General features: G+C 69.5%; 43 protein-coding genes and 1 pseudogene. 25 read left to right on the forward strand and 19 right to left on the reverse strand.

Annotated elements, in window-relative coordinates; genetic code table 11:
• The 6 genes and pseudogenes from PKD06_RS07355 to mdh form a co-directional block, all read left to right on the forward strand.
• Positions 1 to 164: pseudogene (locus PKD06_RS07355) on the forward strand (succinate dehydrogenase iron-sulfur subunit); the annotation flags it as partial.
• A gap of 59 nt (positions 165 to 223) precedes the next feature.
• Positions 224 to 1,336 (forward strand): OpgC domain-containing protein, encoded by a 1,113-nt coding sequence (locus tag PKD06_RS07360; RefSeq protein ID WP_324379117.1) that lies wholly within the window; start codon positions 224 to 226, stop codon positions 1,334 to 1,336.
• Entirely contained in the window at positions 1,267 to 2,109 is an 843-nt protein-coding gene (locus tag PKD06_RS07365) for an SGNH/GDSL hydrolase family protein (RefSeq protein WP_324379119.1), read from the forward strand. The genes PKD06_RS07360 and PKD06_RS07365 overlap by 70 nt, the downstream gene beginning before the upstream one ends.
• Before the next feature lie 77 nt (positions 2,110 to 2,186).
• Entirely contained in the window at positions 2,187 to 2,789 is a 603-nt protein-coding gene (locus PKD06_RS07370) for an AprI/Inh family metalloprotease inhibitor (RefSeq protein WP_324379121.1), read from the forward strand.
• 31 nt (positions 2,790 to 2,820) lie between these two features.
• Positions 2,821 to 4,020, forward strand: coding sequence for a cell division protein ZapE (gene zapE / locus PKD06_RS07375; RefSeq protein WP_324379123.1), 1,200 nt, complete (start codon positions 2,821 to 2,823; stop codon positions 4,018 to 4,020).
• A gap of 265 nt (positions 4,021 to 4,285) precedes the next feature.
• Positions 4,286 to 5,251: a malate dehydrogenase gene (gene mdh, locus PKD06_RS07380; protein ID WP_324379125.1), complete on the forward strand. Its 966-nt coding sequence runs from the start codon at positions 4,286 to 4,288 to the stop codon at positions 5,249 to 5,251.
• A 79-nt stretch (positions 5,252 to 5,330) separates the two neighbouring features.
• Here mdh and PKD06_RS07385 read toward each other — a convergent pair whose 3' ends face one another.
• Positions 5,331 to 5,975 (reverse strand): 2OG-Fe(II) oxygenase, encoded by a 645-nt coding sequence (locus PKD06_RS07385; RefSeq protein WP_324379127.1) that lies wholly within the window; start codon positions 5,973 to 5,975, stop codon positions 5,331 to 5,333.
• 152 nt (positions 5,976 to 6,127) lie between these two features.
• Between PKD06_RS07385 and sucC the strand changes: the two genes are divergently transcribed.
• The 10 genes from sucC to PKD06_RS07435 all read left to right on the forward strand — a co-directional run bounded on the left by sucC (position 6,128) and on the right by PKD06_RS07435 (position 18,303).
• Positions 6,128 to 7,324, forward strand: coding sequence for an ADP-forming succinate--CoA ligase subunit beta (gene sucC, locus PKD06_RS07390; protein WP_324379129.1), 1,197 nt, complete (start codon positions 6,128 to 6,130; stop codon positions 7,322 to 7,324).
• A gap of 47 nt (positions 7,325 to 7,371) precedes the next feature.
• Positions 7,372 to 8,256, forward strand: coding sequence for a succinate--CoA ligase subunit alpha (gene sucD, locus PKD06_RS07395; RefSeq protein ID WP_324379131.1), 885 nt, complete (start codon positions 7,372 to 7,374; stop codon positions 8,254 to 8,256).
• Positions 8,257 to 8,427: 171 nt separating this feature from the next.
• Positions 8,428 to 11,364, forward strand: coding sequence for a 2-oxoglutarate dehydrogenase E1 component (locus tag PKD06_RS07400; protein ID WP_324379133.1), 2,937 nt, complete (start codon positions 8,428 to 8,430; stop codon positions 11,362 to 11,364).
• A 56-nt stretch (positions 11,365 to 11,420) separates the two neighbouring features.
• Positions 11,421 to 12,611 (forward strand): 2-oxoglutarate dehydrogenase complex dihydrolipoyllysine-residue succinyltransferase, encoded by a 1,191-nt coding sequence (gene odhB / locus PKD06_RS07405; RefSeq protein WP_324379135.1) that lies wholly within the window; start codon positions 11,421 to 11,423, stop codon positions 12,609 to 12,611.
• A gap of 61 nt (positions 12,612 to 12,672) precedes the next feature.
• Complete coding sequence (locus tag PKD06_RS07410) at positions 12,673 to 13,113, forward strand: VOC family protein (protein ID WP_324379137.1); 441 nt, start codon at positions 12,673 to 12,675, stop codon at positions 13,111 to 13,113.
• Positions 13,110 to 13,493, forward strand: a complete 384-nt coding sequence (locus PKD06_RS07415; protein ID WP_324379139.1) for an MAPEG family protein — start codon at positions 13,110 to 13,112, stop codon at positions 13,491 to 13,493. Before PKD06_RS07410 ends, PKD06_RS07415 begins: the two co-directional genes overlap by 4 nt.
• A gap of 90 nt (positions 13,494 to 13,583) precedes the next feature.
• Positions 13,584 to 14,858, forward strand: a complete 1,275-nt coding sequence (locus tag PKD06_RS07420) for an Hsp70 family protein (protein ID WP_324379141.1) — start codon at positions 13,584 to 13,586, stop codon at positions 14,856 to 14,858.
• A gap of 122 nt (positions 14,859 to 14,980) precedes the next feature.
• Positions 14,981 to 16,387 (forward strand): dihydrolipoyl dehydrogenase, encoded by a 1,407-nt coding sequence (lpdA, locus tag PKD06_RS07425; RefSeq protein WP_324379143.1) that lies wholly within the window; start codon positions 14,981 to 14,983, stop codon positions 16,385 to 16,387.
• Between the two features lie 100 nt (positions 16,388 to 16,487).
• Positions 16,488 to 18,056, forward strand: coding sequence for an exodeoxyribonuclease VII large subunit (gene xseA, locus PKD06_RS07430; protein WP_324379145.1), 1,569 nt, complete (start codon positions 16,488 to 16,490; stop codon positions 18,054 to 18,056).
• A gap of 34 nt (positions 18,057 to 18,090) precedes the next feature.
• Entirely contained in the window at positions 18,091 to 18,303 is a 213-nt protein-coding gene (locus PKD06_RS07435; RefSeq protein ID WP_324379147.1) for a DUF2093 domain-containing protein, read from the forward strand.
• Between the two features lie 19 nt (positions 18,304 to 18,322).
• Here PKD06_RS07435 and lpxK read toward each other — a convergent pair whose 3' ends face one another.
• From lpxK to PKD06_RS07460, 5 genes are read right to left on the reverse strand one after another with little or no spacing between them, the layout of a single operon-like run.
• Positions 18,323 to 19,351, reverse strand: coding sequence for a tetraacyldisaccharide 4'-kinase (lpxK, locus tag PKD06_RS07440; RefSeq protein ID WP_324379149.1), 1,029 nt, complete (start codon positions 19,349 to 19,351; stop codon positions 18,323 to 18,325).
• A complete protein-coding gene (locus tag PKD06_RS07445) occupies positions 19,348 to 20,631 on the reverse strand; it encodes a 3-deoxy-D-manno-octulosonic acid transferase (protein ID WP_324379151.1) in 1,284 nt (427 codons plus the stop codon). Before PKD06_RS07445 ends, lpxK begins: the two co-directional genes overlap by 4 nt.
• Positions 20,628 to 21,377, reverse strand: coding sequence for a lysophospholipid acyltransferase family protein (locus PKD06_RS07450; RefSeq protein ID WP_324379153.1), 750 nt, complete (start codon positions 21,375 to 21,377; stop codon positions 20,628 to 20,630). The genes PKD06_RS07445 and PKD06_RS07450 overlap by 4 nt, the downstream gene beginning before the upstream one ends.
• A gap of 9 nt (positions 21,378 to 21,386) precedes the next feature.
• Positions 21,387 to 21,626 carry a DUF4170 domain-containing protein gene (locus tag PKD06_RS07455; protein ID WP_324379155.1) on the reverse strand — a complete coding sequence of 80 codons (240 nt, stop codon included), beginning with the start codon at positions 21,624 to 21,626 and terminating at the stop codon, positions 21,387 to 21,389.
• Positions 21,627 to 21,655: 29 nt separating this feature from the next.
• A complete protein-coding gene (locus PKD06_RS07460; RefSeq protein ID WP_324379157.1) occupies positions 21,656 to 22,459 on the reverse strand; it encodes a 3'(2'),5'-bisphosphate nucleotidase CysQ in 804 nt (267 codons plus the stop codon).
• A 210-nt stretch (positions 22,460 to 22,669) separates the two neighbouring features.
• On the opposite strand from PKD06_RS07460, the gene PKD06_RS07465 reads away from it, so the two are divergent.
• Positions 22,670 to 23,131, forward strand: coding sequence for a DUF6101 family protein (locus PKD06_RS07465; protein WP_324379159.1), 462 nt, complete (start codon positions 22,670 to 22,672; stop codon positions 23,129 to 23,131).
• Positions 23,132 to 23,139: 8 nt separating this feature from the next.
• Here PKD06_RS07465 and PKD06_RS07470 read toward each other — a convergent pair whose 3' ends face one another.
• Complete coding sequence (locus PKD06_RS07470) at positions 23,140 to 23,598, reverse strand: hypothetical protein (protein ID WP_324379161.1); 459 nt, start codon at positions 23,596 to 23,598, stop codon at positions 23,140 to 23,142.
• A 157-nt stretch (positions 23,599 to 23,755) separates the two neighbouring features.
• Here PKD06_RS07470 and PKD06_RS07475 point away from each other — a divergent pair, with 157 nt between their 5' ends.
• The 4 genes from PKD06_RS07475 to PKD06_RS07490 all read left to right on the forward strand — a co-directional run bounded on the left by PKD06_RS07475 (position 23,756) and on the right by PKD06_RS07490 (position 27,739).
• Positions 23,756 to 24,496: a 16S rRNA (uracil(1498)-N(3))-methyltransferase gene (locus PKD06_RS07475; protein ID WP_324379163.1), complete on the forward strand. Its 741-nt coding sequence runs from the start codon at positions 23,756 to 23,758 to the stop codon at positions 24,494 to 24,496.
• Between the two features lie 110 nt (positions 24,497 to 24,606).
• Positions 24,607 to 25,977, forward strand: coding sequence for a glutamate--cysteine ligase (locus PKD06_RS07480; RefSeq protein ID WP_324379165.1), 1,371 nt, complete (start codon positions 24,607 to 24,609; stop codon positions 25,975 to 25,977).
• Between the two features lie 409 nt (positions 25,978 to 26,386).
• Positions 26,387 to 26,704 (forward strand): DUF6481 family protein, encoded by a 318-nt coding sequence (locus PKD06_RS07485; RefSeq protein ID WP_324379198.1) that lies wholly within the window; start codon positions 26,387 to 26,389, stop codon positions 26,702 to 26,704.
• Between the two features lie 72 nt (positions 26,705 to 26,776).
• Entirely contained in the window at positions 26,777 to 27,739 is a 963-nt protein-coding gene (locus PKD06_RS07490; protein WP_324379167.1) for a DUF937 domain-containing protein, read from the forward strand.
• A 44-nt stretch (positions 27,740 to 27,783) separates the two neighbouring features.
• Here PKD06_RS07490 and PKD06_RS07495 read toward each other — a convergent pair whose 3' ends face one another.
• Positions 27,784 to 27,954, reverse strand: coding sequence for a Flp family type IVb pilin (locus PKD06_RS07495; protein ID WP_324379169.1), 171 nt, complete (start codon positions 27,952 to 27,954; stop codon positions 27,784 to 27,786).
• Positions 27,955 to 28,163: 209 nt separating this feature from the next.
• Here PKD06_RS07495 and thrB point away from each other — a divergent pair, with 209 nt between their 5' ends.
• Both thrB and rnhA read left to right on the forward strand, forming a co-directional pair.
• Positions 28,164 to 29,132, forward strand: a complete 969-nt coding sequence (gene thrB, locus PKD06_RS07500) for a homoserine kinase (RefSeq protein WP_324379171.1) — start codon at positions 28,164 to 28,166, stop codon at positions 29,130 to 29,132.
• Positions 29,129 to 29,608 carry a ribonuclease HI gene (gene rnhA / locus PKD06_RS07505; protein ID WP_324379174.1) on the forward strand — a complete coding sequence of 160 codons (480 nt, stop codon included), beginning with the start codon at positions 29,129 to 29,131 and terminating at the stop codon, positions 29,606 to 29,608. Before thrB ends, rnhA begins: the two co-directional genes overlap by 4 nt.
• Here rnhA and PKD06_RS07510 read toward each other — a convergent pair.
• Positions 29,586 to 30,080: a peroxiredoxin gene (locus PKD06_RS07510; RefSeq protein ID WP_324379175.1), complete on the reverse strand. Its 495-nt coding sequence runs from the start codon at positions 30,078 to 30,080 to the stop codon at positions 29,586 to 29,588. The two genes, rnhA and PKD06_RS07510, sit on opposite strands and share 23 nt — an antisense overlap.
• A gap of 120 nt (positions 30,081 to 30,200) precedes the next feature.
• Between PKD06_RS07510 and PKD06_RS07515 the strand changes: the two genes are divergently transcribed.
• Entirely contained in the window at positions 30,201 to 30,827 is a 627-nt protein-coding gene (locus PKD06_RS07515; protein WP_324379177.1) for a YqgE/AlgH family protein, read from the forward strand.
• Positions 30,828 to 30,964: 137 nt separating this feature from the next.
• Here the strand turns inward: PKD06_RS07515 and PKD06_RS07520 are convergent, their stop codons facing one another.
• From PKD06_RS07520 to thrC, 3 genes are all read right to left on the reverse strand, one after another.
• Positions 30,965 to 33,811 (reverse strand): EAL domain-containing protein, encoded by a 2,847-nt coding sequence (locus PKD06_RS07520; RefSeq protein WP_324379200.1) that lies wholly within the window; start codon positions 33,809 to 33,811, stop codon positions 30,965 to 30,967.
• A 184-nt stretch (positions 33,812 to 33,995) separates the two neighbouring features.
• Complete coding sequence (locus tag PKD06_RS07525) at positions 33,996 to 35,282, reverse strand: pitrilysin family protein (RefSeq protein ID WP_324379179.1); 1,287 nt, start codon at positions 35,280 to 35,282, stop codon at positions 33,996 to 33,998.
• Complete coding sequence (gene thrC / locus PKD06_RS07530) at positions 35,279 to 36,694, reverse strand: threonine synthase (protein ID WP_324379180.1); 1,416 nt, start codon at positions 36,692 to 36,694, stop codon at positions 35,279 to 35,281. The genes PKD06_RS07525 and thrC overlap by 4 nt, the downstream gene beginning before the upstream one ends.
• Before the next feature lie 172 nt (positions 36,695 to 36,866).
• On the opposite strand from thrC, the gene sugE reads away from it, so the two are divergent.
• Complete coding sequence (gene sugE, locus PKD06_RS07535; protein ID WP_324379182.1) at positions 36,867 to 37,181, forward strand: quaternary ammonium compound efflux SMR transporter SugE; 315 nt, start codon at positions 36,867 to 36,869, stop codon at positions 37,179 to 37,181.
• Here sugE and PKD06_RS07540 read toward each other — a convergent pair.
• From PKD06_RS07540 to PKD06_RS07570, 7 genes are all read right to left on the reverse strand, one after another.
• Positions 37,165 to 37,920 (reverse strand): SURF1 family cytochrome oxidase biogenesis protein, encoded by a 756-nt coding sequence (locus tag PKD06_RS07540; protein ID WP_324379184.1) that lies wholly within the window; start codon positions 37,918 to 37,920, stop codon positions 37,165 to 37,167. The genes sugE and PKD06_RS07540 overlap by 17 nt on opposite strands.
• The gene (locus PKD06_RS07545; RefSeq protein ID WP_324379186.1) at positions 37,917 to 38,288 is read right to left on the reverse strand and encodes a DUF983 domain-containing protein; all 372 of its coding nucleotides are present in this window, start codon (positions 38,286 to 38,288) and stop codon (positions 37,917 to 37,919) included. Before PKD06_RS07545 ends, PKD06_RS07540 begins: the two co-directional genes overlap by 4 nt.
• A gap of 72 nt (positions 38,289 to 38,360) precedes the next feature.
• Positions 38,361 to 39,215: a cytochrome c oxidase subunit 3 gene (locus tag PKD06_RS07550; protein WP_324379188.1), complete on the reverse strand. Its 855-nt coding sequence runs from the start codon at positions 39,213 to 39,215 to the stop codon at positions 38,361 to 38,363.
• Positions 39,216 to 39,339: 124 nt separating this feature from the next.
• On the reverse strand, positions 39,340 to 39,930 hold the full coding sequence (locus tag PKD06_RS07555) for a cytochrome c oxidase assembly protein (protein WP_324379190.1): 591 nt from the start codon (positions 39,928 to 39,930) through the stop codon (positions 39,340 to 39,342).
• A gap of 2 nt (positions 39,931 to 39,932) precedes the next feature.
• Positions 39,933 to 40,094 (reverse strand): hypothetical protein, encoded by a 162-nt coding sequence (locus PKD06_RS07560; protein ID WP_324379192.1) that lies wholly within the window; start codon positions 40,092 to 40,094, stop codon positions 39,933 to 39,935.
• Positions 40,094 to 41,071: a heme o synthase gene (locus PKD06_RS07565; RefSeq protein ID WP_324379194.1), complete on the reverse strand. Its 978-nt coding sequence runs from the start codon at positions 41,069 to 41,071 to the stop codon at positions 40,094 to 40,096. Before PKD06_RS07565 ends, PKD06_RS07560 begins: the two co-directional genes overlap by 1 nt.
• A gap of 75 nt (positions 41,072 to 41,146) precedes the next feature.
• A partial coding sequence (locus PKD06_RS07570) for a cbb3-type cytochrome c oxidase subunit I (protein ID WP_324379196.1) occupies positions 41,147 to 41,909 on the reverse strand: 763 nt, incomplete at its 5' end.

Consider the following 41,909-nt stretch of genomic DNA (forward strand, 5'->3'; position numbering starts at 1 on the left):
GCCGCGACGAATCGTCCGGGGACCGGCTCGACAACCTGCACGATCCTTTCCGGCTTTATCGCTGCCACACCATCATGAACTGCGCGAATGCCTGCCCCAAGGGCCTGAACCCGGCCAAGGCGATCGCGGAGATCAAGAAGCTGATGGTGGAGCGCGCGGTCTGATCGCGCGGCCCCCCCGGCGGGGCCTTCAAATCCGCCGGGGAATGTGATCGAACGGCCCGATGCGGGCCGCGAACGAGATCGATTTCTGGCGCGGCCTTGCCCTCGTCTCGATCTTCATCAACCACATTCCGGGCTTCTTCTTCGAGCGCCTGACGCATCGCAACTACGGCCTGTCCGATTCGGCCGAGCTGTTCGTCTTCCTGGCGGGATGGTCGCTGCGGCTGCTCGCCTCGGGCACGTCCCGGTCGGCGGGGCTCCTGCCTCTCGTCCTGCGGCTCGGGGCGAGGGCGGTCACGCTCTATGCGGCGCAGATCCTCATCACGATGCTGGCCATCGCCATCATCGCCGGCTTCGCGCTCTGGCTCGACAATCCCCTGCTGCTCGAATGGCACAATGCGGCGGCGGTCTTCCAGGAGCCGGTGCGCACGCATCTCGGGCTCGTCCTCCTGACGCATCAGCTCGGCTATTTCGACATCCTGCCGCTTTATGTCGTGCTGATGGCGGCCGGGCCCCTCATCGCGATCGTGCATCGGCTCGCGCCGGCGGCGCTGCTGCCCTTGTCGCTTCTCCTCTACGGGATCACGCTCACCTTCCGGCTCGACCTGCCGACCTGGCCCGTCGACGGGATCTGGTTCTTCAATCCCCTGGCCTGGCAGCTCGTCTTCGTGCTCGGCTTCCTCCTCGCGCGGCCGGACGGGCTCGGCGCCGCGGCGCGCCGCCACCTGCCTTGGCTGCGCCCGCTCGCCTGGGGCGCCGTGATCGTCTTGCTCGCCGTCGCGATCCGCGGCTGGGAGCCCGATCCGACGCGTGTCCCCGAGCCGAAGCTCTTCTTCATCTTCGACAAGACGCATCTTTCGCCGGCGCGGCTTCTCCATTTCCTGGCGCTCGTCGCGGCCTTCGCGGGGAGCTACCGGCTCATCGCGCGCTTCGCTTCGCGCCCGGCCCGATTCCTCGCGATGCTCGGGCGGAACTCGCTCAACGTCTTCTGCGTGGGCTCGCTCCTGAGCCTGATTGGCCAATTCCTGCGGGTCGCGTCGGCGGGGAGTTTCTGGGTCGACCTGTGCGTGCTAGGAATGGGAGTTGCGGTTCTGGGTATCACGGCATGGCTTTCCGAGCTGCGCGACAGGGTGAGGGTATCTGCGGACAGGGCCTCGGCGCCCTCCTCGGCCTGACGGCCGCCCTTCTTCTCGCCACCTTCGCCCTCGCCGCCGAATCCGGGATCCCGACGCCGGACGTGCCGCCCGTGCCCGAGCCCAGGATCAGCCGGGCCTGCGAGGTGCCCGCGGGCGACATCGCGACGCCGCGGCCGCTCCCGCATCTCGAAGCGGCGCTCCAGGCCCGCAGGACCATCCGGGTCCTCGCCATCGGCTCCTCCTCGACGGTCGGGGTGGGAGCGAGTGCCCCCTCCCACAGCTATCCGGCCCAGCTCGAGGCGATCCTGGAAGCCACTTTCAAGGGCCTCGACGTCGTGATCGTCAATCGCGGCGTCTCGGGGGAGGTGGCCGCTGCCACCGCCGAGCGGCTGAAGGTGCTGGTCGGGCTCGAGAAGCCGGATCTGGTCCTGTGGCAGGTCGGCACGAACGACGCCCTGATGGGCGTGCCGATCGATGACTTCAAAGCAACGGTCGGCGAGACTTTGCACTGGTTGCGGGAAAGGGAGGTGGACACGGTTCTCGTCGGCCTTCAATACACCCTGAAGGTCAGCAAGGATCCGCATTACAAGGCGGTCCGGATGGCGCTGCGGGACATCGCGGCGGCCGAAGGGGTCCTGCTGGTGCGGCGGTACGAGACGATGGAGTTCATCGAGAAGGCGAAGGCGGGCGAGATCGTCTCTCCCGACGAGCTTCATCTGAACGATCTCGGCTATCGCTGCATGGCGGAGCATATCGCGCGCGCCATGGTGGTGAGCGCCTTCATGAAGAAGAAGCCCGGCGGAAAGTCTTGAGCCGCGGGCCGGGCAGGAGCCGCGATCTCACGCAGGAGACGGGCAGGCTCGCGCAACGAGGGGTTTGGGGGACACGGATGCTGATCGACGTCGTGCCGATGCGGCGGGTCTCTGTCGCCGCGCTCGCGGCCGCTCTCGCCCTCGCGCTGGCGGGGTGCGGATCGGGGCGCTTCGGCGGGACCGGATCCTCGCCGGCCTCGCACGGGCCGGCCGATACTCCGTTCGATGCGGTGACGCCGTCCGTGCCGTCGGGCTCGGTCACCGCCGAGCCGCTCGGGCCGCCGGGCGGCGTCTCCACGCTGGGCGGCGGGGGAGGCGAGGTCGCGCCGTTCGGCGGAGGCTCGCCCGAGCCGCCGCCGACCCTGGGCGGCGGCGGGGGAGGGGGAGCGCCGCCCCCGGCCTCGCGCTCGGCCGCCGTCGGGAGCTGGACGGCGCGCGAGGCGTCGGGCACCTGCAAGGTGAACCTGTCGAGCACGCCTTCGCTGGATCTTTACCGCGCCTCTGCGGGCGGCTGCTCCAACAAGGAGCTGAGCCGCGTCACGTCGTGGGATTTCCGTGACGGCGAGGTCTATCTGTTCCAGCCCGGCGGCGCGGTGGCGGCGCGGCTTCGCCCCGGCGGCGGCGGCCTGAACGGAGTGCTGTCGAAATCCGGCGCGCCGCTCACGCTGACGCGAGGATGAGGAATTCGGGCCCGTGCTGCGGAGCGATGCGTTGAGCGCGAATGCGGCCGCGGCCGGTTCGGTCCGGGCGTCCTACGAGGCGCTGGTGGCCGCCGGGACGATCGAGCGCGACCCGGCCCAGCTCGCCGCGGTGGAGCATCTCGACGCCCTGGCGACGAGCTTGTCGCGCCGAAACGGAAACGGGAACGGGCGGGCGCGCAAGCCGCGCTTCTTCGGCAAGCTCTTCGGGGAGGCGCCGGAGGAGCCGGCGCCGCGCGGCCTCTATCTCTGGGGGGAGGTCGGGCGCGGCAAGACCATGCTCATGGACCTCTTCTTCGAGGCCCTTCCCGCCACGGCCAAGCGCCGCGCTCATTTCCACGCCTATATGGCCGATGTCCACGAGCGCATCCATGCGTGGCGGCAGAAGCTGAAGGCCGGGCAGGTTTCCGGGGACGATCCGATCAAGCCCGTCGCCGCCGCGCTCGCCGAGGAGGCGAGCGTGCTCTGCTTCGACGAATTCGCCGTGACCGACATCGCCGACGCGATGATCCTCGGCCGGCTCTTCACGGCCTTGTTCGGGCACGGGGTGGTCGTGGTCGCGACCTCCAACGTTCCTCCCGAGGGCCTCTACAGGGACGGGCTGAACCGCTCCCTGTTCCTGCCTTTCATCCGTCTCCTCTCCGAGCGGACGGAGGTGCTGCGCCTTGATTCGCGCACCGATTTCCGGCTCGAGAAGATCGGGGACAGCCCCGTCTATTTCTCACCTCTCGGCGCGGCGGCCGACGCCGACATGGACGACCTCTTCCGCAGGCTCACGGGCGGGGCCCGGCCGAAGCCCGCGACGCTCACGGTCTACGGCCATCCGGTGGAGGTGCCGGCGCAGGCGTCCGGCACCGCCCGGTTCAATTTCGCCGACCTGTGCAGCCGGGCGCTCGCGGCGAGCGACTATCTGGCGGTGGCGCGCGCCTATCACACGGTCTTCGTCGACCACATTCCCCGCCTCGGCTTCGAGCGGCGCAACGAGGCGAGGCGCTTCATCCTGCTGATCGACGTGCTCTACGAGCGGCATGTGCGGCTCGTGGCCTCCGCCGAGGCGGGGCCGGACGATCTCTACGGGGGGGGGACGGGGGCGGAGACCTTCGAATTCGCGCGCACGGCCTCCCGGCTGCACGAGATGAATTCGCGCGACTATTGGGCGCGCGCGCGGGCGGAGGAGGTCTCCGGCAGCACGGCCGGGCTCGTCGAGACCTGAGGCGGGGGCTCAGGGCGACCGGGTGACGCGTACCCGGGTCATCCCCGGCGGCCCGAAGGGCCGGGAAGGGATCCAGGAGGGCTCGCTTGCGGCTCTGGATCCCCTTCCCCTCCGGCGGCTGCGCCGCCTCCGGCCGGGGATGACCCGGGTACGCGTCACCCGATCGCCTTGGAGGCTGTTCCTCGCTTGATGGACTGTGCGATCTGAGTCAAAGAGGCGGCCATCGCGGCATCCTTCCTTGCCGCCGCTCCCCGGGGGAATGTCCATGTCACGCAAGAAGATCGCGCTCATCGGCGCGGGTCAGATCGGCGGCACGCTCGCCCATCTCGCAGGGCTCAAGGAGCTTGGCGACGTCGTGCTGTTCGACATTGCGGACGGCGTGCCGCAGGGCAAGGGGCTCGACATCGCCGAATCCGCCCCCGTCGACGGCTTCGACGCCAAGTACCAGGGCGCGAGCGACTATGCGGCCATCGCGGGCGCCGACGTGATCATCGTGACGGCGGGCGTGCCGCGCAAGCCCGGCATGAGCCGCGACGACCTCGTCGGCATCAATCTCAAGGTGATGGAATCGGTCGGCGCGGGCATCCGGCAATATGCGCCCGACGCCTTCGTCATCTGCATCACCAACCCGCTCGACGCGATGGTCTGGGCGCTCCAGAAGTTCTCGGGGCTCAAGCCGGAGAAGATCGTCGGCATGGCCGGCGTGCTCGATTCGGCCCGCTTCCGCCACTTCCTGGCCGAGGCGATGGACGTCTCGGTGCGGGACGTCTCGGCCTTCGTCCTCGGCGGCCACGGCGACGACATGGTGCCGCTCGTGCGCTATTCCGGCGTCAGCGGCATCCCGCTGCCCGATCTCGTCAAGATGGGCTGGCTCGACCAGGCGCAGCTCGACGCGATGGTCGAGCGCACCCGCAAGGGTGGCGGCGAGATCGTGGCCCTGCTGAAGACCGGCTCGGCCTTCTACGCGCCGGCCGCCTCCGCCATCTCGATGGCCGAGAGCTACCTCAAGGACAAGAAGCGCGTCCTGCCAGCGGCGGCCCATCTCAGCGGCCAATACGGCGTGAGCGGCCTCTTCATCGGCGTGCCGATCGTGATCGGGGCCAAGGGCGTCGAGCGGATCGTCGAGGTCGAGCTGAACGACGACGAGAAGGCGATGTTCAAGAAATCCATCGCTTCGGTGGAGACCCTGATCGCAGCCTGCAAGAGCATCCAGCCCTCGCTGGCCGCCTGACATGAGCGCCCCCCGCCCGTCCGCTTCGGAGGAAGGGGGGCGTCCCCCTTCCGCCGCCGGGGCGGGGAGCCGCCCGGCCTCAGCCGAAATGCAGAGCCTTCTTCAGCATATGCGAGAAGCTGCCCCGGCTCTTCTTGCGCTCGACATCGGCCTGGCTGCGCAGCCAGGTCATCTGGACGACGCGCCGCTCGCCGACGAAGGGCTTGTGGCCGTGCCACGAATTGTCGGCCCGGCGGAAGGCGAACATCGAGCCGGTGACGGGGCTGATCTCCTCGGCCATGTCGTCGAAGTCGGTGCCGTTGCGCAGCACGCGCAGCCGGCCCTCGGCGGAGGCGTTCCAGGCGTCGTTGAGATAGACCAGCAGCGTCGCGATCTTGGACTCGCTGTCCGTATGGATGCGCCCGTCCTTGGCGGCCGAGAGCTTGCGGATCGTGATCATCTTGGGCTTGTCGACGAGATCGATATCGAGCTTCTCGGAGACGATCCTGGAGAGGTCGGGACCCTTCATCTCCTCCAGCAGGGAGGCGAAGCTTCCGGTCCGCTCCAGGTCCTCCTCGGGGAAGAAGCCGGGCTCGGTGATGGCCGGGAAGTCCGAGCGGAGCGGGTCGCGCGCATCGGGAAGGATCACGTCTTCCGCGATCATGTAGTTGTAGGGCGCGTGCTCGGCGCGGGCCGCGCGGACCGAATCGAGATTCAAGCAGACATATTGAGCCGGTGTCGCCATGATGGCTTTTCTCCCGTGGATCTTGTGCGCGCCGACCTAGCTCCTGGTTGCGGCGATATCAACGTCGGCGCCGTCCGAGGGGTGCGACCAATCACCCTGACCTGCGAGCCGCCGAGCCTTTCACCTCCTGAAGATTTCCGAGGGATCTCCGTATGAACATCCACGAATACCAGGCCAAGGCCGTGCTGAAGGAATTCGGCGTGCCCGTCTCCCGGGGCGTGCCGATCTTCAAGCCGGAGGAGGCCGCGGGCGCGGCGGCCGAGCTTGGCGGCCCGCTCTGGGTCGTCAAGAGCCAGATCCATGCGGGCGGCCGCGGCAAGGGCAGGTTCAAGGAGAAGGAGGCGGGCGAGAAGGGCGGCGTGCGCCTCGCCAAATCCGTCGCCGAGGTCGAGCAATTCGCCCGCGAGATGCTCGGGCGCACCCTCGTCACCGTGCAGACGGGCGAGACGGGCAAGCAGGTCAACCGCCTCTATGTCGAGGACGGCTCGGATATCGAGAAGGAGTTCTACCTCTCCGCGCTGGTCGATCGCGAGACGGGGCGCGTCGCCTTCGTCGTCTCGACCGAGGGCGGCATGGACATCGAGAAGGTGGCCCACGACACGCCGGAGAAGATCCTGACCTTCGCGGTCGATCCGGCGACGGGCTACATGCCCCATCACGGCCGCGCCGTGGCCAAGGCGCTCGGGCTCACCGGCGACCTCGCCCGGCAGGCGGGCGACATCGTCTCGAAGCTCTACACGGCGTTCCTGGCCAAGGACATGTCGATGCTGGAGATCAATCCCCTCATCGTCACCAAGGACGGGCATCTGCGCTGCCTCGACGCCAAGATCTCCTTCGATTCCAACGCGCTCTACCGTCACAAGGACATCATGGCGCTCCGCGACATCACGGAGGAGGACGAGAAGGAGATCGAGGCCTCCAAGCACGACCTCGCCTATATCGCGCTCGACGGCACGATCGGCTGCATGGTCAACGGCGCGGGCCTCGCCATGGCGACGCTCGACATCATCAAGCTCTACGGCGAGAGCCCGGCCAACTTCCTCGACGTCGGCGGCGGCGCGACCGAGGAGAAGGTGACGGCGGCCTTCAAGATCATCACGGCCGATCCGAACGTGAAGGGCATCCTGGTCAACATCTTCGGCGGCATCATGAAATGCGACGTCATCGCGCGCGGCGTGGTCGCGGCGGTGAAGGCGGTCGGCCTCCAGGTGCCGCTGGTGGTGCGGCTCGAAGGCACGAATGTCGAGGAAGGCAAGGAGATCATCCGCTCCTCCGGCCTCAATGTGCTGCCGGCCGACGACCTCGACGACGCCGCGCAGAAGATCGTGGCCGCGGTCCGCAAGGGCTGACCGCGCCCCGACCGCATTCCCGCATCGCGCCTTTCGGAAAGAACCGCATGTCCATCCTGATCGACAAGAACACGAAGGTGATCTGCCAGGGCTTCACCGGCAAGAACGGCACCTTCCACTCGGAGCAGGCCATCGCCTACGGGACGCAGATGGTCGGCGGCACGAGCCCGGGGAAGGGCGGCACGACGCATCTCGGCCTGCCGGTCTTCGACACCGTGCGCGAGGCGCGCGAGGCGACGGGGGCGGACGCCTCCGTCGTCTACGTGCCGCCGCCGGGTGCGGCCGACGCCATCTGCGAGGCGATCGACGCGGAGATCCCGCTCATCGTCTGCATCACCGAGGGCATTCCGGTCCTCGACATGGTGCGCGTGCGCCGCTCGCTCGACGGCTCGAAGTCGCGGCTCGTGGGTCCCAACTGCCCCGGCATCGTAACGGCGGGTGAATCGAAGATCGGCATCATGCCGGCCAACATCTTCAAGCCGGGCTCGGTCGGCATCGTCTCGCGCTCCGGCACCCTGACCTATGAGGCGGTGTTCCAGACGACGCAGGAGGGCCTCGGCCAGACGACGGCGGTCGGGATCGGCGGCGATCCGGTCAAGGGGACCGAGTTCATCGACGTGCTGGAGAAGTTCCTCGCCGACGACGCGACCAAGTCCATCGTCATGATCGGCGAGATCGGCGGCTCGGCCGAAGAGGATGCGGCGCAGTTCATCAAGGACGAGGCGAAGCGTGGCCGCAAGAAGCCGATGGTCGGCTTCATCGCGGGCCGCACCGCTCCTCCCGGACGCCGCATGGGCCATGCCGGCGCGATCATCTCGGGCGGCAAGGGCGGTGCCGAGGACAAGATCGCCGCCATGGAAGCTGCCGGCATCAGGGTCTCGCCGTCCCCGGCCCGGCTCGGCCGGACGCTGGCGGAAATTCTCAAGGGCTGAAGAAATGTCGCTCCGGCGCCCCCTGGGGCGCCGGCACGTTCTGGATGAAGCTTGAGAAACCCTGTAAGGGGATCAGGCGTCCAGCGCCCGCGCACCTTTCCAGGCTGCGGAGGCGTTCGCATCGAAGAAGCGGCCCGATCCACGAGGTCCGCGGCGGCCAGGGAACCACGCATGTCGCGCCAGCAGAACGACGCCCTCCTTCGCACCTCCTTCCTCGACGGCGCCAACGCCGCCTATATCGAGAACCTCTACGCCCGCTACGAAACCGATCCGGGCTCGGTCGATCCCGAATGGCGCGAGTTCTTCGGCGCGCTCGGCGAGGATAAGGCGACCGTCGTCTCGAATGCGCGGGGCGCCTCCTGGGGCCGTCCGAACTGGCCGATCCCGGCCAACGGCGAGCTGGTCTCGGCGCTCGACGGCAACTGGGCCGTCCTCGAGAAGAGCGTCGGGCAGAAGATCAAGGCCAAGGCGGAGGCCAAGGGCGCGCCGGTCTCGGAGGAGGCGGTCCACCAGGCCACGCGCGATTCCATCCACGCCATCATGATGATCCGCGCCTATCGCATGCGCGGGCATCTCCACGCCAATCTCGACCCGCTCGGCTTCGAGAAGCGCGTGCCGGACGACGAATTGTCGCCCTCGAGCTACGGCTTCACCGAGGCGGATTGGGATCGGCCGATCTTCCTCGACTACGTGCTCGGCCTCGAATTCGGGACGATCCGCGAGATCCTGGTGATCCTGGAGCGCACCTATTGCTCGACGCTCGGCGTCGAGTTCATGCACATCTCCAGCCCCGAGGAGAAAGCCTGGATCCAGGAGCGCATCGAGGGCAAGGACAAGGAGATCTCCTTCACCGATCTCGGCAAGCGGGCGATCCTCAACAAGCTGGTCGAGGCGGAAGGCTTCGAGAAGTTCCTCGACCTCAAATATACGGGCACGAAGCGCTTCGGGCTCGACGGCGGCGAGTCGATCATCCCGGCGCTGGAGCAGATCATCAAGCGCGGCGGCTCGATGGGCGCCAAGGAGATCGTGCTGGGCATGGCCCATCGCGGCCGCCTCAACGTCCTGTCGAACGTGATGGGCAAGCCCTACCGGGTGATCTTCCACGAGTTCAAGGGCGGCTCGGCCTCGCCGGACAGCGTCGAGGGCTCGGGCGACGTGAAGTACCATCTCGGCGCCTCGTCGGACCGCAGCTTCGACGGCAACAACGTCCACCTGTCGCTGACCGCGAACCCCTCCCATCTCGAGATCGTCAATCCGGTGGTGCTGGGCAAGGTGCGCGCCAAGCAGGACCAGCACAAGGATGCGCCTGAGAGCCGGACCTCCGTCATCCCGCTCCTCATCCACGGCGACGCGGCCTTTGCGGGCCAGGGGGTCGTGGCCGAGTGTTTCGGGCTCTCGGGCCTCAAGGGGCACCGGACCGGCGGCTCGATCCATTTCATCATCAACAACCAGATCGGCTTCACCACCTACCCGCGCTACTCGCGCTCATCGCCCTATCCGTCGGACGTCGCCAAGATGGTGGAGGCGCCGATCTTCCACGTGAACGGCGACGACCCGGAGGCCGTCGTCTTCGCGGCCAAGATCGCGACCGAATATCGGCAGACCTTCCACAAGCCGGTCGTCATCGACATGTTCTGCTATCGCCGCTTCGGCCACAACGAGGGCGACGAGCCGGCCTTCACCCAGCCGAAGATGTACCGAATCATCCGCTCGCATCCGACGACCCTGCAGATCTACGGCGAGAAGCTGACGCAGGAGGGCCTGTTGGGGCCGGGCGAGTTCGAGCAGATCAAGACCGAGTTCAAGGCGAGGCTCGAAGGCGAGTTCGAGGCGGCCCTCGGCTACAAGCCGAACAAGGCCGACTGGCTCGACGGCCGCTGGGCAAGGGTCAAGACGGCGGACGACGCGGACGATGCGCGGCGCGGCCAGACGGGCGTGCCGATCGAGAAGCTGCGCGAATACGGCGAGAAGCTCACGAGCGTCCCCGGGGATTTCCGCGCCCACAAGACGATCCTGCGCTTCCTCGACAACCGCCGGAAGATGTTCGAGACGGGGGAGGGGATCGACTGGGCGACCGCCGAGGCGCTCGCCTTCGCGAGCCTGCTCGACGAGGGCCATCCGGTGCGCCTCTCGGGCCAGGATGTCGAGCGCGGCACCTTCTCCCAGCGCCATGTCGTGCTGATCGACCAGGAGAGCGAGCGCCGCTACACCCCGCTCAAGAACCTGCGCGAGGGCCAGGCGCGGTTCGAGGTCATCAACTCGATGCTGTCGGAAGAGGCCGTCCTCGGCTTCGAATACGGCTATTCGCTCGCCGAGCCGGATTCGCTCGTGCTCTGGGAGGCGCAGTTCGGCGACTTCGCCAACGGCGCGCAGGTCGTGTTCGACCAGTTCATCTCCTCCGGCGAGCGCAAGTGGCTGCGGCTCTCGGGCCTGACCTGCCTCCTGCCGCACGGCTACGAGGGTCAGGGGCCGGAGCATTCCTCCGCACGGCTCGAGCGCTATCTCCAGATGTGCGCCGAGGACAACATGCAGGTCGTCTACGCCTCGACGCCGGCGAATTACTTCCACGTCCTGCGCCGGCAGCTGCGCCGCGACTTCAGGAAGCCGCTCATCCTGATGACGCCGAAATCGCTGCTGCGCCACAAGCGCTGCGTCTCGCGCCTCGACGAGTTGGCCTCGGGCACGAGCTTCCACCGCGTCCTCTGGGACGACGGCAAGAACATCGCCGCGGACGAAAAGATCCGCCGCGTGATCCTGTGCACCGGCAAGGTCTATTTCGATCTCTTCGACGAATTGGAGAAGCGGTCGATCGACGACGTCTACCTGATGCGCATCGAGCAGCTCTATCCGTTCCCGTTGAAGTCCCTGACCTACGAGCTGTCGCGCTTCCCGAATGCCGACGTCGTCTGGTGCCAGGAGGAGCCCCGGAACATGGGCTCGTGGTCCTTCGTCGAGCCCTATCTCGAATGGGTGCTCGACCGGGCGAGGATGAGGGTCAAGCGTCCCGCCTATGCCGGCCGTCCGGCCTCGGCGGCGACGGCGACGGGCCTCATGTCGAAGCACGTCGCCCAGCTCAAGGCCTTCCTGGACGAGGCGATCGGCTCCTGATCGTTCTCCCTATCCGCAGCAATCCGAACCGAGAGGACGCCCACGGGCGCTGACATATGGCCGATATCCTCGTTCCGACCCTGGGCGAATCCGTGAGCGAGGCCACGATCGGCCGCTGGTTCAAGAAGCCCGGCGATCCTGTGCGGGCCGACGAGCCGCTGGTGGAGCTCGAGACCGACAAGGTCACCCTCGAGGTCAACGCCCCGGCCTCGGGCACGCTCGGCGACATCCTGGCCAAGGACGGCGAGACCGTGACGCCCGGCGCCCTCCTCGGCAGCGTCGTCGAGGGCGGCGCTGCGGCTGCGCCCGCCCCGGCCAAGGCCGCGGCCCCCGCCGCGGCTCCGGCTCCCGCCGCCGCCCCGGCGGCTGCGAACGGTCCCGCCGTCGGCCGGATCGCGGCCGAGAGCGGGCTCGATCCTGCCAAGGTGGCGGGATCGGGCAAGGACGGCCGCGTCACCAAGGGGGACATGCTCCAGGCGCTCGCCGCCGGCGTTCAGGCCCCGGCCGCGCCCGCCCAGGCCCGCGCGCCTTCGGCTCCCGACGATGCCTCGCGCGAGGAGCGCGTGCGCATGACCAAGTTGCGCCAGACCATCGCCCGGCGCCTCAAGGATGCGCAGAACACCGCCGCCATGCTGACGACGTTCAACGACGTCGATATGGGCGCGGTCATGAAGATGCGCTCGCAGTACAAGGACGTCTTCGAGAAGAAGCACGGCACGAAGCTCGGCTTCATGGGCTTCTTCACCAAGGCGGCCGTGCAGGCGCTGAAGGAGATCCCCGCCGTCAATGCCGAGATCGACGGCCAGGACATCGTCTACAAGAACTACTACAATGTCGGCGTCGCGGTCGGCACCGACAAGGGCCTCGTGGTGCCGGTGGTACGCGATGCGGACCAGCTTTCGATCGCTGGGATCGAGAAGCAGATCGCCGAGTTCGGCAAGCGCGCCCGCGACGGCAAGCTGTCGATCGAGGACATGCAGGGCGGCACCTTCACGATCACCAACGGGGGCATCTACGGCTCGCTGATGTCGACGCCGATCCTGAACGCGCCTCAATCGGGCATCCTCGGCATGCATCGCATCGAGGAACGCCCGGTCGTGCGCGGCAAGGAGATCGTCGCGCGGCCGATGATGTATCTCGCCCTCTCTTACGACCACCGCATCGTCGACGGGAAGGAGGCCGTGACCTTCCTCGTGCGCATCAAGGAGGCGCTCGAGGATCCCGCGCGGCTCGTCCTGGATCTGTAAGGCCCCTTCGATCCGATGTCGCGGCCGGGCTTGTCCCGGCCGTGCCGTTTCAGGAGCCGATATGGCCTTCGCCCCGAATGTTCCCCCGATTCAGGCCCACCTCTGCGTCAAGGGCGGCAAGGAGGCGATTGCCTTCTACGAGCGGGCGCTCGGCGCGCGGACGACGATGTGCGCCATGGCCGAGGATGGGTTGCACGTCATGCACGCCAATCTCGCCATTGCAGGGGGCGAGGTGATGCTCCACGACGAATTTCCTGAATTCGGCGGAGATGTGCTGGCGCCGCCGACGCGCGGCGGGGCGAGCATGGCGATCAATCTGAATCTGCCGGGCCCGGAAGATGTCGACCGCATGTTCGCGCGGGCCGTCGCGGCGGGAGCGATTGCGTCCATGCCGCCGGCTGACGTTTTCTGGGGCGCCCGCTATGCGCGGATCCGCGATCCGTTCGGCCATGTCTGGGCCTTCAACGCGCCGCTCGCCGCGGCCACCGAGGCCCTCCGATGACATCCTGGATCGTCGCGAGCGTCGCCCTGCTCGCCTTGCACATCGCCGCGCAGGGGATCAGCGTGACGCTGGAATTCGGCTCGCGCTGGAATGCCGGGCCGCGCGACGAGGGCCTGAAGCCGCAGGGCGTGATCGCGGGCCGGGCCGAGCGGGCCCTGCGCAATTACCTGGAGACCTTCCCCGCCTTCGGCATCCTGGCCGTGGCGCTCATGGCGGCGGGCCGGGCGGACGGGCTGGGCCTCGCGGGCGCGGCGATCTGGATCGGCGCGCGGATCCTCTATCTGCCGCTCTATCTCGCCGGCATCCCCTATATCCGCAGCCTCGCCTGGATCGCGGCCGCCCTTGGCCTCGTGGCGATGGCCTGGCGACTTCTCGGGTGAGACCTGCTCGCGCCGCATGGCCGCCGCCTTGAGCCCGGCGGCGACGCCTGCTAGAGGCCGCGCCCTTTCCCTGAACCCAGCTCTTCCCTGATGTCGGCTTGCGGCCTCGATTTCGGCACGTCCAACACCACGCTCGGCGTCATGCGCGGCGGCGAGCCGCGCCTGCTCCCGCTCGAAGGGGAGGAGCGGACGATTCCGAGCGCGATCTTCTTCGCGCCGGACGGCGAGCGGCTTATCGGCCGGGCCGGGATCGCGGCCTATGTCGAGGGGCGGCAGGGGCGGCTGATGCGGAGCCTCAAATCGGTGCTCGGCAAGCCCCTGCTGGAGGAGACGACGCCGGTCGCCCGCAAGCGCATCGCCTTCCGCGAGATCATCGCGATCTATCTCGGGGCGGTGAAGCGGCGGGCGGAGGCGGCCTGCGGCCGGCCGATCGACAATGTCGTCCATGGCCGCCCGGTCCATTTCGTCGATGGCGATCCCGAGGGCGACCGCAAGGCCGAGGCGGCGCTCGGCGCCATCGCCCGCGAGATCGGCTTTCGCGAGATCTCCTTCGCCTACGAGCCGATCGCCGCCGCGCTCGATTACGAGCGCTCGCTCGGCCGCGAAGAGATCGCCCTGATCGCCGATATCGGGGGCGGCACGTCGGATTTCTCGGTCGTCCGGCTCGGCCCGAAGCGGCGCTTTGCGGCCTCGCGGGCGGGCGACATCCTCGCCAATGACGGCATCCGGGTCGGCGGCACCGATTTCGACCGCCTGCTCAGCCTGCGCCGCGTCATGCCGGAACTCGGCTTCGGGAGTCCCGCGAAGCGGAAAGGGCTCGACGTCCCCGCCTCCTATTTCCACGACCTTGCGACCTGGTCGAGCATCAACCGCCTCTACGACCCGAAGGTCCGCCGCGAGGTCGAGGAGGTGCGCCGCGACGCCGCGCGGCCCGATTTGATCGACCGGCTCCTCGCGGTCCTCTCGGCCGAGCGCGGTCACACGCTCGCCATGGAAGTCGAGCGGGCGAAGATAGAGCTGTCGGGCCGCGAGGCGGCGGCCATCCCGCTCGATTGGATCGAGGCCGGGCTCGCGGTCGGGATCGACCGCCCCGGATTGCGCGAGGCGACCGGCCTCCTGGCCGATCGCCTTCGCGAGCGCATCGAGGCATGCATCCGCGAGGCCGGGCTGCGGACGGAGCAGATCGACGCGCTCTTCCTCACCGGCGGCTCGACCCGGCTGCGCCATGCGCGCGCGGCCATCGAGGCGGCCGTGCCGGGCGCGCGCGTCGTCGAGGGCGATACGTTCGGCTCGGTCGGCCTCGGCCTTACGATCGAAGCGGGACGGCGCTACGGGGCGGAGGCGGGATTGGCGCGCGCAGTCTGAGCGCCGGCTTCGGTCCGCGGAAGGCCGAAACGCGCCGGCACGGGACTCCCTTTTCCGTCGATCTGCTGTAGGTCAGTCCCAGCGCGAGCGTCCGAGCCTCTGCTCGCATCGGGGGACCCTTCATGAGCGCCTATGATCTCGTCGTCATCGGAACCGGCCCCGGCGGCTATGTCTGCGCCATCCGCGCCGCCCAGCTTGGGCTGAAGACCGCCGTCGTCGAGAAGCGGGCGACCCATGGGGGCACCTGCCTCAATGTCGGCTGCATCCCCTCGAAGGCGCTGCTCCATGCCTCGGAGCTTTTCGCCGATGCACGTGATCATTTCGGCCATCTCGGCATTGATGTCGGCACGCCGAAGATCGACGTCGCGAAGATGATGGCCTTCAAGGACGAGGGCGTCGGCGGCAACACCAAGGGCGTCGAGTTCCTGCTGAAGAAGAACAAGATCGACACCTTCCACGGCACCGCGCGCATCGCCGCGGCGGGGCAGGTCGAGATCAAGGCCGAGGACGGCTCGAACCAGATGATCGAGGCCAAGGCCATCGTCATCGCCACCGGCTCGGTGGTCGCGCCCCTGCGTGGGGTCGAGACGGACGGCAAGGTCGTCGTCACCTCCGACGAGGCCATCGCGCTGCCGGCGGTGCCGAAGAAGCTGCTGGTCGTCGGCGCGGGCGTGATCGGGCTCGAGCTGGGCTCGGTCTGGCGCCGGCTCGGGGCCGAGGTGACCGTCGTCGAGTTCCTCGACCGCATCCTTCCGGGCATGGACCTGGAGGTCGCCAAGCAGTTCCAGCGCATCCTCGGCAAGCAGGGCTTCGCCTTCAGGCTCTCGACCAAGGTGACCAAGGTCGAGCTGGCCGGCGCGGGCGCCAAGGTCACGGTCGAGCCGGCGCAGGGCGAGGGGCAGGCGGAGGTGCTCGATGCCGATATCGTGCTCGTCGCGACCGGCCGTATTCCCTATACCGAGGGGCTCGGGCTCGATCACCTCGGCGTGCAGCTCGACGAGCGTGGCCGCATCCGCACCGACGCCCATTTCGCGACCAACGTCACCGGCATCTACGCGATCGGCGACGTGATCGCCGGGCCCATGCTCGCCCACAAGGCCGAGGACGAGGGCGTCGCCGTGGCCGAGATGCTGGCCGGCAAGGTGGGCCATGTGAATTACGACGTCATTCCCGGCATCGTCTACACGACCCGGGAAGGGGGGGGGGTCGGCAAGACGGAGGAGGAGCTGAAGGCGGCGGGCTTTGGCTACAATGGCGGAAAGTCCCCCTTCACCGCCAATGGCCGCGCCAAGGCGAACGGCACCACGGACGGCTTCGTGAAGATCCTGGCGGATGCTGCGACCGACCGCGTGCTCGGCGTCCATATCGTCGGGCCGCATGCGGGCGATCTTATCGCCGAGGCAGCGATCGCGATGGAATTCGGGGCCTCCTCGGAGGACATCGCCCGCACCTGCCACGCCCATCCGACGCTGGCCGAGGCCGTGAAGGAGGCCGCGCTGGCGGTCGAGAAGCGCGCCATCCACATGTGAGCCGCCCCTGCCTCTCCCCGCTTGCGGGGAGAGGCAGCTCGAATTTGCTGCGAGGCTTTCTCCTGCTCTCCGTGGAAAGGCGATTCTGCTACATCCAGGCATGACTTCCTCCGAAACCGCCACCAACGCGCCGGAATGGTCCGTCGCGGAGCTTGCCGGCGCCCTCAAGCGCACGCTGGAGGATCGCTTCGGACTCGTACGGGTGCGGGGCGAGATCTTCGGCTATCGCGGGCCGCATTCTTCCGGCCACAGCTATTTCAGCCTGAAGGATCGCGAGGCGCGGCTCGACGCGGTGATCTGGCGCGGCACCGCCTCGCGGCTGCGCTTCAAGCCGCAGGAAGGGTTGGAGGTGGTCGCGACCGGCCGCATCACGACCTTCCCGGGCAAGTCCGCCTATCAGATCGTCATCGAGCAGCTCGAGCCGGCGGGGGCGGGCGCGCTCATGGCGCTGCTCGAGGAGCGCCGCAAGGCGCTCGTGGCCGAGGGCTTGTTCGCGGCGGAGCGCAAGCGGCTTCTGCCCTATCTGCCGCGCCTCGTCGGGGTCGTGACCTCGCCGACCGGGGCGGTGATCCGCGACATCCTGCATCGCCTCGCCCATCGGTTTCCGCGCGACGTGATCCTCTGGCCGGTGCGGGTCCAGGGCGAGACCTCCGGCGCCGAGGTCGCGGCGGCCATTGCCGGGCTGAACGCCCTGGCCGTGCGGCCGGACGTCATCATCGTGGCCCGCGGCGGCGGCTCGCTGGAGGATCTGTGGGGGTTCAACGACGAGGCCGTGGTGCGCGCCGCCGTCGCGAGCGCGATCCCGATCGTCTCCGCCATCGGCCATGAGACGGATTGGACGCTGCTCGACCATGCGGCGGATGTCAGGGCCCCGACCCCGACCGGCGCCGCCGAGATGGTGGTGCCGGTGCGGGCGGAATTGCTGGCCCGGGTCGCGGGCCTCGATGTGAGGCTCGGCGAAGGCATGGGCCGCTCGCTCGATCTGCGCATCCAGGCCCTGCGCTCCGCCGCGCGGGTCCTGCCCTCGCCGGAAATGCTGCTCGCTCCGCGCCGCCAGCGCCTCGATCTCGCCGCGGCGCGGCTGGCCCCGGCGCTCCTCGCCAATGCGCGCGATCACGAGATTCGCCTGCGGCGCGCCTGCGACCGCCTCGCCCGGCACACGCCGCGCCTTGCCCTGGCGGAGGCGCGCGGGCGCCTCGATTCGGTCGCGCCGCGCTCCCCCGTCGCCCTGCGCCGGCTCCTCGCCGAGCGCGGTGCGCGTCTCGCCGATCTCTCCGGGCGTCTTCGGGTCGGACGCGAGACGGCCCTTCGCGCCGAGCGCCTGCGGTTGGAGCGCTGCCGGGAACGCCTAGGCGACATGACGATGCGGGCGGAGCGCGCGGCTGCGGCGGGGCTGGAGCGGCGCGCGAATCGCCTGACGGCCCTCGCGGAACTGCTCGGCAGCCTCGGATATCGCTCGGTTCTCGCGCGGGGCTATGTCGTCGTTCGCTCCGCCGACGGGCAGGCGGTCGCGCGCGCGGCGGGCGTCGCGCCGGGCCAGATGCTGGAACTGGAATTCGCCGATGGCCGCCGGAAGGTCCAGGCCGAGGGCGGCAGGCCGGAGAAGGGGGGGCGCCGCGCCCCTTCCTCCACGGACCCCCTTGCCCAACCGAGCCTCTTCGAGCAGTGAGGACGCCTTGCCGTTCGGACGATCGACACAGGCGATGAACAGACATGCCGGCGGCGAGGCCGTCATCGAATATCGCGATGCGAATATCCGCGTGGTGCGGCCCGGGCGCTATGTCCGCTGCGCCGTGTCGGGCGTCGAGATTCCATTCGACGAATTGAAATACTGGAGCGTCGAGCGGCAGGAAGCCTATGCCTCGCCGCGCGAGGTGCTGATCCGCCTCGGGCGCCCGCTGCCTGCGGACGGGTGAGGGTCGCCGCGCGCCGCGTTCATGGGGCTCGGGCCTGCGGCCCGTGCCGGAATGACGGCACGGAGAGCCGCTCCCGCAGGAGCGCCGCCACCGCCTCCTCGTCCTCGAAGGCGACCTCGACCGGCAGCGTCCGCACGCGCGACAGGCGGGGCTCGGCCTCCCCGAGCGTTGCGAGCCGAACCGCATCCTTCTCGGTCGTGAGCGGAAGGAGGCCGGACCTGTCCGCCTCGTCCAGAAGGGCTTTCACTTCGTCCGCCCGGTAGGGATGGTGGTCGGGAAAGCTTCGCTCGGCCGCGACGTCGAGGCCGAGCGCCCGGCAGGTCGCGAAGAACTTTTCCGGCCTCCCGATTCCCGCAAAGGCGAGGATGCGATGTCCCGCGAGGGCGGCGTCGCGGGCGGGGGCGAGGCCGGCCCGCAGGACCGGAAGGCGGCGGGAGCGCGCCTCCGCGGCGATCCGCTCGCCGGGCTCGCCCGGCCCGATGACGAGGACGGCGTCGATCCGCGGCCATTGCGCATCGAGCGGGGCGCGCAGCGGGCCGGCGGGAAGCACCCGGCCGTTGCCGATCCCCACGGCGCCGTCGAAGACGGCAATGGCGAGATCCTTGCACAGGGACGGGTTTTGCAGCCCGTCATCCATCACGACGAGGTCGGCGCCCAGCGCGGCGGCGAGCGCGGCCCCGGCGGGGCGCTCGCGCGCGACGATGGTCGGCGCGGCGCGGGCGAGGAGCAGCGCCTCGTCTCCGACCTCCCCGCTGCCGTGACGCAGGGGGTCGACCCGGATGGGCCCTGCGAGCGAGCCGCCATAGCCCCGCGTGAGGAAGGCGGGCCGGAAGCCCTCCCGCCGCAGCAGCGCGGCGAGCTTCAGGCAGGTCGGCGTCTTGCCCGATCCGCCGACCGTGACGTTGCCGACGCACAGGATCGGGACCGGGGCGCTCTCTCCGCTCTTCGCCATGCGCCGCGCGGCGGCCATGCCCCAGATCGCGGCTGCCGGCGCGAGAGCCGCGGCCGCGAGGCCCGGCTCGCGCCACCAGAAGGCCGGCGCCTTCACGCCGCGTCCCGCTCCGGCAGATAGGGCGCGAGGGCTTCGAGCGTCGCGGCGAGCGCGCCGCCCAGCCCCGCGATCGTCGCCGCGCCCGCCTTCGCCATTTCCCGCATCCGGCCCGGCTGGCGAAGAAGCTCCGACACCGCCTCGACGAGGCCGGCCGGCGTGACTTCCAGGGCGCCGCCCGCCCGGTCGAGGGCGGCGTAGATGTCGGCGAAATTCGTCACCTCCGGGCCGTGCAGCACCGCGGCGCCGAGCCGCGCGGGCTCGATCGGATTCTGCCCGCCATGGGGCACGAGCGAGCCGCCCATGAGGACGAGAGGAGCCACGCGGTAGAACAGGCCGAGATCGCCGATCGTATCGACGAGATGAATGTCGGCGGCGGCCTCCGCGGCCTCGCCGCGGGAGCGGCGCGTCACGCCGAGGCCGGCCGAGAAGGCGTAGGAGGCGATCTCCTCGCCCCGCTCGGGGTGGCGCGGGGCGAGGAGGGTGAGGAGGCCGGGCCGCTGCGCCCGCAGGGCGAGATGCGCGGCGATGATGGTCTCCTCCTCTCCCGGATGGGTGCTGGCCGCCATCCAGATGGGGCGCGCCGCGAGGCGGCTCGACAGCGCCTCGACCGCTCCCGGGTCGGCGGGGAGGGGAGGCACGTCGAATTTGAGGTTCCCGGCGACGCCTGCCACCGGCGCGCCGAGGGCGTGGAGGCGGGATGCGTCGCCCTCGGTCTGGGCGAGGCACAGGGCGAAGCGCGAGAAGAGGGCGCGGGCAGTCTGCGGGGCGCGCTGCCAGCCCGCGAAGGAGCGGGGCGAGAGCCGGCCGTTCACGAGGGCGAGCGGAATGGCATGCCGCTCGAGTTCCGTCAGGATGCCGGGCCAGATCTCCGATTCGGCGAAGATCGCAAGAATCGGCCGCCAATGGGCGAGAAACCGGCGCAGGAAATGCGGCACGTCGAGGGGCACATATTGATGCAGGGCGCCGGGCGGCAGGCGCGTCTCGAGGAGCCGGGCCGAGGTGCGGGTGCCGGAGGTGACGAGGACGCTCACCTCGCGCCGGACCAGGGCCTCCACGAGCGGCAGGAGCGCCTGGGTCTCGCCGACGGAGGCGCCATGGACCCAGACGATCTCGCCGCGCGGTCGCTCGCGGCCGGGATGGCCGAACCGCTCCGGCAGCCGCTCGGGATCTTCCTTCCCCCGCCCGGCGCGCCAGCGGAGGAAGGCGGGAGCGAGGGGGGAGGCGATCGTCGCGCAGGCCCGGTAGGCCGTGATCGTCTTCGGAAGCGGAGATGTCACGCGGGCCGCCCGGCGGCGCAGGCCCCGTCCTCCCGGCGCAGGCCGGCGCCGGGATCGGCGCGGCCGACAAGGGCGAAGGCGCGGGCATGGACATGGTCCAGCCCGATTTCCACCTCGCGGCGCGCGGCTTCCTGCCCGGCGGGATCGGCCTTGCGGGACACGAAGATCGGCTCTCCCACCACCATCGCGCCGCGTCCGAAGGGCAGGCCCATGGAGGCGCGGTCCCAGCTGTTGAAGGAGAGGCGGGAACTCGTCACCACCGCGACGGGGACGATGGGCCGCCCCGACAGCCGCGCGAGCGTGACGATGCCCTCGCCGGCCCGGCGCGCGATCTTGGGGATATCCGCCGTCAGGACGACGTTCTCCCCTCCTTCGAGCGCCTTCAGCATGGCCCTGAGCGCCTCGGCGCCGCCCTTCGCGCGCGGGTCGCGCCCCCGCGCGCCGGAGCCCCGGATCGCCCGGATGCCGAGGCTTTCGAGGGCGATGGCGTTCAATTCACCGTCCCGCGAGCGCGAGACGAGGCTGGCGGCCGGCATGTCCTTGTGATGGAGAAAGGGAACCATGAAATGCTGGCCGTGCCACATCGCGGCGATGGCGGGGCCGACCCGCGCGAAGCGCTCCTGCGCATCGGCCGGCTCGACGACGAAGCGGTTCGTGCGCCGCACGAGCCGAAGGTAGCGGGCCAGCGCGATCCCGGCTGCGCGCTGGACGCCCGGCCGCCGCCCCAGTTCCTTCAGCCAGCCCATCGGCCTCGCTCAGGCCCCCGGATCGAGCAGCCGGTGCATGTGGACGATGAAATAGCGCATATGGGCGTTGTCGACGCTTCCCTGCGCCTTCGCCTTCCAGGCGGCATGGGCCGTCGCGTAATTCGGGTAGACGCCGACGACATCGACCTTGGACAGATCCCGGAACTCGGTTCCCGCCAGATCCGTCAGCTCGCCTCCGAAGACGAGATGAAGGAGCTGCTTGCTCCCGTCCGCCGCTGTATCAGCCATCGGATGTTCCTCCTGCGAATGAAACCAAGCTACGGCGCCGTGATGGCGCCGATCAGGTCGGCTTGCAACTCCCGCGGCACGGCGAGAAGCTCGCCATGGACGGGCTCGGGCCGGTTATAGGCGGGGACGCCGCTTCGCGCATCGACCAGCGTCCCGCCCGCCTCCTGGAGGATGATGTCCGCCGCGGCGATGTCCCAGTCCCGCGCATTGGCGGAGATGAGGCCGAGATCGACCGACCCCTCCGCGACCCGCGCGATGCGGAGCGCCAGGGAGGGAATGCGCGGCGCGCGGTGGATATCCGGATGACGGCGCGCGAGGCGGTCGACCAGGAGGCCGGGGCCCGCGACGCTCGCGCGGGAAAGGTCGCGCGCGCCGGAGACGGAGATCGCATGGCCGTTGCGGAAGGCGCCGCCGCCGCGCATCGCCTCGTAGAGAGTCTCGTGGGCGGGGGCGTGCAGGACGCCGAGCGCCGGCTCGCCGTCGACCAGGAGCCCGATCGCGATGGACCAGTCGGGATTGCCGGCCAGGAAGGCGCGCGTGCCGTCGATCGGATCGACGATCCAGACGAAGCCGCGCCCGAGCCGGCGGGGATTGTCCGCGGTCTCCTCCGACAGCCAGCCCGCTTCCGGCAGCATCGCGCTCAGGCGGATCTTGAGGAAGGTGTCGACCTCGACATCCGCCTCGGTGACGGGCGATCCGCCCGCCTTGGACCAGATGCGGGCGGAGGTGGCGAGGCCGGACTGGAAATAGCGCATCGCGAGGCGCCCGGCCTCCTCCGCGATGTCGCGGACGAGAGGCAGGATGTGACGGGAAGGGTCGCCGGCGAAGGTCATGAGGCCGCCGAGCAGTAGGGGAGAGGATGCGGCCTCGCAAGCGAATCCGAGCGATCGCCGCAAGCTTCTGTTGATGATCGCGCCGGAAAGCAGAGGCGTCACAGAGCCTTAACGCTGGTGGTTAAGCGGTTTGCCGCTCTCGCGGGACATTCTGGGGGACATGGAGAGCGGCTGCGTTCGAACGGCCGCCACGTCAGGACGAGGCATCTCATGAACGATTGCGGCGAGGATTTCGAAGGTGGGCGGCTGGAGCCCGCCTCGCTCGCGGCGCTGCCGATTCTCCGTCCGGGGAGCGGGCTCGCGGGAGCCGCGGCGCCCATCGGGCTGGCGCTGGATTTCGTCGACGGGGAGTTCGTCGTGGAGGTCGCCTGCGCCGGGGAGGAGCCGCCGCTCGTGCTCGGCCCCTACGCGGACGAGGAGGTCGTCGCGATCTGGCGCCGGATGGCGGCGGCTTCGGGGCTGCCTCTCCTGCTGCGCGGCGCGGACGGCCTGTTGCAGCAGCCCTATCCGCAACTCGGCCGCCTGCTGGTCGGGGAGCGTTGCGAGCGCCGCCGCCTGAAGATCCTGTCGGGGCGCCGGCCCCGCTTCCTGACCAAGCGCCGGGCCACCTCGCTGCCGCGCCGCCCGCGCATCCATCGCGAGACCGAGATCGCGGCGGGGCGGGCTCGCTAAGGGGGATTCTAAAGCGCGCCCTGGGGCAGGGTGGTCGGCCCGGTCAGGCCGCCGCCGCCGAGCAGGCCCCCGCCGTTGCCGCTCTTGGCCTGCTTCTCCATCTGCAGGACCTTGGCGGCCACGTTGCACGCCTTGGCCCGGATTTCCTGCGCCTTGGCGTGGTCGGCCTTCATGCCCTCGATGAAGCTGTCGGGGACCTGGCACCAGTCCTTGTTGGCTTCGGCCCATTTGATGATCGAGGCGCCGTTGGCGACCAGGCGGCCGAAGCCGGCGCAGGCCGTCTTGGCGTCCAGCTTCTTCTTGCCGCCGGCCTGGAGTCCCTGGGCGATCGCCTTGCGCTGCTCGAGCTGGCCCTGGATGGCGCCGCAGCTCGCGGATTGCGCGAAAGCCTCGCCCGTGGCCAGGGCGAGCAGGGCGACGGCGGCAATCCCCGTCAGCAGCGATGGCAGGCGCGAATTCGGCGACATGAAAGAAGCCCCTTGGCCTCGCCCCCCGGCGAGGGTTTCTTGGTGATCGACCGGCACAAGACGATGCGCCAAGCGTGGCGCCCGCCTTTCAGCCGTTGCTCGCGGACCTGAGAAATCACGAAATTGTGGCGGCTTTTGCGCCGATGGAGATTTACGCGTGGCGGGTTACGATTTCGGGGCCGCGCGCCTTTTCGTCGGGGACGACCTGGCGGAAGGCGCCGTGATCGCCCTGGCGCGGGAGGCGGCGCATTACCTGATCTCCGTGCTGCGCCTGCGGGAGGGCGAGGAGATCCTCGTCTTCAACGGGCGGGACGGCGAATGGCGGGCCGCCCTGGCGCCGTCGGGGCGGCGCGGGGGCGAGCTTCGGCTCCTCGCGCGGACGCGGCCTCAGCCGCGGGCGGACGGCCCCGCTCTGCTCTTCGCGCCCCTCAAGCACGCCCGGCTCGACTACGTGGTGCAGAAGGCGGTCGAGATGGGCGCGGGCGCCCTGCGGCCCGTCCTGACGCGGCGCACCGTCGCGACCCGCGTCAATCTCGAGCGCATGCGGGCCAACGCGATCGAGGCGGCCGAGCAATGCGGGATCCTGGCCGTCCCGGAGATCGCGCCCGAGGCGCGGCTCGACGTGGCGCTCGCGGCGCTCCCGCCCGGGCGGCTCCTCGTCTTCTGCGACGAGGACGCCCCGGTCGCCGATCCGGTCCGGGTCCTCGGCGCCGCGAGAAATGGGGAGGTCGCACTCCTCATCGGTCCCGAAGGAGGCTTCGATCCGGCCGAGCGCGAGGCGATTCTCGCCCGTCCCGCCATCTGCCGCCTGTCGCTCGGGCCGCGCATCCTGCGCGCGGACACGGCGGCGGTGGCGGCCCTGGCGCTGATCCAGGCGGTCCTGGGCGATTGGCGCTGAGGCGGGGGCCGGTGCGTTGCAGTGTCGCGGCGCGCGTCCTATAGCCGTCCCTTCCGGGAGGGCCGCCCGCCTCCTGCGGCGCGGGATCCGCCCGCTTCTCCGAGGTATGCATGGCGCGTGACGTCACCGACGCGGCACCGATCTCGTCGCGCGACGAGATGGTCGCCTGGATCGCGGCCGGCGAGAAGCCGCAGGCGTCCTGGCGGCTCGGGACCGAGCACGAGAAGATCCCCTTCTATCTCGCCGACAACAGTCCCGTCCCCTACGAGGGCGAGCGCGGAATCCGTGCTCTGCTGGAGGGATTGGGCGCCGCGGAGGGCTGGGAGCCGATCCTCGAGGCCGGCCGGCCGATCGGCCTTTCGGATCCCGAGGGAGGCGGAGCCGTCTCGCTGGAGCCGGGCGGCCAGTTCGAGCTGTCCGGCGCGCCCCTCGAGAGCGTGCACGGGACCGCCTCCGAGCTGGACCGTCACCTGCGCGCCCTGGGAGGGGTGGCCGCCCCGCTCGGCATCGGCTTCCTGACGCTCGGCATGAGTCCGAAATGGAGCCTGGCCGAGACCCCGGTCATGCCCAAGGGACGCTACGCCATCATGGCGGGCTACATGCCGAAGGTCGGAAGCCTCGGGCTCGACATGATGTTCCGGACGGCGACCGTCCAGACCAATCTCGACTTCTCCTCCGAGGCCGACATGGTGGCGAAGCTGCGCGCCTCGCTCGCCCTTCAGCCGGTCGCGGCGGCGCTCTTCGCCAATTCCCCCTTCACGGACGGCAAGCCCAACGGCTTTCTTTCGATGCGCTCGGAGATCTGGCGCGACACCGATGCCGGGCGGACCGGCATGATGCCCTTCGCCTTCGAGGACGGCATGGGCTACGAGGCCTATGTCGACTACGCGCTCGACGTGCCGATGTATTTCGTCAAGCGCGGCGACACCTATCACGATGTCACCGGACAGTCCTTCCGGGACCTTCTGGAGGGCCGGCTGCCCGGCTTGCCGGGCGAGCGCGCGACGATCTCGGACTGGGCCAACCACCTCTCGACCATCTTTCCCGAGGTGCGCCTCAAGCGCTTCCTCGAGATGCGCGGCTCCGATGTCGGCCCCGCGGCCATGATCGCGGCCCAGAGCGCCCTCTGGGCCGGGCTCCTCTACGACCGCGGGGCGCTGGACGGCGCCCTGGCCCTGATCGCGGGCTGGTCGGCCGCCATGCGGCAGGGGCTGAGGGACGAGGTTCCGCGGCTCGGGCTGAAGGCGCGGATCGAGGGGCGCAGCCTGCGGGATGTCGCTCGCGACGTCCTGGCGCTGGCCCGGGCTGGGCTCGCGCGCCGGGCGCGGCCGGACGCCTCGGGGCGCGACGAGACCGCCTATCTCGACCCGCTGGACGCGATCGTGGCGGAGGGGGCGACATCCGCCGAGATCTGGCTCGCGCGGTATGAGGGCGAATGGGGCCGCTCCGTCGATCCGGTCTTTGCCGAGGCGCGGTTCTAGAGCACGATCCGAAAAAGCGGTTGCCGGTTTTTCGCTGACGCGGACCTCCGGTTCGAAAAGATCGTGGTCGGACAACAAGCTGGATCGTGACGGCGACTCAGCGAAGGGCTGTCACGATCCAGAGGCTGTTATGCACTGACATCGGGACGCCTGCGCCCCGATAGCTTCTTGAATTTTCGCGCGATTCGGCGCACATGACGGGCTGATCCAATCGGCGTCGGCGGGCTTCGGTCTCCGACGGTCTCGGATCGATCCCCGCTTCATCGGATGGACGATGTGTCGCCGCCCGGCGCATGCCTCGTTCGGCCGGGCGGGTCTCGGCGGGCCGCGCGATCCTTCATGGCGGCCCCCTTACAGGGAGCAGGTTTTGCTGAAGGACCATAAGTTCACGGAGCGTGCCTCGACCTCGATGGCCGCGAAGCAGGCAATGCTCGAGCGCTTTCGGTCGCGCCCGGGGCCGAACGACCCCGCGGTGCAGGCGCGGCGGGCCGAGCGCGAGGCGGTCGCGCGAGCGCGCGAGGAGCGTCAAGCCGAGCGCGAGCGCCTGCGGCGCGAGGAGGAGGCCCGCAAGGAAGCCGAGAGGCTGGCTTTCGAGAAGTCCGAGCGCGAGCGCAAGGAGCGCGAGGAACTGGAGCGGGTCGAGCGGCAGATGGCCCTGGAAGCCGCCCAGAAGGCGGCGCGCGATGCGCGCTATGCTGCCCGCAAGGCCGCCAAGCGTCGCAAATAGTTCACCTTCCGGGCGGGTTTCAGCCTATCCTCAAGGCAGGAACGTGTTAGACCGGGATCCAGGGAAGGATCCATGGTCAATCTGGCTGATATCGCGCGCGAGGCGGGACAGGGTGGCGGGCTCGACGCCATGTCGAGGCAGCTCGGCCTGGACCCTGCCTCCACGGCGAGGGCCGTCGAGGCTCTGTTGCCCGCATTCACGCTGGCATTCCAGCGCCTCGTCCAGAATCCGGTCGCCTTCGCGGAATTCACGAAGGCGGTCACGTCGGGAGTCTATGCCTCCTTCTTCGACAATCCCGGCCGCGCGGACGCCGTCAGGAGCGGCATGGCGATCGTCGAGCAGCTGTTCCGCTCGCCCGAGGCGACGAAGCAGGTCGCGGCGCAGGCGGCGGCCCTCACCGGCATCGGCGTGCAGGCGATGCAGCAGGCGATGCCGATTCTCGCCGCGACGATCATCGGCGGCATGTTCCGCTACGCCACGGTCGAGGGATTCGCGGAGCTTCTGCGCCAGTGGGGCGACGCGCTGAAGATGGCGAGCGAGCAGCTCGACCCGCCCAAGCCTCAGGATCCCTGGTCGGCCTGGCAGAGGGCGGCGGGGCAGATGATCGGCCTGCGGTCGGAGCCGCTCCCTCCGCCGCCGAAGAAGACGATCTCGCTCCCCGATCCCGCCAATGTCCTCGACGCCTGGGTCTCGCTGGTCGGCGCGATGACGGGGCTCCCCGCCCCGGCTCCTGCCCGCGCGCCGGCGGCTCCCGCGCCGCGCAGGACGCCCGTCTTCACGCCGGAGGCTCCGCGCGCGCCCAGGCCCGATTTCGCCCGGCGGGACGATGCCGCCCCGGCGCCGCAATACGCCGAGGGGTCGGGAGATCCCTCGCAGGAGGAGCGTCCCGCCCCTCAGCAGAATGCGGGCGAGGAGCCGAATCCGTTCGAGGCGATGTCGCAAATGTTCGAGACCGGCCGCGAGATGCAGGCTCAGCACGTGGCGGCCTTCCAGTCCATCCTCGACAATGTCTGGGGCGCGGGACGCAAGAACTGAGCCGGAGGGGATTCGTCCAGCTCGTCCTCACGCCGCGTCGCGCTCTAGAAGCCCATCACCTGCGAGACGGCTTCGCTCACGCCTTCCCAGCGGGCTTTCGTCACCGTGCCGAGAAGCTTTCCTGCCGTGATCGCGGTGACCGCGAAGACCATGGCGACGAGCGCATATTCGAGCGCGGTCGCCCCTCGCTCATCCTGAAGCCATCGCCTGAACATGGAAAATCCGGGTTCAGCGTCTTCAGAGGCTGAAGGCGCATGCGGCACCTTAAGCTCGAAGTTCTTCCCAAGTCGTTTTGCTTTTCCCTTCGATCGAGGGGGACTCGACCGCCCCGGCCCCCGGCGGCGGGCGAAGGCGCCGGGCTTCTTGACAGCGCAGGCGTGCTTTCGCAGATGCGCGGCATGATGCTCGCACCCCCGACACGCTGATGGCCGTCTACACCGATGTCTCGGACGAGGAATTGCGAGCGTTTCTCGGCGGCTACGCGCTCGGCGACGTGCTCTCCTTCAAGGGCATCGCCGAGGGGGTCGAGAATTCGAACTTCTTTCTGCGCACGACGAGCGGCCCCTTCATCCTGACGCTCTATGAGAAGCGGGTGCGGGAGGAGGACCTTCCCTTCTTCCTCGGCCTCATGGACCATCTCGCCCATGGCGGGTTGAACTGCCCCGTTCCCGTATCGGACAGGCAGGGCAGGGCCCTCGGGCGCCTTGCCGGCCGCCCGGCGGTCATCGTGACGTTTCTCGAGGGACTCGCGATTCGCAAGCCGACGGCGCAGCATTGCCGGGCCGTCGGCGCGGCCCTGGCGCGGCTGCACGAGGCGGGGCGCGGCTTCCCGCTGGAGCGGCCGAACGCGCTCTCCCTGCCCGGCTGGCGGCCGCTTTTCGCGCGGGCCGAAGGCGAGGCCGACAGCGTCTCGCCCGGCCTCGGCGACCGCATCCGGGCCGAGCTGGACCATCTCGAGAAAGTCTGGCCGCGCGGCCTCCCCTCGGGAATCATCCATGCCGATCTCTTCACCGACAATGTCTTCTTCATCGGCGGGGAGCTGTCGGGGCTGATCGATTTCTATTTCGCCTGCCAGGATGCCTTCGCCTACGACCTGGCGATCTGCCTCAACGCCTGGTGCTTCGAGCCTGATGCCTCCTTCAACGTCACGAAGGGCACCGCGATGATCGCCGGCTATCAGAGCGTGCGGCCGCTGGAGGAGGCGGAGGTCGCGGCCTTGCCGATCCTCGGGCGCGGCTCGGCCCTGCGCTTCATGCTGACGCGCCTCGTCGACTGGCTGAACGTGCCGCCCGGCGCCCTCGTCCGCCCCAAGGATCCGCTGGAATACGATCGCAAGCTCGCCTTCCACAGGCGCGTCCGCGGCGCCGCCGATTACGGCTGGGTGCGCGCATGAGCGAGGGCGTCACGATCTATACGGACGGCGCCTGCTCGGGAAATCCGGGCCCGGGAGGCTGGGGCGCGCTGCTCCTCTTCGGGGAGCGGGAGAAGGAACTGACGGGCGCGGAGCCGCTCACCACCAACAACCGCATGGAGCTGATGGCCGCGATCTCGGCGCTCGAGGCGCTGAAGCGCCCCTGCATCGTCGATCTGCACACCGATTCCCAATATGTCCGCAACGGCATCACTGCCTGGATTTCCGGCTGGAAGCGGAAAGGATGGCGGACGGCCGGCAACAAGCCGGTCAAGAACGAGGATCTGTGGAAGCGGCTCGATGCGGCGCGCGAGCGCCATCGGGTGAACTGGCACTGGGTCAAGGGCCATGCCGACGACGTGCGCAACAACCGCGTCGACGGCCTGGCCCGCCGCGCGATCGAGGAGATGCGCACGGCGGGCCGACCGGAAAACGCTACTCCCCGCCGAGCGACTTGAGCAGCGACTCGGCGCTGGAGACGTCGGCCTTGCCCGGCGCGTCCTCGACCGCGATCGAGCGCACGACGCCGTCATCGACGACCATGGCATAGCGCTGCGAGCGGATGCCGAGGCCGAAGCCCGAGCCGTCGAAGGAGAGGCCGATCGCCCTGGCGAAGTCGCCGTTGCCGTCCGAGAGCATCTCGACCTTGCCGTCGGCGCCGGACGCGGCGCTCCAGGCTTTCTGCACGAAGACGTCATTGGTCGAAGTGACCAGGATCGCGTCGATGCCGGCCGCCTTGATGTCGTCCGCATGCTGGATATAGCCCGGCAGGTGGTTGCGGTCGCAGGTCGGCGTGAAGGCGCCCGGGACCGCCACCAGCACGACCTTGCGGCCCTTGAACAGATCCTCCGTGGTCTTGGCCGCGGGTCCGTCCGGGGTCATCACCCGGAAGGTCGCCTGCGGGAGCGTGTCGCCTGCCTTGATCGCCATGAACGAGGGTCCTCTCTGACTGGAGGCGGCTTAGCGCGGCCTCGCGCCGCAGTCGAGCGGGAAGGGGCGGGCTGCGTCATGCCGGGTGGACAAGGCTGCTCCCGCGCGTAGCATGACGGCATGCGCACGCACGCTTCCCGCCCTGCCGGCTCCTCCACCCCGCGCGGCAGCGGCTATCTCGACGGCCAGATGCTGGTGGCGATGCCCGGCATGCTGGACGAGCGCTTCCAGCGCACCGTGATCTATCTGTGCGCCCATTCGGCGGAAGGCGCGATGGGGATCGTGATCAACCGGCGTGCCGCCGATCTGAGCTTTCCCGATCTCCTGGTCCAGCTCGGCATTATCCAGGAGGGGGAGGGGATCCGCCTGCCCAGCAGCGTCGAGGACATGAACGTGCTGATGGGAGGGCCGGTCGAAACCAGCCGCGGCTTCGTCCTGCATACGCCGGATTTCTTCATCGACGATTCGACCTTGCCGATCGACGACGGCATCTGCCTGACGGCGACGATCGACATCCTGCGGGCGATCGCCCATGGCCGGGGCCCGTCGAGTGCGGTGCTCGCGCTCGGCTATGCCGGCTGGTCGCCCGGCCAGCTCGAAAGCGAGATCCAGGCCAATGGCTGGCTCAACTGCCCTGCCGATCCCACCCTGATCTTCGGCACGGGGCTCGATGCCAAATACGATCTCGCCCTGCGCAAGATCGGCATCGACCTCGCCATGCTGTCGAGCGAGGCCGGGCACGCCTGAGGGGCCGCGGCAGGCGAGGAGCACCAGGGCACGCCTTCCCGGCTTGACTTCGCTCCCCGCTTGTCATCCCCGGCCGAAGCGAAGCGGAGGGGATGACAAGGGCGCGCGCTTCACCCCTTTCGAGACGACGCTTGACGTCATGCCGCGTCGGCGCGGCCCGCGCCGACGAGGTCGCGCGCCTGGGCGAGGCTCATGGCCTCGCCGAAGACGAAGCCCTGGGCATAGTCGCAGCCGAGGTGGAACAGCTCGATCGCCTCGCTCTCGCTCTCGGCGCCTTCGGCCACGATCTGGAGGCCCAGTTCCTGGGCGAGCCGCACGATCGAGCGCAGGATCACGGGGCGGCCCTGCGACAGCTCGCGCACGAAGGACTGGTCGATCTTGAGCGTGTCGAAGGGGAAGCGCTGGAGATAGGACAGGGCCGAATAGCCGGTCCCGAAATCGTCGAGCGAGAGCCCCGCCCCCAGCTCCCGGATGCGGGTCAGGAGCTGCGCCGCATATTCCGGGTTCTCCATCACGAGGCTCTCGGTCAGTTCGAGCTTGAGCGAGCCGGGCGCGATCGGCGAGCGGGACATGATGGATTTCAGGTCGTGCAGGAGGTCGTGCTTGAGCAATTGGCGGCTCGAGACGTTGACCGAAGCGAAGATCGGCGGGTCGACGTCGAGGGCCGCCTGCCAGACGGCGAGTTCCCGCGCGGTGGTGTCGAGGGCGAAAAGGCCGAGATCGACGATCAGCCCGGTCTCCTCCGCCAGCGGGATGAAGGTCTGGGGCCCGATCGCGCCGAAGCGCGGATGGTCCCAGCGCAGCAGGGCCTCGAAGCCGGCAATGGTGCGGTCCTCGAGCCGGACGATCGGCTGGAAGGCGACGCGCATCTCCCCGCGGTCGAGGGCGCGGCGCAGGTCGCTTTCGAGCCCGAGCCGGTCGCCGCGCGTGGTCTGGCGCATGGCCGCGTCGTAGCGCTCCACCTGGTCGCCGCCGAGGCGCTTGCCGTGGGCGACGGCGATTTCCGCCCGCCGCAGCAGATCCTCCGGCTTGATCGGCGCGCGCGGATCGTGGCGGGCGATGCCGAGCGAGGCGGTGAGGAAGATCTCGCGCTCCGCATAGGTGACGGGGTTGGCCACCGCTTGGCGGAGCTGTTCGGCGAGCACGTCGATGCCCTTGTCGTCCTGCTCCGACAGGAGCAGCACGGCGAAGACGTCGCCGGAAAGGCGGGCGAGCGTATCCTGCGGGCGGAGGAGGCGTCCCAGCCGGCGCGACAGGGTGAGAAGGATCGAATCGCCGGCCGAATGGCCGACCGAATCGTTCACATGCTTGAAGCGGTCGATATTTGCGACGAGGACGGTCGGGCGCCATTCGTCGTCCTCGGCGCCGAGCGCGATCGAGGCGTCGAGGCGGTCCAGGAAGAGGCGCCGGTTCGGCAGGCCCGTCAGGTTGTCGTGCACGGCGTCCTGGAGAAGCCGCTCCTCCGCCGTCTTGGCGTCGGTGACGTCGGCGAGGGTGCCGATGATGCGGATCACTTCCCCGTCCGTGCCGATGACGGGGCGCGCCTTCAGCCGAAACCAGTGATAGGGCCCCGCGCTCGATTGCAGGCGGAAATCGCGCCGCAGCCGCCCGCGCCGGCTTTCGATCACTGCATCCATGGCCGTGCGGTACTGGTCGCGGTCCTGGGGATGGACGGCGTCCAGCCAGTCGAGCGCCGCCCCGCCGAGGGTGCCGCGCTTGAGGCCCAGGATGTGCTCCACCTCCGGCGAGACGAAGACCTTGTCGCCGGGCACGTCCCAGTCGAAGACCATGTCGCCGGAGCCGGCAAGGGCGAGGGCGCGCCGCTCCGCATCGCCCGAATGGGGCCCCGCGATCGTCCCGCCCGAGAAGGCGTGCTGCATCACGGTGAAGCCGATCAGCATGACGATGAGCACGAGCCCGCCGATCAGCGCCGGCTGGGCGAGGTCGCTGTCGATGGTGCCGAGGACCGTGAGTGCGGCGGCGAGGACCCAGGCGCAGAGCAGGAGCCAGGTCGGGATCAGCATGATCGCCCGGTCGAAGCCGCGCAGGGCGAGGTTCAGCACGAGGGCGAGGCCCACCACGGCGAGCACGCCGATCGAGATGCGCGAGACGCCGGCCGCCGTCGGCGGGTCGATGACCGCGAAGCCCGCGAGGGCGCCGAGGAACAGGAGCCAGATCAGGCTCACCGTGCCGTAGCGGATATGCCAGCGGTTGAGATGCAGATAGGCGAAGAGGAAGACGAGGAGCGTCGCGGCCAGCACCGCCTCCGCGCAGGAGCGGTAGATGCGCTCGACCTGGTCGGAGATGAGGAAGATGCGCTGGAAGAAGCCGAAATCGATGCAGGCATAGGCGAGGACCGCCCAGGCGAGCGCCGCCGCCGCCGGAAAGATCAGGGCTCCCTTCACCACGAAGACGATGGTGAGGAACAGGGCGAGGAGCCCCGCGATGCCGATGATGATGCCCTTGTAGAGGGTCAGTCCGTTCAGCTTGCGCCGGTAGGCGTCCGCCTCCCAGAGCGTGACCTGCCCCACCTCCGGCGCGGCCAGCTCCGCGACATAGGTGACCGTCGTGCCGGGATCGAGCGTGATCTGGAAGACGTCGGCATCGGGCGAGGGTTCCCGCTCGGGCCGGATGCCCTCGCTCGCCGTGATGGCCGCGATCCGGGTCGAGCCGAGATCGGGCCAGATGACGCCCGAGCCCACGAGGCGGAAATGGGGCACGACGAGCAGCCGCTCGATCTGCTCGTCGGAGGAATTGGTCAGCGCGAAGGCGATCCAGCCCTGGCTGGTGCTCCCCTCGCGGGCCTTGACCGCGATGCGCCGGACGATGCCGTCCCGGCCCGGGGCGATCGAGATCTGGATCGTGTCGCCGGTCGATTCGTAGCGCTCGATCTTGCTGGTGAGATCGATGGCGGTGCTGCGCGGGGTGACGCGCACGGCGTCGAGGGCGAAAGCCGCCCGCGGCAGCGCCGCGAGGCCGGCCAGCGCGGCGATGAGGACGAGAAGGGCGCGAACGAAAGGCAAGGTTGGAAGGGGTCCGGGTCCTGTCAGCCGGCTTCATGCTCCGTATCGGGCGCGGAGCCTACCGGCAAGGAGAAGAGGGGTGGACGCGCGCGAGCCGCGGGCGGAATCGTGGATTGGATAAGCTTTGCGGCCGAATGAGGTCGCCTCAGGCGCGAAGCCCGGCGGCGATCTGTCCGATCGGCGGGAGCGAGCGGATGGGACCGATGGCGGCGAGCGTGACCGGCCCGGCGAGGGCCCGCCGTCCGGCGGCCCGGACCTCCTCGACCGTGACCGCGTCGACATCGGCGATCGTCTCGGCGGCCGGAATGATGCGCCCCCAGGCGAGAAGCTGGCGGGCGGCGCGCTCGATCCGCCCGCCGGGCGTCTCGAGGGCGGCGAGAAGGGAGACCTTCAGGGCGGCCTTGGCGCGGGCCAGCTCCTCCCCGGCGAGGGTTTCCGCCGTGGCCCGGGCGGTCGCGATCGAGACCTCGACGACCTCCGCGAGGTCTTCGGCCGCGGTGCCCGCGCCGATGCCGAAGAGGCCGCAATCGGCGAAGGGCCAGTGGAAGGCGTCGATGGCATAGGCGAGGCCGCGCGTCTCGCGCACCTCGTGCCAGAGACGCGAGGTCAGCCCTCCGCCGAGCGCATGGGCGAACATGTGGATGGGGAAATAGGCCGGATCGCGGAAGGAGAGGCCCGGAAGGCCGATCACGACATTGGCCTGTTCCAGCCGTCGCTTCAGCCGCTCCTCGCCGCCCGTATAGGCGCCGGGCTGGCAGGCGGGCGCCTCGCGCGCCGGCAGATGGCCGAGCGCGGCCTCGGCCGCGGCGACGATTCGCTCGTGCTCCACCGCCCCGGCCGCGGCCAGCACCATGCGGCCCGGCGTGTATTCGCGCGCGATGAAGGCCCGGATGCGGTCGGCGTCGAAGTGCCGGATGGTGTCCGGCCGCCCGAGGATGGGACGGCCGATCGCCTGGCCCGCGAAGGCGTGCTCCATGAAGGCGTCGTTGACGAGGTCGTCGGGCGAATCCTCGACCGAGGCATATTCCTGGAGGATCACGTTGATCTCGCGGCGCAGCTCCGCCCGGTCGAAGACCGACTCGGTCAGGATGTCGCCGAGCACGTCGATCGCAAGGCCCACATCCTCGGCGAGGACGCGCGCCGAGTAATGCGTGAATTCCGTCGAGGTCGCCGCGTTGATCTCGCCGCCGACATTCTCGATGTCCTCCGCGATGCGGCGTGCGCTGCGCCGCGTCGTGCCCTTGAAGGCCATGTGTTCGAGGAGATGCGAGAGGCCGTGCTCGTCGGGCCGCTCGTGGCGCGAGCCGGCCGCGACCCAGATGCCCACCGTCGCCGTGCGCACGTCCGGCAAGGTCTCGGTCGCGACCGTGACGCCGTTTTCCAGCTTCGAGATGCGGATGCCGTCGGCCTCCGGCACGGACCCGTCCGTCACGCCGCCCGTTCCCGCACGGCGCGGGCCTCGCGCCGCAGATGCGCCGCCACGGCCTCGACATCGTTCGGCAGGACGGTGAGCCGCTCTTCGCGATCGAGCAGATCGGCGAGATGAGGCGGCAGGGCCGGGCGGATCCCCGAGGCGGCCTCGACCGCGTCGGGGAACTTCGCGGGATGGGCCGTCGAGAGCGCAATGACCGGGGTGCCGGGCTCGCTGGCGAGACGGGAGCGGGCCGCGGCGACAGCGATGGCGGTGTGGGGGTCGAGCAGATAGCCCGCCTCGCGCGAGGTCCGGCCGATCTCGGCGGCAACGCCTGCCTCGTCCACCGCCTGCGCGTCGAACTCGCTTCTGATTCTCGCCAGCGTTCCGGCATCGATGGCGAAGGCGCCCGATTGCCTGAGCGAGCCCATGGCGGCGCGCACCGGGGCGGGGTCGCGTCCTCCGGCCTCGAAGAGAAGCCGCTCGAAATTGGACGAGACCTGGATGTCCATCGAGGGCGAGGTCGTCGGCACGACGCCCGTGACCTCGTAGCGGCCTCCGGCGAGGGCGCGGACCAGGATGTCGTTGGCATTGGTCGCGATGGTGAGGCCGGCGACGGGCAGGCCCATGCGCTTGGCGACCCAGCCGGCGAGGACGTCGCCGAAATTGCCCGTGGGCACGCTGAACGATACCTTGCGGTGCGGCGAGCCGAGAACGACGGCGGAGGTGACGTAATAGACCGCCTGGGCGGCGACGCGCGCCCAGTTGATCGAGTTGACGCCGGACAGGCGCATCTCGGTGCGGAAATCCTCGCGCCCGAACAGCGCCTTCACGATCGCCTGGCAATCGTCGAACGAGCCCTCGACGGCGAGGGCGCGGACGTTGGGCGCGGCGACCGTCGTCATCTGCCGGCGCTGGACCTCCGAGACGCGCCCGTGCGGATAGAGGATGAAGACGTCCGCCCGCCGCGAGCCCTCGAAGGCCGCGACGGCGGCGCTGCCGGTATCGCCCGAGGTCGCCCCGACGATGGTCGCCCTCTGGCCGCGCGCCTCCAGGACATGGTCCATGAGGCGGCCGAGCAGCTGCATCGCCACGTCCTTGAAGGCGAGGGTCGGGCCGTGGAAGAGTTCCAGCACGAAGAGGTTGTCGCCGAGCTGCACGAGGGGGCAGGTGGCCGGGTGGCGGAAGCCCGCATAGGCTTCGCGCGTCATGCGGCGCAGGGCGCCGGGTTCGAACTCGCCGCCCGAGAGCCGCGTCAGCACGTCCTCGGCGACCTCCGCATAGGGACGGCCGGCAAAGGCCGCGATCTCGGCTGGGGCGAGGGCCGGGAAGCTCTCGGGCCAGTAGAGGCCGCCATCGCTGGCGAGGCCCGTCATCAGGGCGTCGGTGAAGGGGAGGGCGGGCGCCTCCCCGCGGGTCGAGACGTGCAGCATGGGGCCGTCCTAACGGATTTTCGGGCGGGGTGGACCCGGCCCGCGAGAAGAAAATGCGTTGCGGATCCCCTCCGACTTCTCCCTGCCAGCGGGGAGAGGGATCCCCTGCGGGCTGTCAACGCCATATGCGATGCGCTTGCCCCGGCCCGGCACGCGCACTACCCCTGTGCGGGTGACTTGGCTCATTCTTTTCATCGCCGGCCTGTTCGAGGTCGGCTGGGCGATCGGCCTCAAATATACCGAGGGTTTCACCCGCCCCCTCCCGACGATCCTGACGCTGGTTTCCATGGCCGCGAGCGTCGTGCTTCTCGGCGTCGCGCTGAGGACCCTGCCCGTGGGAACGGGCTATGCGGTTTGGACGGGGATCGGGACGGTCGGCACGGCGATCCTCGGCATCGCCCTCTTCGGCGATCCTGCGACGCTCGCGCGCCTCGCCTGCATCGGCCTGATCCTGGCCGGGATCGTCGGGCTCAAGATCGCCGGCTGAGCCGGCTCCTTGCGAAGACGGCGAAAACCACGACGAGTGCCGCCGCGAGTCCGAACCACGTGAGGGCATATTGCAGGTGGTCGTTGCGCAGGGCGAGCCGCGTCTGGCCGCCGCGCGGCCATCCGTCGGGATTGGGCGTCGAATCGGCATCGACATAGAAGGGCGCGAGCCGCTCGAGGCCGCGTGCCCGCGCCATGTCGTCGAGGTTGCGGACCCACCAATGCTCGCTTGCGGGGATGTTCTCCGGCATGAACCAGCCGCGCGTCTCGGGCGCGCGCACGAGGCCGGTGACGCTCGCTCTCGCCGGGGCCGCGCGGAGGGCGGCCACGGTCGCGTCCCGCAATGGCGCCGGCACGAAGCCGCGGTTGATCATCACGAGCGAGCCGTCCGCGCGCTTCAGCGGCACGAAGAGATAGAAGCCCTGCGTCGCCTGGCGCGGGCGCAGCTCGGCAAGGCCGTTCAGCGCGATCAGCCGGTCAGCCTGGAAATCGCCTTCGAGATGCACGCGGCGGAACTCGTCCTCGGCCGCGCGCCAGCCCGGCCAGTCGCGCTCGGCCGCGACCTCGCCCGGCTCGCCATGGGCGCGGGCCTCGATCTGGCGCAGCAGGTCTTCCTTCCACGCCTTGCGCTCGAGCTGCCAGACGCCGAGCGACAGCAGGATCGCGAGGGCGGCGAGGGTCGCGAGAAATGGCGCGGCCAGGGAGCGCAACGCACCCGGCCGCGGAAGGGATGCGCTCAACGCTTGAGGCGCCCCTGTTCGGCCTTATGCCGGTATTGGAGCGCGATGAGCAGGCCCTTGGCCGGCCGCACCAGGATGAGGCTGAGCCCCAGGGTCAGCGGAATCCACAGGAGGGCGTGAAGCCAGAGCGGCGGCTCGTAGGAGAATTCCACGATCATCGCGCAGAGCACGACCACGAAGCCGACGAGGCTCATGACGAAGAAGGCTGGCCCGTCGCCCGAATCGGCGAAGGCGAAATCGAGTCCGCAGACCTCGCAGGAGGGGCGCAGCGTCAGGAAGCCGCCGAAGAGCCGGCCCCGCCCGCAGCGCGGACAGCGGCAGGCGAGGCCCGTCGGGAGGGCGGGGGGAGGGGAGCGGTCGTAGTTCAATTCGCGATCCTTCGGGCCTCCGTAACGCGAAAGGGCGGCCGAAGCCGCCCTCCCGTGCCGGATGGCGCGGCGTCAGTGCGCCGCAGGAGTCCCCGCTCCCCACACGTAGATGGAGGCGAAGAGGAACAGCCAGACGACGTCGACGAAGTGCCAGTACCAGGCGGCGAACTCGAAGCCGAGATGCTGCTGCGGCGTGAAGTGGCCCCAATAGACCCGCAGCAGGCAGACGGCGAGGAAGATCGTGCCGATGATGACGTGGAAGCCGTGGAAGCCCGTCGCCATGAAGAAGGTGGCGCCGTAGATGTGGCCGGAGAAGCCGAAGGCCGCGTGGCTGTACTCGTAGGCTTGGCAGAGCGTGAACAGCAGGCCGAGGATGACCGTGAGCCAGAGCCCCTGCTTCACGCCCTCCCGGTCGCCTTCCAGCAGCGCATGATGCGCCCAGGTGACCGTCGTGCCGGAGGTGAGCAGGATCAGCGTGTTGAGCAGCGGCAGGTGCCAGGGGTCGAAGGTCTGGATGCCGTGGGGCGGCCAGCCGCCGAGCTTCTCGGCCCGCATGAACTGGTGGGGCTCGGTCGGGAAGAGGGCGACGTCGAAATAGGCCCAGAACCAGGCGACGAAGAACATCACCTCGGAGGCGATGAACATCATCATGCCGTAGCGGTGATGGAGCTGGACGACGCGGGTGTGATGGCCCCCGGGCCCCGCCTCGTAGGTCACGTCGGTCCACCACGAGATCATCGTGTAGAGGATGCCGAGCAGTCCGAGGCCGAACACGTAGGGACCGAGCTTGAAGGTGCCGGGCCCCAGATCCTTCATCGTCATGACGAGGCCGATCGCCATGATGAAGGCGGCCGTAGCGCCGATCAGCGGCCAGGGGCTCGGATCGACCAGGTGATAGTCGTGCTTGACGTCGCTCGAATCTGCCATCGCCACTCTCCGCCGGCGGCGCTCGTGCCCCGCCCGCATCTCGTCCCCGATTAAGCTCCCGAGGGAGCCCTTGTCATCCCGTCCCGGCTGTGCCCGGCGCTTTTTCAAGCCCGCCGCGACCCCGTCACAAGCTCGTCTTCGTGCTGCCCGTGATGGCCGGCTGGCCCTTCCGGGACGCGAAATAGGTGTAGGACAAGGTGATCGCGCTCAGCCCGGCCAGCGTCTTGTCCTTCGCGATCTCCGGGTCGACATAGAAGACCACCGGAAAATCCATCGTCTCGCCCGGCTGGAGCGTCTGCTCGTCGAAGCAGAAGCACTTCATCTTCACGAAGAAGGCGCCGGCCTGGTCGGGCTGGACGTTGTAGGTGGCGACGCCCGTCGCGGCGCGCGACCCCTCGTTCTTCACGCGGAAGAACAAGGTCTGCGTCTCGCCGATCCGCACCCGGATCTCCGGCGTCTCCGCCTTGAAGCTCCAGGACAGGCCGGGGGCGACGTTGGTGTCGAACCGGACGTCGACCGTCCGGTCGAGCACCTCGCTCGCGCCTGTCGAGCGGATGATCGGGGTGCCGTCGAAGCCGGTGAGCCGGCAAAACATGCCGTAGAGCGGCACGGCCGCATAGGCCGCGCCCAGCATGAGGACCGCGAAGCCGGCGCAGCCGATCAGCGTCGCACGCCGGGCGCGCGCATTGCCGATATGGGTGGGCGGAGCATTCATGGTCACAGCGGCCGGTTCAGGACCTGCGGCCCGAGCTTGGCGATCGTGACCGCATAGAAGAGAAGCACCATGAAGCCGAGGGAAAGCGCGATCGCGATCGAGCGTGCGCGGCGGCGGCGGGCCTCCTCGGAGGCGGGTCCGGGCCTGTCGTCGTTCGCGGCCATCACGCCTCGAAGCCCGGAATGCTCCTCGACAGGCCGAGCCCATGCTCTGCGAGAAGCGCGGCGAAGAGGAGGAAGAGGTAGAGGATCGAGAAGCCGAAAAGCTCCATGGCGGCCCGGTCGGCGGCCTTGCCCTCGCGGCGCAGGAAGACCTTGAGCGCGAGAGCGATCATCCCCGCCCCGCCGAGAACCGCGACGAGCGTATAGGCGAGGGCGCCGAAGCCGAGCCAGGTCGGCAGGAGTCCGAGTGGCGCAAGGATCAGCGTATAGGCGAGGATCTGCCGGCGCGTCGCATCGGGGCCTGCGACGTTGGGCAGCATCGGAATGCCCGCCCGGCCGTAATCGCCCGCCTTCACCAGCGCCAGCGCCCAGAAATGGGGCGGCGTCCACATGAAGATGATGGCGAAGAGCACGAGCGAATCGAGATGGACCGTCCCGGTGACGGCCGCCTGGCCGACGACGGGGGGGAGGGCGCCCGCCGCCCCGCCAATGACGATGTTCTGGGCCGTCCAGCGCTTCAGGCCCATCGAATAGACCACGACATAGAAGAAGATGGTGAAGGCCAGGAGCGCCGAGGCAAGCCAGTTGGCGATCACGCCGAGCACGATCACCGAGGCGCAGGAGAGGAACAGGCCGAAGGCGAGGGCCTCCTCCCGCGTCACCTTGCCCGCCGGAATGGGGCGCGTGCGGGTACGCGACATGACGGCGTCGATATCGGCATCCCACCACATGTTGAGGCAGCCCGAGGCGCCGGCCCCGACCGCGATCATGAGGAGAGAGGCGGCGGCGACGATGGGATGGGTGTCCGAGGGCCCCACGACCATGCCGACGAGCGCCGTGAACACCACGAGGAACATCACCCGCGGCTTCAGCAGCTCGATATAGTCGCGGACCTCGCCAGAGGACGAGAGGCTCGCGCTCCTCCGGGCCAGCGCGGAACCGGCCCTGTCTCCAGCAATGATCTCTGCGGCGGAAGGCATCTTGCGCGTCTTGTCCAGGGCGGCGCGTCACGGCCGCGTGAGGCGGGGCGGCTGCGACGCCGCCCCGTCAGGGTGTCAGTGGTGCTCCGTGTCGGCGATGACCGGCAGCGTCTCGTATTGATGGAAGGGGGGCGGGGAGGACAGGGTCCATTCCAGCGTCGTCGCTCCCTCGCCCCACGGGCTGTCCGCGGCCTGCTCCTTGTTCTGGAAGGCTTTCCAGACGCCGTAGATGAAGACGAGGATGCCGATCGCGAAGATGTAGGAGCCGATGGAGGCGACCCGGTTCCAGCCCGCGAAGGCATCCGGGTAATCGGCATAGCGCCGCGGCATGCCCGCGAGCCCGAGGAAGTGCATCGGGAAGAAGAGGACGTTGGCGCCGATGAAGGCGATCCAGAAATGGAGGATGCCGATCGATTCCGGGATGATCCGGCCCGTCATCTTGGGGAACCAGTAATAGACGCCGCCGAAGATCATGAAGACGGCGCCGAGCGACAGCACGTAGTGGAAATGCGCCACGACGTAATAGGTGTCGTGCATGTAGCGGTCGACGCCGGCATTGGCCAGGACGACGCCCGTCACGCCGCCGACGGTGAAGAGGAAGATGAAGCCGATCGCCCAGTGCATCGCGGCGCTGAAGCGGATCGAGCCGCCCCACATGGTCGCGATCCAGGAGAAGATCTTCACGCCCGTCGGCACCGCGATGACCATGGTCGCGAAGACGAAATAGGCCTGCGTCTGGAGCGAGAGCCCGACCGTATACATATGGTGCGCCCACACGACGAAGCCGACGACGCCGATCGCCACCATCGCATAGGCCATGCCGAGATAGCCGAAGATC

Source organism: Enterovirga sp., from assembly GCF_035325185.1.
In the GTDB taxonomy this organism is placed as follows: Bacteria; Pseudomonadota; Alphaproteobacteria; order Rhizobiales; family Beijerinckiaceae; genus Enterovirga.

Bases quoted from the DNA above. Each gene is read 5' to 3' on its own strand.
- thrC (WP_324379180.1), bottom strand. From the start codon at position 36,694: ATGCTGCACGTCTCGACCCGCGGGGAGGCGCCCGCCCTCCCCTTCACC.
- PKD06_RS07360 (WP_324379117.1), top strand. From the start codon at position 224: ATGCGGGCCGCGAACGAGATCGATTTCTGGCGCGGCCTTGCCCTCGTC.
- PKD06_RS07555 (WP_324379190.1), bottom strand. From the start codon at position 39,930: ATGAATGCTCCGCCCACCCATATCGGCAATGCGCGCGCCCGGCGTGCG.
- PKD06_RS07490 (WP_324379167.1), top strand. From the start codon at position 26,777: ATGGTCAATCTGGCTGATATCGCGCGCGAGGCGGGACAGGGTGGCGGG.
- odhB (WP_324379135.1), top strand. From the start codon at position 11,421: ATGGCCGATATCCTCGTTCCGACCCTGGGCGAATCCGTGAGCGAGGCC.
- PKD06_RS07565 (WP_324379194.1), bottom strand. From the start codon at position 41,071: ATGCCTTCCGCCGCAGAGATCATTGCTGGAGACAGGGCCGGTTCCGCG.
- PKD06_RS07470 (WP_324379161.1), bottom strand. From the start codon at position 23,598: ATGTCGCCGAATTCGCGCCTGCCATCGCTGCTGACGGGGATTGCCGCC.
- xseA (WP_324379145.1), top strand. From the start codon at position 16,488: ATGACTTCCTCCGAAACCGCCACCAACGCGCCGGAATGGTCCGTCGCG.
- PKD06_RS07460 (WP_324379157.1), bottom strand. From the start codon at position 22,459: ATGACCTTCGCCGGCGACCCTTCCCGTCACATCCTGCCTCTCGTCCGC.
- sucD (WP_324379131.1), top strand. From the start codon at position 7,372: ATGTCCATCCTGATCGACAAGAACACGAAGGTGATCTGCCAGGGCTTC.
- PKD06_RS07455 (WP_324379155.1), bottom strand. From the start codon at position 21,626: ATGGCTGATACAGCGGCGGACGGGAGCAAGCAGCTCCTTCATCTCGTC.
- PKD06_RS07510 (WP_324379175.1), bottom strand. From the start codon at position 30,080: ATGGCGATCAAGGCAGGCGACACGCTCCCGCAGGCGACCTTCCGGGTG.
- PKD06_RS07400 (WP_324379133.1), top strand. From the start codon at position 8,428: ATGTCGCGCCAGCAGAACGACGCCCTCCTTCGCACCTCCTTCCTCGAC.
- PKD06_RS07560 (WP_324379192.1), bottom strand. From the start codon at position 40,094: ATGGCCGCGAACGACGACAGGCCCGGACCCGCCTCCGAGGAGGCCCGC.
- PKD06_RS07420 (WP_324379141.1), top strand. From the start codon at position 13,584: ATGTCGGCTTGCGGCCTCGATTTCGGCACGTCCAACACCACGCTCGGC.
- PKD06_RS07385 (WP_324379127.1), bottom strand. From the start codon at position 5,975: ATGGCGACACCGGCTCAATATGTCTGCTTGAATCTCGATTCGGTCCGC.
- PKD06_RS07450 (WP_324379153.1), bottom strand. From the start codon at position 21,377: ATGGGCTGGCTGAAGGAACTGGGGCGGCGGCCGGGCGTCCAGCGCGCA.
- PKD06_RS07410 (WP_324379137.1), top strand. From the start codon at position 12,673: ATGGCCTTCGCCCCGAATGTTCCCCCGATTCAGGCCCACCTCTGCGTC.
- PKD06_RS07435 (WP_324379147.1), top strand. From the start codon at position 18,091: ATGAACAGACATGCCGGCGGCGAGGCCGTCATCGAATATCGCGATGCG.
- PKD06_RS07370 (WP_324379121.1), top strand. From the start codon at position 2,187: ATGCTGATCGACGTCGTGCCGATGCGGCGGGTCTCTGTCGCCGCGCTC.
- PKD06_RS07515 (WP_324379177.1), top strand. From the start codon at position 30,201: ATGCGCACGCACGCTTCCCGCCCTGCCGGCTCCTCCACCCCGCGCGGC.
- rnhA (WP_324379174.1), top strand. From the start codon at position 29,129: ATGAGCGAGGGCGTCACGATCTATACGGACGGCGCCTGCTCGGGAAAT.
- sucC (WP_324379129.1), top strand. From the start codon at position 6,128: ATGAACATCCACGAATACCAGGCCAAGGCCGTGCTGAAGGAATTCGGC.
- PKD06_RS07415 (WP_324379139.1), top strand. From the start codon at position 13,110: ATGACATCCTGGATCGTCGCGAGCGTCGCCCTGCTCGCCTTGCACATC.
- PKD06_RS07495 (WP_324379169.1), bottom strand. From the start codon at position 27,954: ATGTTCAGGCGATGGCTTCAGGATGAGCGAGGGGCGACCGCGCTCGAA.
- PKD06_RS07480 (WP_324379165.1), top strand. From the start codon at position 24,607: ATGGCGCGTGACGTCACCGACGCGGCACCGATCTCGTCGCGCGACGAG.
- mdh (WP_324379125.1), top strand. From the start codon at position 4,286: ATGTCACGCAAGAAGATCGCGCTCATCGGCGCGGGTCAGATCGGCGGC.
- PKD06_RS07465 (WP_324379159.1), top strand. From the start codon at position 22,670: ATGAACGATTGCGGCGAGGATTTCGAAGGTGGGCGGCTGGAGCCCGCC.
- thrB (WP_324379171.1), top strand. From the start codon at position 28,164: ATGGCCGTCTACACCGATGTCTCGGACGAGGAATTGCGAGCGTTTCTC.
- PKD06_RS07365 (WP_324379119.1), top strand. From the start codon at position 1,267: ATGGCTTTCCGAGCTGCGCGACAGGGTGAGGGTATCTGCGGACAGGGC.
- lpdA (WP_324379143.1), top strand. From the start codon at position 14,981: ATGAGCGCCTATGATCTCGTCGTCATCGGAACCGGCCCCGGCGGCTAT.
- PKD06_RS07485 (WP_324379198.1), top strand. From the start codon at position 26,387: ATGGCCGCGAAGCAGGCAATGCTCGAGCGCTTTCGGTCGCGCCCGGGG.
- PKD06_RS07550 (WP_324379188.1), bottom strand. From the start codon at position 39,215: ATGGCAGATTCGAGCGACGTCAAGCACGACTATCACCTGGTCGATCCG.